The sequence below is a fragment of the Lysinibacillus sp. GJ-1 genome, from assembly GCF_021166035.1.
Taxonomy (GTDB): Bacteria; Bacillota; Bacilli; order Bacillales_A; family Planococcaceae; genus Lysinibacillus; species Lysinibacillus sphaericus.
This window is the reverse complement of record NZ_CP088912.1, coordinates 3,629,413-3,687,083: the sequence shown is the minus strand read 5'-3', so window position 1 is coordinate 3,687,083 and position 57,671 is coordinate 3,629,413. Positions and strand designations below refer to the sequence as shown.

The 57,671-nt window shown below is 40.1% G+C and carries 43 protein-coding genes, 36 tRNA genes, 4 rRNA genes, 1 pseudogene, 1 riboswitch and 1 other annotated feature (1 of these 86 running past the window's edge); of the genes and pseudogenes, 68 read left to right on the top strand and 16 right to left on the bottom strand.

The features are described from left to right. The 4 genes from LO754_RS18305 to LO754_RS18290 form a co-directional block, all read left to right on the top strand. Positions 1-344 carry the 3' end of an ornithine--oxo-acid transaminase gene (locus LO754_RS18305; RefSeq protein WP_024364886.1) on the top strand. Its footprint begins 850 nt before the window's first position, so the window shows 344 of its 1,194 coding nt (coding positions 851-1,194); its start codon lies beyond the left edge, outside the window; it ends in the stop codon at positions 342-344. Positions 345-426: 82 nt separating this feature from the next. Then, the gene (locus LO754_RS18300) at positions 427-1,671 is read left to right on the top strand and encodes a Glu/Leu/Phe/Val family dehydrogenase (RefSeq protein ID WP_024364887.1); all 1,245 of its coding nucleotides are present in this window, start codon (positions 427-429) and stop codon (positions 1,669-1,671) included. A 266-nt stretch (positions 1,672-1,937) separates the two neighbouring features. After that, positions 1,938-3,101 carry an iron-containing alcohol dehydrogenase gene (locus LO754_RS18295; protein ID WP_231784965.1) on the top strand — a complete coding sequence of 388 codons (1,164 nt, stop codon included), beginning with the start codon at positions 1,938-1,940 and terminating at the stop codon, positions 3,099-3,101. 202 nt (positions 3,102-3,303) lie between these two features. Continuing rightward, positions 3,304-3,969 (top strand): hypothetical protein, encoded by a 666-nt coding sequence (locus tag LO754_RS18290; protein ID WP_231784964.1) that lies wholly within the window; start codon positions 3,304-3,306, stop codon positions 3,967-3,969. Positions 3,970-4,058: 89 nt separating this feature from the next. Here the strand turns inward: LO754_RS18290 and LO754_RS18285 are convergent, their stop codons facing one another. Both LO754_RS18285 and LO754_RS18280 read right to left on the bottom strand, forming a co-directional pair. Beyond that, a complete protein-coding gene (locus LO754_RS18285; protein ID WP_231784963.1) occupies positions 4,059-5,042 on the bottom strand; it encodes a cation diffusion facilitator family transporter in 984 nt (327 codons plus the stop codon). Between the two features lie 12 nt (positions 5,043-5,054). Further along, positions 5,055-5,777: an MgtC/SapB family protein gene (locus LO754_RS18280; protein ID WP_024364890.1), complete on the bottom strand. Its 723-nt coding sequence runs from the start codon at positions 5,775-5,777 to the stop codon at positions 5,055-5,057. A gap of 131 nt (positions 5,778-5,908) precedes the next feature. Here LO754_RS18280 and LO754_RS18275 point away from each other — a divergent pair, with 131 nt between their 5' ends. From LO754_RS18275 to LO754_RS18170, 22 genes are all read left to right on the top strand, one after another. After that, complete coding sequence (locus tag LO754_RS18275) at positions 5,909-6,808, top strand: DMT family transporter (protein ID WP_231784962.1); 900 nt, start codon at positions 5,909-5,911, stop codon at positions 6,806-6,808. A gap of 269 nt (positions 6,809-7,077) precedes the next feature. After that, positions 7,078-8,617 (top strand): 16S ribosomal RNA (locus LO754_RS18270). A 365-nt stretch (positions 8,618-8,982) separates the two neighbouring features. Further along, positions 8,983-11,906, top strand: a 23S ribosomal RNA gene (locus tag LO754_RS18265). A gap of 301 nt (positions 11,907-12,207) precedes the next feature. Beyond that, positions 12,208-12,322: ribosomal RNA gene (rrf, locus tag LO754_RS18260) — 5S ribosomal RNA — on the top strand. Together the 16S, 23S and 5S rRNA genes with 18 tRNA genes alongside form the textbook arrangement of a ribosomal RNA operon. 10 nt (positions 12,323-12,332) lie before the next feature. Beyond that, positions 12,333-12,408 (top strand) — tRNA-Val (locus LO754_RS18255). Between the two features lie 3 nt (positions 12,409-12,411). Beyond that, positions 12,412-12,487 (top strand) — tRNA-Thr (locus LO754_RS18250). A gap of 6 nt (positions 12,488-12,493) precedes the next feature. Then, a tRNA-Lys gene (locus LO754_RS18245) sits at positions 12,494-12,569 on the top strand. Between the two features lie 23 nt (positions 12,570-12,592). Then, a tRNA-Leu gene (locus tag LO754_RS18240) sits at positions 12,593-12,677 on the top strand. Between the two features lie 48 nt (positions 12,678-12,725). Further along, positions 12,726-12,800 (top strand) — tRNA-Gly (locus LO754_RS18235). 102 nt (positions 12,801-12,902) lie between these two features. Beyond that, positions 12,903-12,979, top strand: a tRNA-Arg gene (locus LO754_RS18230). A gap of 9 nt (positions 12,980-12,988) precedes the next feature. Further along, positions 12,989-13,065 (top strand) — tRNA-Pro (locus LO754_RS18225). Between the two features lie 120 nt (positions 13,066-13,185). Beyond that, positions 13,186-13,258, top strand: a tRNA-Met gene (locus LO754_RS18220). A gap of 7 nt (positions 13,259-13,265) precedes the next feature. Next, positions 13,266-13,342: transfer RNA gene (locus LO754_RS18215), tRNA-Ile, on the top strand. A 15-nt stretch (positions 13,343-13,357) separates the two neighbouring features. Next, positions 13,358-13,450, top strand: a tRNA-Ser gene (locus LO754_RS18210). 54 nt (positions 13,451-13,504) lie between these two features. After that, positions 13,505-13,579: transfer RNA gene (locus LO754_RS18205), tRNA-Met, on the top strand. A gap of 3 nt (positions 13,580-13,582) precedes the next feature. Beyond that, a tRNA-Asp gene (locus tag LO754_RS18200) sits at positions 13,583-13,658 on the top strand. Positions 13,659-13,686: 28 nt separating this feature from the next. After that, positions 13,687-13,759 (top strand) — tRNA-Phe (locus LO754_RS18195). Positions 13,760-13,767: 8 nt separating this feature from the next. Further along, positions 13,768-13,841: transfer RNA gene (locus tag LO754_RS18190), tRNA-Gly, on the top strand. Between the two features lie 3 nt (positions 13,842-13,844). Further along, positions 13,845-13,917 (top strand) — tRNA-Ile (locus tag LO754_RS18185). A gap of 4 nt (positions 13,918-13,921) precedes the next feature. Then, positions 13,922-13,998 (top strand) — tRNA-Asn (locus tag LO754_RS18180). A gap of 13 nt (positions 13,999-14,011) precedes the next feature. Then, positions 14,012-14,102 (top strand) — tRNA-Ser (locus tag LO754_RS18175). A 2-nt stretch (positions 14,103-14,104) separates the two neighbouring features. Further along, positions 14,105-14,176 (top strand) — tRNA-Glu (locus tag LO754_RS18170). A gap of 99 nt (positions 14,177-14,275) precedes the next feature. Here the strand turns inward: LO754_RS18170 and nadA are convergent. The 3 genes from nadA to nadB are packed head-to-tail and all read right to left on the bottom strand — an operon-like array spanning position 14,276 to position 17,769. Beyond that, the gene (gene nadA / locus LO754_RS18165) at positions 14,276-15,379 is read right to left on the bottom strand and encodes a quinolinate synthase NadA (RefSeq protein WP_231784961.1); all 1,104 of its coding nucleotides are present in this window, start codon (positions 15,377-15,379) and stop codon (positions 14,276-14,278) included. Next, a complete protein-coding gene (gene nadC / locus LO754_RS18160; RefSeq protein WP_231784960.1) occupies positions 15,366-16,226 on the bottom strand; it encodes a carboxylating nicotinate-nucleotide diphosphorylase in 861 nt (286 codons plus the stop codon). Before nadC ends, nadA begins: the two co-directional genes overlap by 14 nt. Beyond that, positions 16,183-17,769 carry an L-aspartate oxidase gene (gene nadB / locus LO754_RS18155; protein WP_231784959.1) on the bottom strand — a complete coding sequence of 529 codons (1,587 nt, stop codon included), beginning with the start codon at positions 17,767-17,769 and terminating at the stop codon, positions 16,183-16,185. The genes nadC and nadB overlap by 44 nt, the downstream gene beginning before the upstream one ends. A gap of 99 nt (positions 17,770-17,868) precedes the next feature. On the opposite strand from nadB, the gene LO754_RS18150 reads away from it, so the two are divergent. From LO754_RS18150 to LO754_RS18030, 25 genes are all read left to right on the top strand, one after another. Next, positions 17,869-18,954 (top strand): cysteine desulfurase family protein, encoded by a 1,086-nt coding sequence (locus tag LO754_RS18150; RefSeq protein ID WP_231786354.1) that lies wholly within the window; start codon positions 17,869-17,871, stop codon positions 18,952-18,954. A 590-nt stretch (positions 18,955-19,544) separates the two neighbouring features. Next, positions 19,545-19,658 (top strand): 5S ribosomal RNA (rrf, locus tag LO754_RS18145). Between the two features lie 10 nt (positions 19,659-19,668). Further along, positions 19,669-19,744: transfer RNA gene (locus tag LO754_RS18140), tRNA-Val, on the top strand. A gap of 3 nt (positions 19,745-19,747) precedes the next feature. Then, positions 19,748-19,823: transfer RNA gene (locus tag LO754_RS18135), tRNA-Thr, on the top strand. A 6-nt stretch (positions 19,824-19,829) separates the two neighbouring features. Continuing rightward, positions 19,830-19,905 (top strand) — tRNA-Lys (locus LO754_RS18130). Positions 19,906-19,928: 23 nt separating this feature from the next. Continuing rightward, a tRNA-Leu gene (locus tag LO754_RS18125) sits at positions 19,929-20,013 on the top strand. Between the two features lie 48 nt (positions 20,014-20,061). Continuing rightward, positions 20,062-20,136, top strand: a tRNA-Gly gene (locus LO754_RS18120). A 102-nt stretch (positions 20,137-20,238) separates the two neighbouring features. Continuing rightward, positions 20,239-20,315, top strand: a tRNA-Arg gene (locus LO754_RS18115). Positions 20,316-20,324: 9 nt separating this feature from the next. Beyond that, positions 20,325-20,401, top strand: a tRNA-Pro gene (locus tag LO754_RS18110). 119 nt (positions 20,402-20,520) lie between these two features. Beyond that, a tRNA-Met gene (locus tag LO754_RS18105) sits at positions 20,521-20,594 on the top strand. Between the two features lie 7 nt (positions 20,595-20,601). Then, positions 20,602-20,678 (top strand) — tRNA-Ile (locus tag LO754_RS18100). 15 nt (positions 20,679-20,693) lie between these two features. Continuing rightward, positions 20,694-20,786 (top strand) — tRNA-Ser (locus LO754_RS18095). Between the two features lie 54 nt (positions 20,787-20,840). Beyond that, a tRNA-Met gene (locus tag LO754_RS18090) sits at positions 20,841-20,915 on the top strand. Positions 20,916-20,918: 3 nt separating this feature from the next. Next, a tRNA-Asp gene (locus tag LO754_RS18085) sits at positions 20,919-20,994 on the top strand. Positions 20,995-21,022: 28 nt separating this feature from the next. Continuing rightward, positions 21,023-21,095: transfer RNA gene (locus LO754_RS18080), tRNA-Phe, on the top strand. A gap of 8 nt (positions 21,096-21,103) precedes the next feature. Continuing rightward, positions 21,104-21,177, top strand: a tRNA-Gly gene (locus LO754_RS18075). Between the two features lie 2 nt (positions 21,178-21,179). Continuing rightward, positions 21,180-21,253: transfer RNA gene (locus tag LO754_RS18070), tRNA-Ile, on the top strand. 4 nt (positions 21,254-21,257) lie between these two features. Continuing rightward, positions 21,258-21,334: transfer RNA gene (locus tag LO754_RS18065), tRNA-Asn, on the top strand. Between the two features lie 13 nt (positions 21,335-21,347). Then, positions 21,348-21,438, top strand: a tRNA-Ser gene (locus tag LO754_RS18060). 2 nt (positions 21,439-21,440) lie between these two features. Further along, positions 21,441-21,512 (top strand) — tRNA-Glu (locus tag LO754_RS18055). A 169-nt stretch (positions 21,513-21,681) separates the two neighbouring features. Continuing rightward, positions 21,682-22,893, top strand: a complete 1,212-nt coding sequence (gene dpaL / locus LO754_RS18050) for a diaminopropionate ammonia-lyase (protein ID WP_231784958.1) — start codon at positions 21,682-21,684, stop codon at positions 22,891-22,893. Positions 22,894-23,260: 367 nt separating this feature from the next. Further along, on the top strand, positions 23,261-24,031 hold the full coding sequence (locus LO754_RS18045; RefSeq protein ID WP_231784957.1) for a DUF7683 domain-containing protein: 771 nt from the start codon (positions 23,261-23,263) through the stop codon (positions 24,029-24,031). A 180-nt stretch (positions 24,032-24,211) separates the two neighbouring features. Further along, positions 24,212-24,973, top strand: coding sequence for a MerR family transcriptional regulator (locus LO754_RS18040; protein ID WP_024363685.1), 762 nt, complete (start codon positions 24,212-24,214; stop codon positions 24,971-24,973). 85 nt (positions 24,974-25,058) lie between these two features. Further along, positions 25,059-25,496 carry a TraR/DksA C4-type zinc finger protein gene (locus LO754_RS18035; RefSeq protein ID WP_435892075.1) on the top strand — a complete coding sequence of 146 codons (438 nt, stop codon included), beginning with the start codon at positions 25,059-25,061 and terminating at the stop codon, positions 25,494-25,496. 55 nt (positions 25,497-25,551) lie between these two features. After that, positions 25,552-26,478, top strand: a complete 927-nt coding sequence (locus tag LO754_RS18030) for a dipeptidase (RefSeq protein WP_231784955.1) — start codon at positions 25,552-25,554, stop codon at positions 26,476-26,478. Positions 26,479-26,648: 170 nt separating this feature from the next. Here LO754_RS18030 and LO754_RS18025 read toward each other — a convergent pair whose 3' ends face one another. After that, positions 26,649-27,569 carry a 1,4-dihydroxy-2-naphthoate polyprenyltransferase gene (locus LO754_RS18025; protein ID WP_231784954.1) on the bottom strand — a complete coding sequence of 307 codons (921 nt, stop codon included), beginning with the start codon at positions 27,567-27,569 and terminating at the stop codon, positions 26,649-26,651. Between the two features lie 353 nt (positions 27,570-27,922). Between LO754_RS18025 and LO754_RS18020 the strand changes: the two genes are divergently transcribed. The 6 genes and pseudogenes from LO754_RS18020 (at position 27,923) to LO754_RS17995 (ending at position 35,852) form a co-directional block, all read left to right on the top strand. Then, entirely contained in the window at positions 27,923-29,308 is a 1,386-nt protein-coding gene (locus LO754_RS18020) for an isochorismate synthase (protein ID WP_024363689.1), read from the top strand. After that, a complete protein-coding gene (gene menD / locus LO754_RS18015) occupies positions 29,301-31,025 on the top strand; it encodes a 2-succinyl-5-enolpyruvyl-6-hydroxy-3-cyclohexene-1-carboxylic-acid synthase (RefSeq protein WP_231784953.1) in 1,725 nt (574 codons plus the stop codon). Before LO754_RS18020 ends, menD begins: the two co-directional genes overlap by 8 nt. Beyond that, positions 31,013-31,822, top strand: a pseudogene (gene menH / locus LO754_RS18010) (2-succinyl-6-hydroxy-2,4-cyclohexadiene-1-carboxylate synthase). The gene menD and the pseudogene menH overlap by 13 nt, the downstream one beginning before the upstream one ends. A gap of 63 nt (positions 31,823-31,885) precedes the next feature. Continuing rightward, on the top strand, positions 31,886-32,704 hold the full coding sequence (gene menB / locus LO754_RS18005) for a 1,4-dihydroxy-2-naphthoyl-CoA synthase (protein ID WP_024363692.1): 819 nt from the start codon (positions 31,886-31,888) through the stop codon (positions 32,702-32,704). A 330-nt stretch (positions 32,705-33,034) separates the two neighbouring features. Then, positions 33,035-34,474, top strand: a complete 1,440-nt coding sequence (locus LO754_RS18000; RefSeq protein ID WP_231784952.1) for an o-succinylbenzoate--CoA ligase — start codon at positions 33,035-33,037, stop codon at positions 34,472-34,474. Between the two features lie 202 nt (positions 34,475-34,676). Then, positions 34,677-35,852, top strand: a complete 1,176-nt coding sequence (locus LO754_RS17995) for a transglutaminase domain-containing protein (RefSeq protein WP_231784951.1) — start codon at positions 34,677-34,679, stop codon at positions 35,850-35,852. Positions 35,853-35,874: 22 nt separating this feature from the next. On the opposite strand, the gene LO754_RS17990 is transcribed toward LO754_RS17995, so the two are convergent. The 4 genes from LO754_RS17990 to ytzI all read right to left on the bottom strand — a co-directional run bounded on the left by LO754_RS17990 (position 35,875) and on the right by ytzI (position 37,659). Beyond that, on the bottom strand, positions 35,875-36,945 hold the full coding sequence (locus tag LO754_RS17990; protein ID WP_024363695.1) for a metal ABC transporter solute-binding protein, Zn/Mn family: 1,071 nt from the start codon (positions 36,943-36,945) through the stop codon (positions 35,875-35,877). A gap of 105 nt (positions 36,946-37,050) precedes the next feature. Beyond that, the gene (gene yidD / locus LO754_RS17985) at positions 37,051-37,284 is read right to left on the bottom strand and encodes a membrane protein insertion efficiency factor YidD (RefSeq protein ID WP_231784950.1); all 234 of its coding nucleotides are present in this window, start codon (positions 37,282-37,284) and stop codon (positions 37,051-37,053) included. Continuing rightward, positions 37,281-37,442: a hypothetical protein gene (locus LO754_RS17980; RefSeq protein ID WP_162832724.1), complete on the bottom strand. Its 162-nt coding sequence runs from the start codon at positions 37,440-37,442 to the stop codon at positions 37,281-37,283. The genes yidD and LO754_RS17980 overlap by 4 nt, the downstream gene beginning before the upstream one ends. A gap of 70 nt (positions 37,443-37,512) precedes the next feature. Continuing rightward, on the bottom strand, positions 37,513-37,659 hold the full coding sequence (gene ytzI, locus LO754_RS17975; protein WP_231784949.1) for a YtzI protein: 147 nt from the start codon (positions 37,657-37,659) through the stop codon (positions 37,513-37,515). A 133-nt stretch (positions 37,660-37,792) separates the two neighbouring features. Between ytzI and LO754_RS17970 the strand changes: the two genes are divergently transcribed. Continuing rightward, on the top strand, positions 37,793-38,110 hold the full coding sequence (locus LO754_RS17970; RefSeq protein ID WP_024363697.1) for a hypothetical protein: 318 nt from the start codon (positions 37,793-37,795) through the stop codon (positions 38,108-38,110). 48 nt (positions 38,111-38,158) lie between these two features. Here LO754_RS17970 and LO754_RS17965 read toward each other — a convergent pair whose 3' ends face one another. Continuing rightward, entirely contained in the window at positions 38,159-39,625 is a 1,467-nt protein-coding gene (locus LO754_RS17965; RefSeq protein WP_229387440.1) for an L-lactate permease, read from the bottom strand. Between the two features lie 206 nt (positions 39,626-39,831). On the opposite strand from LO754_RS17965, the gene LO754_RS17960 reads away from it, so the two are divergent. The 3 genes from LO754_RS17960 to LO754_RS17950 are packed head-to-tail and all read left to right on the top strand — an operon-like array spanning position 39,832 to position 41,678. Further along, the gene (locus LO754_RS17960) at positions 39,832-40,392 is read left to right on the top strand and encodes a helix-turn-helix domain-containing protein (RefSeq protein ID WP_024363699.1); all 561 of its coding nucleotides are present in this window, start codon (positions 39,832-39,834) and stop codon (positions 40,390-40,392) included. Positions 40,393-40,450: 58 nt separating this feature from the next. Then, positions 40,451-40,927, top strand: a complete 477-nt coding sequence (locus tag LO754_RS17955; protein ID WP_108029996.1) for an NUDIX domain-containing protein — start codon at positions 40,451-40,453, stop codon at positions 40,925-40,927. After that, positions 40,902-41,678, top strand: coding sequence for a prolyl oligopeptidase family serine peptidase (locus LO754_RS17950; RefSeq protein ID WP_231784948.1), 777 nt, complete (start codon positions 40,902-40,904; stop codon positions 41,676-41,678). The genes LO754_RS17955 and LO754_RS17950 overlap by 26 nt, the downstream gene beginning before the upstream one ends. 63 nt (positions 41,679-41,741) lie before the next feature. Here the strand turns inward: LO754_RS17950 and pckA are convergent, their stop codons facing one another. Next, on the bottom strand, positions 41,742-43,328 hold the full coding sequence (gene pckA / locus LO754_RS17945) for a phosphoenolpyruvate carboxykinase (ATP) (RefSeq protein WP_024363702.1): 1,587 nt from the start codon (positions 43,326-43,328) through the stop codon (positions 41,742-41,744). A 202-nt stretch (positions 43,329-43,530) separates the two neighbouring features. Continuing rightward, a riboswitch (SAM riboswitch) is annotated at positions 43,531-43,649 on the top strand. A 257-nt stretch (positions 43,650-43,906) separates the two neighbouring features. Here pckA and metK point away from each other — a divergent pair. Next, a complete protein-coding gene (metK, locus tag LO754_RS17940) occupies positions 43,907-45,103 on the top strand; it encodes a methionine adenosyltransferase (protein ID WP_025220354.1) in 1,197 nt (398 codons plus the stop codon). A gap of 362 nt (positions 45,104-45,465) precedes the next feature. On the opposite strand, the gene LO754_RS17935 is transcribed toward metK, so the two are convergent. Continuing rightward, positions 45,466-45,978, bottom strand: coding sequence for a gamma carbonic anhydrase (locus LO754_RS17935; RefSeq protein ID WP_024363704.1), 513 nt, complete (start codon positions 45,976-45,978; stop codon positions 45,466-45,468). 135 nt (positions 45,979-46,113) lie between these two features. Between LO754_RS17935 and LO754_RS17930 the strand changes: the two genes are divergently transcribed. Beyond that, positions 46,114-46,920 (top strand): alpha/beta hydrolase, encoded by an 807-nt coding sequence (locus LO754_RS17930; RefSeq protein ID WP_024363705.1) that lies wholly within the window; start codon positions 46,114-46,116, stop codon positions 46,918-46,920. 129 nt (positions 46,921-47,049) lie between these two features. Further along, positions 47,050-48,558, top strand: a complete 1,509-nt coding sequence (locus LO754_RS17925; protein ID WP_231784947.1) for an alanine/glycine:cation symporter family protein — start codon at positions 47,050-47,052, stop codon at positions 48,556-48,558. 42 nt (positions 48,559-48,600) lie between these two features. On the opposite strand, the gene mnmM is transcribed toward LO754_RS17925, so the two are convergent. Further along, positions 48,601-49,227 carry a tRNA 5-(aminomethyl)-2-thiouridylate-methyltransferase MnmM gene (mnmM, locus tag LO754_RS17920; RefSeq protein ID WP_231784946.1) on the bottom strand — a complete coding sequence of 209 codons (627 nt, stop codon included), beginning with the start codon at positions 49,225-49,227 and terminating at the stop codon, positions 48,601-48,603. Further along, positions 49,224-50,180: a tRNA modification radical SAM protein MnmL/YtqA gene (mnmL, locus tag LO754_RS17915; RefSeq protein WP_024363708.1), complete on the bottom strand. Its 957-nt coding sequence runs from the start codon at positions 50,178-50,180 to the stop codon at positions 49,224-49,226. The genes mnmM and mnmL overlap by 4 nt, the downstream gene beginning before the upstream one ends. Before the next feature lie 380 nt (positions 50,181-50,560). On the opposite strand from mnmL, the gene LO754_RS17910 reads away from it, so the two are divergent. The 3 genes from LO754_RS17910 to LO754_RS17900 all read left to right on the top strand — a co-directional run bounded on the left by LO754_RS17910 (position 50,561) and on the right by LO754_RS17900 (position 53,960). Continuing rightward, positions 50,561-51,661, top strand: coding sequence for an MDR family MFS transporter (locus LO754_RS17910; protein ID WP_231784945.1), 1,101 nt, complete (start codon positions 50,561-50,563; stop codon positions 51,659-51,661). A gap of 136 nt (positions 51,662-51,797) precedes the next feature. Continuing rightward, positions 51,798-52,145 carry an ArsR/SmtB family transcription factor gene (locus LO754_RS17905; protein WP_024363710.1) on the top strand — a complete coding sequence of 116 codons (348 nt, stop codon included), beginning with the start codon at positions 51,798-51,800 and terminating at the stop codon, positions 52,143-52,145. A gap of 75 nt (positions 52,146-52,220) precedes the next feature. Beyond that, positions 52,221-53,960, top strand: a complete 1,740-nt coding sequence (locus tag LO754_RS17900) for a sulfate permease (protein ID WP_231784944.1) — start codon at positions 52,221-52,223, stop codon at positions 53,958-53,960. 51 nt (positions 53,961-54,011) lie between these two features. On the opposite strand, the gene LO754_RS17895 is transcribed toward LO754_RS17900, so the two are convergent. Continuing rightward, positions 54,012-54,596: a transposase gene (locus tag LO754_RS17895; protein WP_231784943.1), complete on the bottom strand. Its 585-nt coding sequence runs from the start codon at positions 54,594-54,596 to the stop codon at positions 54,012-54,014. 251 nt (positions 54,597-54,847) lie between these two features. Continuing rightward, positions 54,848-55,066: a binding site (T-box leader), on the top strand. A 92-nt stretch (positions 55,067-55,158) separates the two neighbouring features. Here LO754_RS17895 and leuS point away from each other — a divergent pair. Beyond that, positions 55,159-57,573 carry a leucine--tRNA ligase gene (gene leuS, locus LO754_RS17890; RefSeq protein WP_231784942.1) on the top strand — a complete coding sequence of 805 codons (2,415 nt, stop codon included), beginning with the start codon at positions 55,159-55,161 and terminating at the stop codon, positions 57,571-57,573. Positions 57,574-57,671 lie beyond the last annotated feature (98 nt).

Here is a 57,671-nt window from a genome sequence, read left to right as displayed (position 1 = left end):
CAACTTTCGGAGGTAACCCTTTAGCTTGTGCTGTTTCTATCGCATCTATTAAAGTTTTATTAGATGAAAAATTAGCAGAGCGTTCACAAGAACTAGGTGAATATTTCAAAGGGAAATTACGTGAAATTAACAACCCAATCATTAAGGAAGTTCGTGGTCGTGGTTTATTTATCGGTATGGAATTAACAGAGGCAGCGCGTCCATATTGTGAAAAGTTAAAAGAATTAGGCTTATTATGTAAAGAAACACATGATACAGTTATTCGTTTTGCACCACCATTAGTTATTTCTCAAGAAGATTTAGATTGGTCAATTGCTCAAATTGAAAAAGTATTTAAACTTTAACAAAATGTTCACATTTTATTTCGGAAGTGTGTTACAATGATGCCGATATACTATCATTATAAAAACAAAGAGGCGATTTAATATGTCTGAAAACTTAAATCTGTTCACATCAACTCAAGATGTTATTCAAGATGCTCTTAATAAACTAGGCTATGACGAAGCAATGTATGAATTACTGAAAGAACCGCTTCGTATGCTACAAGTACGCATTCCAGTTAAAATGGATGATGGTACGACAAAAGTATTTACTGGTTACCGTGCTCAGCACAATGATGCAGTAGGACCAACAAAAGGTGGCGTGCGTTTCCACCCAGCTGTTTCAGAAGAGGAAGTTAAAGCGCTTTCAATGTGGATGACATTGAAATGTGGAATCGTTGATCTACCATATGGCGGAGGTAAAGGCGGTGTCATCTGTGACCCACGTCAAATGTCAATGGGTGAGATTGAACGTCTAAGCCGTGGTTATGTACGTGCGGTAAGTCAAATCGTGGGACCAACAAAAGATATTCCTGCGCCAGACGTATTTACAAATGCACAAATTATGGCATGGATGATGGATGAATATAGCCGTATGGACGAATTCAACTCTCCAGGGTTCATCACAGGTAAGCCACTTGTACTTGGTGGTTCTCAAGGTCGTGATCGTGCAACTGCTCAAGGTGTAACAATCGTTATTGAAGAAGCTGCGAAAAAACGTGGTATTGATATTAAAGGTGCTCGCGTTGTTATTCAAGGATTTGGTAACGCAGGTAGCTTCTTAGCTAAATTCATGAATGATTTAGGTGCCAAAGTAATTGGTATTTCAGATGCATATGGTGCTCTTCATGATCCTGAAGGTTTAGATATCGACTACTTATTAGATCGTCGTGATAGCTTCGGAACTGTAACAACATTATTCGAAAACACAATTTCAAATAAAGATCTTTTAGAGCTTGATTGTGATATTTTAGTTCCTGCCGCAATTGAAAACCAAATTACTGCTGACAATGCGCATAATATTAAAGCAAACATTGTCGTAGAAGCAGCAAATGGTCCAACGACAGCAGAAGCGACAAAAATTTTAACAGAGCGTGGCATTTTACTTGTACCTGATGTATTAGCATCTGCAGGTGGTGTTACAGTATCTTACTTCGAGTGGGTACAAAATAACCAAGGTTATTACTGGACAGAAGAAGAAGTAGAAGAACGCCTATACAAAAAAATGGTTGAAGCATTTGAAAATGTTTATACAACAGCCACTACACGTAACATCAATATGCGCTTAGCTGCATATATGGTTGGTGTGCGTCGTACTGCAGAAGCATCACGCTTCCGCGGTTGGGTTTAATCTATCGAAAAGGGTCGTCTCCAATTTGGAGCGACCCTTTTTTGTATAGAATGAAGCTGTGTGCCATTACGAAAGTTAAACTTAACAAAACTTGTTACGACGATTTTTTTGGTTTGTCAGTAGATTACAAGATGAATGAGTTGTGCCTGTGCCTGAAAAAATACATAGGGCATATGTGGATTATTGCGCGCGCGTATAATGGTGCTTAAATCTTTGCTTTCTACTCTAGAAATATGAGAAAATCCAACTAGAAAGGGGCGATTTCCATGAATTCATTTACATTTTATAATCCAGTGAAGTTACATTTTGGTGAAGATGCGTTGGAAAAATTACCGAAAGAATTAGCGCAGTTCGGACAGAAGGTGCTAGTTGTTTATGGCGGAGGTAGCATTAAAAAGAATGGTGTATATAATGCTGTCATTGAGAAATTACAAGAAGCGGGTAAGTCCATTTTTGAATTGAGCGGTGTTGAGCCAAATCCGCGTGTAGAGACAGCTCGTCTAGGCATAGAGATTTGTAAAAAAGAAGGGATTGACCTTGTGCTCGCTGTTGGTGGTGGTTCTGTTATTGACTGCTCCAAATTAATAGTAGCCGGGGCAAAATATGACGGGGACGCATGGGATATTGTTAAAAGAAAATTTATTGTGAAAGATGCACTACCGTTAGGAACAGTGTTAACCTTAGCTGCAACAGGCTCTGAAATGAATTCCGGTTCGGTTATTACGAACGCTTCAACGGAAGAAAAATTCAGTTGGGGTAGCCCAGCTGTCTTCCCTAAGTTTTCTATTTTAAATCCAGCATACACAGTGACTGTGCCGAAAAATCATACAGTTTACGGTATAGTGGATATGATGTCCCATGTCTTTGAACAATACTTCCATAATGCGACCAATACACCCATTACTGATGAAATGTGTGAAGGTGTATTACGAACAGTAATTAGCACGGCCTCTAAACTTATCGAAGATTTAGAGAATGTGACATTACGTGAAACGATTTTACTAGCAGGAACAATTGGTTTAAATGGCTTTTTATCAATTGGTTCCCAAGGGGATTGGGCTTCGCACAATATTGAACATGCCGTATCTGCCATTTATGATATCCCGCATGCGGGTGGTTTAGCAATTTTGCAACCACATTGGATGCGTCTAAACGTATCGGTTAATCCTGAGCGCTTTGCGGGTATTGCGACACGTGTCTTTGGTGTTGATGCAACTGGAAAGACAACCGAGGAAGTTGCCCATGAGGGGATTGATCGTCTATCGGCATTTTGGACATCTTTAGGTGCACCTAATCGTTTAGCCGATTATGATATTGACGATGCTAAATTCGATCAAATTGTTGAACATGCCATGGAAAACGGACCTTTTGGCAACTTCAATAAGTTGCAGGAAAAAGATGTACGTACAATTTTACAAAATGCACGTTAGGTTATAGTGTGACAGTAAAAGATGTATCGAAAAGTGAGGTTATCACTTTTGATACATCTTTTTTATTTTACTCATTACATAAAATCAATTACAAACGCCTGTCTATTATTTGGGTTAATTGTCAAAATTGTTCAGAATTTGTTTAGGTAATTTTTTTAAAATGAATGTAATCATTTTTGAATTGACAGGGGATGTAGAGAGAATGTTAAAACAATTGATTGAAAATCATATTACGATGCACTGTGAGAGTCATTTTTTTCAGCCGAATATTTACGAACTGAAAAATTGTATCGAAGTATTAGGAATTGAAGCGACTGCGTTACGAATGGACAATGATCAAATTGCCGCAGGATATGTAGTCGACAATCGTATATTTTTTAAAAGCATGCGATATGGACAAACGACGATCACATTAACTGATGGTCAAAGGGAAGCGATTGTGCAACTTTACGTTCGTCCTTCTGGAGAAATAATGCTAGAGGTAATGCCGAATTTAGAAGATGCTGAAATCGTGCTAGTATATTATCGAACGATTTTAGCTGAAACGGCGATTGCAATTGATTTAATAGGGGCTTTGAAGCACTATCTAGTAGCGCATAATCTTATGAATGATGAAGATGCCATTACCGAAGTGCATTATAAATCGATGCATCCGAATGTACTAAAAGATTCCTATGCGGGTAATTTTGTTTTAGGTTGTCGTCCGGACGGAGAGCCGTTAACAAATGCTGAAGAATTTGATTTAGCCAATCGTCTGGCTACATTAGAATTCTCAAAAATTATAATTCAACAGGATGGCATACAAAAAATGATCTGTTTAAGAATGCTATTAACTTTTATGATTACGGATTATGTAATTGTCTCATAGAAGGTTAAATGCTTTTGTCAATGATAGAACTTTGTACGTATTCTTATACTAAATAGCCAACTGCCTAACGTTGGCAATTGGCTATTTGTTTATTGTTCTTTTGTAGGTCGTTCTCCAACATGTTGCCAATTTAATCTACCATCATCCTCATCAAATAAAATGGCTACTTTTGATACGCCTTTTTGACTTAGAAGTACTTCTGTTAAATGGTCACGTACATCATCTAAATAAGCAAGGGATAAATTTGGGTCTGCTTCTGCCACAAGCTCTACATGTAGAAATTCTCCTTCTTTAACCACTTCTAAACGAACGATATCTTTAATATTTGGGTTATCCATTACAAGGTGAGCAATATGATTCAGCATTTCCTCATCCGTTTCACCGATAACACCACGTGCGTTATCTAGGAATACCTTGCCAACTACATAAAACATCATACAGCCAATAATAATTGACACAAGTCCTTCAATTCTCGCCCAACCAGTAAAATGTGCAATTAAGATGGCGGCAAAGGCTAAAACGTTACCACCAGTAGCTACTAAATCTTCCATAAAAACTAATTTAGTGGCAGGTTTTGCACGTTTTAAATACGTAAATGCTTTTGCAATAGAAGCTAGACCAGCCTTTTCTTGTCCAGCCTCATGTAGCACCTCGACTGCTGCTTTTGCAAGAACCGTACCTTCTAATACAATCCCAATAAACAACACACCAAGTGCAATAAACATTCCTTTCGATTCACCTGAAGGATGCATAAAATGATGCCAGCCTTCCTTAATCGTCTCATAAGATAGGATGGCTACAATAATTACGGCGAATAAGCATACAAGATTAACAATTCGACCAAAGCCTCCTGGGAATTGCTTTGTAGGTGCTTTTTTCGAAAGGGCGGAGCCGATATAGACGAAAAATTGGTTTGCAGCATCACCAAGGGAATGCATCATTTCGGCAAACATAGCCACATTGCCTGTGAAGAAAAAAGCAATCCCTTTAATGATTCCTAAAAAGGTGTTTACAAATGCAGCCATAAGGGAGGGTTTATTACCGTCTTTTAATAGTTTTAATATTTCTGTCATAGAGTCCTCCAACTAGTTTAAAATTTCCATTTCTATTTTTTCAATATAAGGTAAGGTACGTAATGAACGATAAAACGACAGTAAGTTATCTGAGACAATTAACGATAAACGGAAATCTAATTCGTGTAATACTTGATTATTCGCCATTGGTATATCTTTAATACGAATATTTTCAATTACAATGTTGTTTTCCTTTAAAAAAAGAAGAAATGATTCTGTATGGTCATCATTATCAATCTGAACCTTTAATGATACTTCTCGCATCCGAATTCGTTTTGGTCCAATTTTCATAAGAAAAGGAGATAACACTTCGATGCCAAAAACAATGATAATAACAGCTAGTGTTGCATCCATATAAAAGCCTGCGCCAACAGCAATCCCAATGCCAGCAGCTCCCCAGATCATAGCTGCAGTCGTTAAACCAGAAATGCTATCATTACCGCGTCTTAAAATGACACCTGCCCCAAGAAATCCGATGCCACTAACTACTTGTGCTGCTAAACGAAGGGGATCCATTGTAATGTTTATATCTCCCCTTGGAGGTGTTGAGTATGCAGTCTCGATAGAAATAATAGTTAGTAAGCAACTAAATGTAGCAATCACTAAACTTGTTTTTAATCCAACAGGTTTCTTTTTTAATTCCCTTTCAATACCGATTACTAAACTTAATGTGGCTGCAATCACTAATTTTATTCCAACTTCATATGTAATCATATTCTCCAATAATGTTTCCAAACGCAACCCTCCATTGTTATTTCGTATTGCTAAGAGATATGCAAGCTGTCATTATTATATGTACATTACTTTTTTGTATTGTACATCACGCAAGTAATGAAGTATAAGTTTTTTTTATGGAGGCGGATTCAATGAGTGAACCGAAGATTCATCCATATATTCCAATTTTCATAGGTGTTATATCAGTATCTTTATCTGCTATTTTTGTGAAATTAGCAACTGCGGATGCTGGTGTTATTGCTTTTTATCGTATGTTGTTTTCTGTCATAATTATGGCACCACTATTTTTTTGGAAATATACCAATGAATTAAAACAGCTATCTATTCGTGATTGGTGTTTTTCTTCTATAGCGGGTGTTTTTTTAGCTTTTCACTTTATTTTGTGGTTTGAGTCACTAAATTACACATCTGTTGCAAGCTCAACTGTGCTTGTGACACTTCAACCACTTTTTGCGTTTGTAGGTACATACTTTTTCTTTAAAGAGGCAATTACTGTGAAAACTATTTTCGCGGGGGCTATTGCCATTGTTGGCAGTGTGTTAATAAGCTGGGGTGATTTTAAACTAAGTGGATCTGCTTTCTATGGGGATATGCTTGCATTAATTGCTTGTGCACTTATTACAATATACTTACTATTTGGGCAAGATGTACGAAAGCGATTATCACTTGTGACTTATACAATGATTGTTTACGCAGTAAGTACGATTACATTGTTTTTCTATGTTTTATTAAAGGGGGAATCATTCGGTCCGTATTCGTCTATGGATTGGATGTGGTTTATTTTATTGGCAATTGTCCCTAATTTATTAGGTCATACTTTATTTAATTGGTCTATTAAATATGTTAGTACGAATGTTGTATCAATTGCTATATTATTTGAACCAATTGGAGCGGCCTTATTAGCTTTTATTATTTTTAAAGAGTATTTAATCGCTACACAAATCATTGGTGGATGCATTGTAATAGCAGGGATTCTACTGTTTGTAGTGGATGATAAAAAGATTTTAAAGTTTTTTAAGAAAAAAGCTTGATTTTTATATTGCTATATTATATATTATTACTTGTCCTTAACAAGAAGGACGACATGAAAAAAGAAATTAAAAAATTGTTGACTTCTTGTTGAATACAAGTTATGATAATAAAGTCGCTGAAAACAAGCGAAAATAAATGAACCTTGAAAACTGAACAAGCAAAACGTAATCAATATAGTTTTTACTAGCTAACTTCGTTAGTGAACGAAACAAAAAATTTGGACATCAAAATTGATGCCAGCAAAACAATTTGAGCTAATCAAATTTCTTTTATGGAGAGTTTGATCCTGGCTCAGGACGAACGCTGGCGGCGTGCCTAATACATGCAAGTCGAGCGAACAGAGAAGGAGCTTGCTCCTTTGACGTTAGCGGCGGACGGGTGAGTAACACGTGGGCAACCTACCCTATAGTTTGGGATAACTCCGGGAAACCGGGGCTAATACCGAATAATCTATTGTCCCTCATGGGACAATACTGAAAGACGGCATCTCGCTGTCGCTATAGGATGCCGCGGCGCATTAGCTAGTTGGTGAGGTAACGGCTCACCAAGGCAACGATGCGTAGCCGACCTGAGAGGGTGATCACACTGGGACTGAGACACTACCAGACTCCTACGGGAGGCAGCAGTAGGGAATCTTCCACAATGGGCGAAAGCCTGATGGAGCAACGCCGCGTGAGTGAAGAAGGATTTCGGTTCGTAAAACTCTGTTGTAAGGGAAGAACAAGTACAGTAGTAACTGGCTGTACCTTGACGGTACCTTATTAGAAAGCCACGGCTAACTACGTGCCAGCAGCCGCGGTAATACGTAGGTGGCAAGCGTTGTCCGGAATTATTGGGCGTAAAGCGCGCGCAGGTGGTTTCTTAAGTCTGATGTGAAAGCCCACGGCTCAACCGTGGAGGGTCATTGGAAACTGGGAGACTTGAGTGCAGAAGAGGATAGTGGAATTCCAAGTGTAGCGGTGAAATGCGTAGAGATTTGGAGGAACACCAGTGGCGAAGGCGACTATCTGGTCTGTAACTGACACTGAGGCGCGAAAGCGTGGGGAGCAAACAGGATTAGATACCCTGGTAGTCCACGCCGTAAACGATGAGTGCTAAGTGTTAGGGGGTTTCCGCCCCTTAGTGCTGCAGCTAACGCATTAAGCACTCCGCCTGGGGAGTACGGTCGCAAGACTGAAACTCAAAGGAATTGACGGCCGCACAAGCGGTGGAGCATGTGGTTTAATTCGAAGCAACGCGAAGAACCTTACCAGGTCTTGACATCCCGTTGACCACTGTAGAGATATGGTTTTCCCTTCGGGGACAACGGTGACAGGTGGTGCATGGTTGTCGTCAGCTCGTGTCGTGAGATGTTGGGTTAAGTCCCGCAACGAGCGCAACCCTTGATCTTAGTTGCCATCATTTAGTTGGGCACTCTAAGGTGACTGCCGGTGACAAACCGGAGGAAGGTGGGGATGACGTCAAATCATCATGCCCCTTATGACCTGGGCTACACACGTGCTACAATGGACGATACAAACGGTTGCCAACTCGCGAGAGGGAGCTAATCCGATAAAGTCGTTCTCAGTTCGGATTGTAGGCTGCAACTCGCCTACATGAAGCCGGAATCGCTAGTAATCGCGGATCAGCATGCCGCGGTGAATACGTTCCCGGCCTTGTACACACCGCCCGTCACACCACGAGAGTTTGTAACACCCGAAGTCGGTGAGGTAACCTTTTGGAGCCAGCCGCCGAAGGTGGGATAGATGATTGGGGTGAAGTCGTAACAAGGTAGCCGTATCGGAAGGTGCGGCTGGATCACCTCCTTTCTAAGGATATTTTCGGAATACAAACCTTGGGTTTGTAAGATTACGTTTTGCGTTCAGTTTTGAAGGTTCATCATTACGATGAAACACTTCAAAACTGTGCTCCTGTCGCTACGCTTTCGTCGCAAATTTGCGAAGAAGTAGAAGCAGGTAGTGAATTTGTTCTTTGAAAACTGGATAAAACGACATTGAAATTGTAACAAACACATTTATTTTTTAAGTTTTTTATAGGCTTAATAACTAAATAGGGTTTCAAGACACAAGCAGTTCTAGGAAGCGAACGAGTGAATAAAGGAGCGTACTTACGTACGTGACTGATTGAACGAGAGAAGCTGACAACGAAATGCGCAGTGGATTGGAAGCCGATAGGTTAAGTTATTAAGGGCGCACGGCGAATGCCTTGGCACTAGGAGCCGAAGAAGGACGGCACTAACACCGATATGCTTCGGGGAGCTGTAAGTGAGCTTTGATCCGGAGATTTCCGAATGGGGGAACCCACTACGTTTAATCGCGTAGTATCTTGACGTGAATACATAGCGTCTTGAAGGCAGACCCAGGGAACTGAAACATCTAAGTACCTGGAGGAAGAGAAAGAAAAATCGATTCCCTGAGTAGCGGCGAGCGAAACGGGAAGAGCCCAAACCAAGAGGCTTGCCTCTTGGGGTTGTAGGACACTCTATACGGAGTTACAAAGGAATGAGTTAGATGAAGCGACTTGGAAAGGTCCGCCAGAGCAGGTAAAAGCCCTGTAGTCGAAAGTTCGTTCCCTCCAGAGTGGATCCTGAGTACGGCGGAACACGTGAAATTCCGTCGGAATCCGGGAGGACCATCTCCCAAGGCTAAATACTACCTAGTGACCGATAGTGAACCAGTACCGTGAGGGAAAGGTGAAAAGCACCCCGGAAGGGGAGTGAAAGAGATCCTGAAACCGTGTGCCTACAAGTAGTTAGAGCCCGTTAATGGGTGATAGCGTGCCTTTTGTAGAATGAACCGGCGAGTTACGATTACGTGCGAGGTTAAGCTTTAGAAGGCGGAGCCGCAGCGAAAGCGAGTCTGAATAGGGCGAATTAGTACGTGGTCGTAGACCCGAAACCAGGTGATCTACCCATGTCCAGGGTGAAGGTGAGGTAACACTTACTGGAGGCCCGAACCCACGCACGTTGAAAAGTGCGGGGATGAGGTGTGGGTAGCGGAGAAATTCCAATCGAACTTGGAGATAGCTGGTTCTCTCCGAAATAGCTTTAGGGCTAGCCTCGTGATGAGAATACTGGAGGTAGAGCACTGTTTGGACTAGGGGGCCATCCCGGTTTACCGAATTCAGACAAACTCCGAATGCCAGATATTTATACACGGGAGTCAGACTGCGAGTGATAAGATCCGTAGTCAAAAGGGAAACAGCCCAGACCACCAGCTAAGGTCCCAAAGTAATCGTTAAGTGGAAAAGGATGTGGCGTTGCACAGACAACCAGGATGTTGGCTTAGAAGCAGCCATCATTTAAAGAGTGCGTAATAGCTCACTGGTCGAGTGACGCTGCGCCGAAAATGTATCGGGGCTAAACGATTCACCGAAGCTGTGGATTGACATCTACGATGTCAGTGGTAGGAGAGCGTTCTAAGTGCGTTGAAGTCAGACCGGAAGGACTGGTGGAGCGCTTAGAAGTGAGAATGCCGGTATGAGTAGCGAAAGACGGGTGAGAATCCCGTCCACCGTATGACTAAGGTTTCCTGAGGAAGGCTCGTCCGCTCAGGGTTAGTCGGGACCTAAGCCGACCGATAGGCGTAGGCGATGGACAACAGGTTGATATTCCTGTACCACCTCCTCACCGTTTGAGAAATGGGGGACGCAGTAGGATAGGGTAAGCGCGCCGTTGGTTGTGCGCGTCCAAGCAGTAAGGCGTGTGTGTAGGCAAATCCGCACACTGTAACGTTGAGCTGTGATGGCGAGTCCGTATGGACGAAGTTCCTGATTTCACACTGCCAAGAAAAGCCTCTATCGAGGTGAGAGGTGCCCGTACCGCAAACCGACACAGGTAGTCGAGGAGAGAATCCTAAGGTGTGCGAGAGAACTCTCGTTAAGGAACTCGGCAAAATGACCCCGTAACTTCGGGAGAAGGGGTGCTCTTGAGCGTGCAAGCGCATGAGAGCCGCAGTGAATAGGCCCAGGCGACTGTTTAGCAAAAACACAGGTCTCTGCAAAACCGTAAGGTGACGTATAGGGGCTGACGCCTGCCCGGTGCTGGAAGGTTAAGAGGAGTGGTTAGCGCAAGCGAAGCTGCGAATTGAAGCCCCAGTAAACGGCGGCCGTAACTATAACGGTCCTAAGGTAGCGAAATTCCTTGTCGGGTAAGTTCCGACCCGCACGAAAGGCGTAACGATCTGGGCACTGTCTCAACGAGAGACTCGGTGAAATTATAGTACCTGTGAAGATGCAGGTTACCCGCGACAGGACGGAAAGACCCCGTGGAGCTTTACTGTAGCCTGATATTGAATTTTGGTACAACTTGTACAGGATAGGTAGGAGCCAGAGATCTCGGAGCGCCAGCTTCGAAGGAGGCGTCGGTGGGATACTACCCTGGTTGTATTGAAATTCTAACCCATGCCCCTTAGCGGGGCAGGAGACAGTGTCAGGCGGACAGTTTGACTGGGGCGGTCGCCTCCTAAAAGGTAACGGAGGCGCCCAAAGGTTCCCTCAGAATGGTTGGAAATCATTCGTAGAGTGTAAAGGCACAAGGGAGCTTGACTGCGAGACCTACAAGTCGAGCAGGGTCGAAAGACGGGCTTAGTGATCCGGTGGTTCCGCATGGAAGGGCCATCGCTCAACGGATAAAAGCTACCCCGGGGATAACAGGCTTATCTCCCCCAAGAGTCCACATCGACGGGGAGGTTTGGCACCTCGATGTCGGCTCATCGCATCCTGGGGCTGTAGTCGGTCCCAAGGGTTGGGCTGTTCGCCCATTAAAGCGGTACGCGAGCTGGGTTCAGAACGTCGTGAGACAGTTCGGTCCCTATCCGTCGTGGGCGTAGGAAATTTGAGAGGAGCTGTCCTTAGTACGAGAGGACCGGGATGGACACACCGCTGGTGTACCAGTTGTCTTGCCAAAGGCATCGCTGGGTAGCTATGTGTGGACGGGATAAGTGCTGAAAGCATCTAAGCATGAAGCCCCCTCAAGATGAGATTTCCCATTACGCAAGTAAGTAAGATTCCTCAAAGACGATGAGGTAGATAGGTTCGAGGTGGAAGTGTGGTGACACATGGAGCTGACGAATACTAATCGATCGAGGACTTAACCAAAAGTTTGAAACATTCAATGCACCGTTTATCCAGTTTTGAAAGAACAATCTTTCATAAAAGGGTTTCAAGATACGAGTAGTTCGCGGAAGCGATTGAGAGAAGGAAGGAGCGTACGTCTGTACGTGACTGAACGAATGAAGCTGACAAAGAAATACGATGTATATTGAAAGCCGTGAGAGCTTCAAGACACAAGTAGAACAAGGAAGCAAACGAGTGATTGAAGGAGCGTACCTTTGTACGTGACTGATTGAACGAGAGAAGCTGACGCAGTAATACGCCGTGTAATGGAGGTCGAATATAGTCTAGTGATGATGGCAAAGAGGTCACACCCGTTCCCATACCGAACACGGAAGTTAAGCTCTTTAGCGCCGATGGTAGTTGGGGGCTTCCCCTGTGAGAGTAGGACGTCGCTAGGCATAATACCCAGGAGGATTAGCTCAGCTGGGAGAGCATCTGCCTTACAAGCAGAGGGTCGGCGGTTCGAGCCCGTCATCCTCCACCATATGCCGGTTTAGCTCAGCAGGTAGAGCAACTGACTTGTAATCAGTAGGTCGTGGGTTCGATTCCTATAGCCGGCACCATTTTTTGAGCCATTAGCTCAGTTGGTAGAGCATCTGACTTTTAATCAGAGGGTCGAAGGTTCGAGTCCTTCATGGCTCACCATTTTTAATTGCCAACAATAAAATGCGGGTGTGGCGGAATTGGCAGACGCACTAGACTTAGGATCTAGCGCCGCGAGGCGTGGGGGTTCGACTCCCTTCACCCGCACCATTTTATTTGAATTTATATAATTGCCAGGATAAATAATCTTATGCACATGCGGAAGTAGTTCAGTGGTAGAACACCACCTTGCCAAGGTGGGGGTCGCGAGTTCGAACCTCGTCTTCCGCTCCAAATGTGCCGGGGTGGCGGAACTGGCAGACGCACAGGACTTAAAATCCTGCGGTAGGTGACTACCGTGCCGGTTCGATTCCCCTCGGCACCATTTTTTATCAAGCGCCCGTAGCTCAATTGGATAGAGCGTCTGACTACGGATCAGAAGGTTGTGGGTTCGACTCCTGCCGGGCGCGCCAATAAATGAACGGGAAGTAGCTCAGCTTGGTAGAGCACTTGGTTTGGGACCAAGGGGTCGCAGGTTCGAATCCTGTCTTCCCGACCATTTCCAAAAATCTGTAATTTATGGTTAGCTCAGCTGGGAGAGCGCCTGCCTTGCACGCAGGAGGTCAGCGGTTCGATCCCGCTAGGCTCCACCATAATTTATAACCAGTATAAAGATCCTGGCGGCGTAGCTCAGCTGGCTAGAGCGTACGGTTCATACCCGTAAGGTCGGGGGTTCGATCCCTCTGCCGCCATCTTAAAGGACCTTTAGCTCAGTTGGTTAGAGCAGACGGCTCATAACCGTCCGGTCGCAGGTTCGAGTCCTGCAAGGTCCACCATTTATATAATAGTACGGAGGTATACCCAAGTCTGGCTGAAGGGATCGGTCTTGAAAACCGACAGGCGGGTAACACCGCGCGGGGGTTCGAATCCCTCTACCTCCTCCAGTTTTAATTTTAGTAAATGGTGTACAAAAAACTCGAAGTGAATAAACATATTATCGCGGGGTGGAGCAGTGGTAGCTCGTCGGGCTCATAACCCGAAGGTCGTTGGTTCAAATCCAGCCCCCGCAACCAAGTGGTCCCGTGGTGTAGCGGTTAACATGCCTGCCTGTCACGCAGGAGATCGCCGGTTCGATCCCGGTCGGGACCGCCATTTTAAAATAGGTTCAGTAAAAGTATATGGGTCAGTAGCTCAGTTGGTAGAGCATTAGATTGAAGCTCTAAGTGTCGGCGGTTCGATTCCGTCCTGACCCATCATATACGCGGGTGTAGTTTAATGGTAAAACCTCAGCCTTCCAAGCTGATGTCGTGAGTTCGATTCTCATCACCCGCTCCAATGGGTATAGCTCAGCTGGTTAGAGCGCACGCCTGATAAGCGTGAGGTCGATGGTTCGAGTCCATTTAGGCCACCATTATTCCGAAGTAGCTCAGTTGGTAGTAGCACCTGACTGTTAATCAGGTTGTCGCAGGTTCGAGTCCTGCCTTCGGAGCCATTTTTTTATTTATGGGGAAGTACTCAAGAGGCTGAAGAGGCGCCCCTGCTAAGGGTGTAGGTCGGGTAACCGGCGCGAGGGTTCAAATCCCTCCTTCTCCGCCATTGGCCTCTTGGTCAAGCGGTTAAGACACCGCCCTTTCACGGCGGTAACACGGGTTCGAATCCCGTAGGGGTCATACTAAAACACAGTCGATATGAGCAATCATATCGACTGTGTTTTTTTGTCTAGATCATTTTAAAAATCGTCTACCGATTTAACGGTAGACGATTTTTTGTTAACTACGTGATAGCATTCTTTCAAGAGAGCTACGAGCTTCTTCAGCCGTTGACGCATCCACTTGAATGCGATTATGTGGCTTACCTTGGTCAATACTTTCAAGTGACCAAAGTAGATGTGGAAGGTCGATTCGATTCATTGTAAGACAAGGGCAAAAGTTTTCGTTTAAAGAGATTATATGTTTATCAGGATGTTGTTGAATAATGCGATTTACTAGATTCATTTCTGTTCCGATTGCCCACGCCGAGCCGCTTGGGGCGTTATTAATCGTATCGAGAATATATTTTGTAGAGCCTGCATCATCTGCAGCAGCAACTACTTCGCGGCTACATTCAGGATGAACAATAATGCGCATATTTGGATATGTTTGACGAACCTTAGCAGTATGTTGTACTGTAAAACCTTCATGCACCGAACAGTGTCCTTTCCACAATATGACTTTGATATTTTCTGGAGATTGGTCTGTTTCAAGTGTATTTGTATGAGGGTTCCAAACCGCCATACTTTCTAGTGAAACACCTAAGTCAAAAGCAGTGTTTCTGCCCAAATGCTGATCTGGTAAAAATAAAATACGCTGCTTTTGTGAAAAAGCCCATGTTACCATTTCTTTAGCATTAGAGGAGGTTACGCAAGCTCCACCGTGACGTCCAGTAAATGCTTTAATGGCTGCAGTCGAATTTACATATGTTAACGGCAATATTGTATTACCAAAAAGTTGTTGTAAAATAGGCCAAGCCTGCTCTGTTTGATAAATATCAGCCATATCTGCCATGGAACAACCTGCACGCATATCAGGTAAGTAAACATGTTGTTTTTCAGTCGTGAGCATATCAGCTGTCTCTGCCATAAAATGTACTCCACAAAAAACGATATGTTCTGCTTCTGTATTAGCAGCAGAAATTTGAGCAAGCTGTAAGGAATCTCCTGTGGCATCAGCAAATTGAATCACTTCATCTTTTTGATAATGATGTCCAGGAATAAAAAGCTTCTTACCTAGTTTCTTTTTAATAGCTAAAATTCGAGACTCCATTTCGGTCGTTGATAATGTGCGGTAATGCTCAGGAAGTAATGAAGTTTGTTGTAGTAGACTAGTGATGGACAAGTGTATGCTCTCCTTTCATTTGTACAAGTGCACTTATATCAAAGGCTTTTACTGAATGCGTTAGTGCACCCAGTGAAATCCACTGAATACCTGACTTTGCATAAGCATGTAAATTTTCTAATGTAATGCCACCAGAAGCTTCAGTGGCAATATGTGTTGGAACGTATTGAATCCAAGCTGCTATTTCTTCAGGCGTACAATTATCGAACATAATAATGTCTGCACCTGCGGCAATGGCTTCATCTAACTGGGCTTTTGTTTCAATCTCTACTTCGATTTTTACTGTATGCCCAATTTTTTTACGAGCGGTTTGTACGGCTTCTGTAATACTACCAGCAAAAGCAATATGATTATCCTTAAGCATAATCGCATCGTATAAGCCACTTCGATGATTATAGGCACCACCTATACGTACAGCATATTTATCAAGCATCCTTAAGCCAGGAATCGTTTTGCGTGTATCGCAAATTTTCGCAGAAGTTCCTGCTGTTTCCTGAACAGCTCTATTGGCTGCTGTGGCGATGGCGGACATGCGCTGAATAAGATTTAAAATCACTCGTTCTCCTATCAATAATTTCTGTAGAGGTCCTTTAATAACTGCAAGAATATCACCATATTTCACGGCATCACCGTCATTTTTATGCATTGTGATTTGCATGGAAGAATCGAGTAACCGAAAACCATGTTCGATAATAGGTGTTCCGCAAAAAATACCACTATCTTTTGCATAAAAGGAAAAGGAACCGGTTTGCTCGATTGAAAAGATAAGTTCGCTTGATAAATCCCCATCTCCTATATCTTCATTAAAAAATTGCTTGAGCATTTCCTCGAGTTTGATGATATTCATACATTGAATTCCTCACTTTCATTTGTCCTTGTTGAAAAATAATCCAGCGCTTTGCCCAGTCTGTTTCACTGTTAGGCGTATCGTTGCGAATATGAGCGCCACGAGTTTCTGTTCGTGTAAGAGCTGCATGCCCCATCAGCGAAGCAACAATATGCATCATGTAGAGTTCAAGGTGCTGTGCATTGAAATTCATCACATTCACTTGAAGTAAATCTTGTAATGAAGGCAATTGCTCTACAAAAAGTTGCATATCGATAGGGTTTCGCACGATGCCTAATGTATGCATCATTGTTTGTTGTAATTGTTCTTTCGGTAATAATGGGGGCATCGACTGTTGATAGTTTGCAGCAGCAAGCGTGAAATTCGTTTGGTTGCAACCAGTTTGTATGATATATTGAGCCATCTTTTGGCCGAATGTGATGCCTTCCAGTAATGAATTGCTTGCTAAACGATTTGCACCATGAACGCCCGTACAAGCAACTTCGCCGACAGCATATAGGTTTCCAATCGTAGTTCTTCCCATGTCATCAGCTATAACGCCGCCCATTAAGAAATGACTTCCTGGTGCTACAGGGATTTGGCCATTTTGTAAATCAATACCGTTGTCAATGCAAAGTTTTGTAATCGTAGGGAATTTCTCTTCAAAGTGCTGAATGTTTGTAATATCAATAAATGTTTCTTGCCCAGATGCGCGCTTTGTATATAATGTGTGGGCAGTAACATGACGTGGTGCTAAATCTAGCAGTGGATGTACACCTGTCATAATAGGTTCACGCTGTGCATTAACAAAAATACCTCCAGCGCCTCGAACAGCTTCAGAGACCAATCCTTTAGCCTCGCCATCACACCATAATAAACTTGGATGAAATTGCATAAATTCCATATCACTGATGGCAGCGCCTGCGCGATATGCTAATGCAATACCATCTCCCGTATTCGTTGCATAGTTAGAAGTGCTTGGATAAAGAGCACCTGCACCACCTGTAGCAAGAATGACATGATGGGCAAAGTAACGTTTTAATCCTTCTTCACCCTTTGTCATGACGCCAATACACTCGCCATTGCTGTTTAACATCAATTCAAAAGCCAATTCATTGCAATGAATAGAAATATTTGACGGTAGGTGTTTAAGTAAGTAATCAATCAATATTTGACCAGTCCTATCGCCCCCAGCATGTAAAATACGATGATGACTATGGGCTCCTTCTAAGCCAAGTGCCGGTTCACCGGTTTCTTGCCGATCGATGGGCAATCCCTCTAAGAGAAATTTCCTCATAATGGTAGAACCATCTTTTATAAGTGTTTCAACAAATTTTTTCTCGTGATGGTATTCACCGGCAGCTAATGTATCAGCAATATGCAAATTTGTATGATCTTCAGGACTAGTAACGGCAGCTATGCCTCCTTGTGCACGATAAGAGCTACTCATTTTAACAGAGGATTTCGTAACAATCTGTACTTGAAAATACTGTCCAAGTAGTCGTGCTGCTTGAAGTGATGCAATGCCACTACCAATAATGAGTATGTCTGTCTTTACATCCATAGGTCTACCTTCTTTACAGTTGTCTTGACACATATCTTTACATAAAATAAAAAGGAAAACAAGACTTGATGACTAGAAAGGGAGAATTAGATGATTTACATGGATTATGCAGCAACATCTCCAATGTCGAATAAAGCACTTGAAGCTTATTGTGAAGTGGCAAAACGTTATTATGGAAATAGTGCAAGTTTGCATGATTTAGGAGGACAAGCAAATTACTTTGTAGAACAGGCGAGAGCTATCGTAGCAAGAAAACTCGGCGTTAAAAGTGATGGGATTATTTTTACTGGAAGCGGAACAGAAGGGAATTTACTATCGATTTTATCACTGGCTTTAGCTTCAAAAAAAGGCAAGCATATAATTTCATCGCAAGCTGAGCATACGTCTGTCCATGCAGCATTGAATACACTTGAGAAAATGGGTTATTCCGTTACAAAATTACCTTTACAACTGGATGGGTGTATTCAAGTCAATCAGGTACGAGAGGCTATAAAAGAGGATACAGCATTAATAACAATTCAACATGTAAATTCTGAAATAGGCTCTATCCAACCAGTGGAAGAAATTGCTTTAATAGCAAACAGTCAAAATATATTTTTTCATGTAGATTGTGTACAGTCCTTTTGTAAGCTACCAACTACTTCTTTTTGTGCAAATGTAGATGCAATTACCATTTCTGCCCATAAAATAGGAGGACCAAAAGGATGTGGGGCAATATTTGTAAATCCTCAAATTCGAGTGCCGTCTTTAACACCCGGCGTAACACATGAACGTGGTTTACGTGGTGGAACATTAGATACACCTGCCATTGTGGCTTTTGCGTCAGCCATTGAAAACTATCATTTTGAGCGTCAACATTATGAATTGTTGCGTCAATATCTACAAAGCCATTTACCACCAACTTGTCGATTAATTAAGTGTGTGAGGCAACTACCTAATATATGTGGTTTGATGATGGACAAAGTGGAAGGGCAATACGTGTTACTCAAATTAAACGAAGCCGGTATTTGTATTTCAACTGGTAGTGCTTGTGATATACACAGTGAATCTGGCACAAAAGCAATTATATCAATGGGTTATACAATGGAGGAAGCACGACAGTTTTTTAGAATATCATTTGGACCAACAACAACATTTGAAGAAATTGATCAATTAACCTTTGCATTGTCTAACATTCTAAAATAAATTAGGTATTGAAAAAAGCCTTTAATTTTTCTGATAAATCACTTCCTGTAAAAATTAAAGGCTTCTTTGTTCTAATAAATTGCTTCTTGACGTAAGCATGGGCTTTAAGTGATAACTGCAAAAGCCATCTATAATTTTATTGTTGCAAAGGCGTAAAAGCTACCTCTTCCATAGCGATGCAAACGAGCACACCATTAAAGAAACAGTAGTAGCGTTCGTTAAAAATATACATCTCTTTGTCGACAATTTAACTATTTTATTGATTTGTGTAAATAAAATGTTTTCTTTTGGAAAAACAATTGCTATAATGGTTAGCAGAGCGATAAATTCTCTCACATAACAAAAATATCTTTAAAAAGTAATAATTTCTTTTTTTTATAAAAAAGTGTTGCATTCTCTAGATAAACGTTATACAATAATTCTTGTCTTGAAGGACAGGTAAACAACTTCAAAACGAAATACATAAGAGTTTCGAGATAAAAGCTATTCGCAAAAGCGGTTGAGAGAAGGAAGAAGCTTACTCTAGTACGCAACTGACCGAACGCATAAAGCTAATGCAGTAATACTTTGTATTGAAAGTCGAAATATAGTCTAGTGATGATGGCAAAGAGGTCACACCCGTTCCCATACCGAACACGGAAGTTAAGCTCTTTAGCGCCGATGGTAGTTGGGGCTTCCCCTGTGAGAGTAGGACGTCGCTAGGCATAATACCCAGGAGGATTAGCTCAGCTGGGAGAGCATCTGCCTTACAAGCAGAGGGTCGGCGGTTCGAGCCCGTCATCCTCCACCATATGCCGGTTTAGCTCAGCAGGTAGAGCAACTGACTTGTAATCAGTAGGTCGTGGGTTCGATTCCTATAGCCGGCACCATTTTTTGAGCCATTAGCTCAGTTGGTAGAGCATCTGACTTTTAATCAGAGGGTCGAAGGTTCGAGTCCTTCATGGCTCACCATTTTTAATTGCCAACAATAAAATGCGGGTGTGGCGGAATTGGCAGACGCACTAGACTTAGGATCTAGCGCCGCGAGGCGTGGGGGTTCGACTCCCTTCACCCGCACCATTTTATTTGAATTTATATAATTGCCAGGATAAATAATCTTATGCACATGCGGAAGTAGTTCAGTGGTAGAACACCACCTTGCCAAGGTGGGGGTCGCGAGTTCGAACCTCGTCTTCCGCTCCAAATGTGCCGGGGTGGCGGAACTGGCAGACGCACAGGACTTAAAATCCTGCGGTAGGTGACTACCGTGCCGGTTCGATTCCCCTCGGCACCATTTTTTATCAAGCGCCCGTAGCTCAATTGGATAGAGCGTCTGACTACGGATCAGAAGGTTGTGGGTTCGACTCCTGCCGGGCGCGCCAATAAATGAACGGGAAGTAGCTCAGCTTGGTAGAGCACTTGGTTTGGGACCAAGGGGTCGCAGGTTCGAATCCTGTCTTCCCGACCATTTCCAAAAATCTGTAATTTATGGTAGCTCAGCTGGGAGAGCGCCTGCCTTGCACGCAGGAGGTCAGCGGTTCGATCCCGCTAGGCTCCACCATAATTTATAACCAGTATAAAGATCCTGGCGGCGTAGCTCAGCTGGCTAGAGCGTACGGTTCATACCCGTAAGGTCGGGGGTTCGATCCCCTCTGCCGCCATCTTAAAGGACCTTTAGCTCAGTTGGTTAGAGCAGACGGCTCATAACCGTCCGGTCGCAGGTTCGAGTCCTGCAAGGTCCACCATTTATATAATAGTACGGAGGTATACCCAAGTCTGGCTGAAGGGATCGGTCTTGAAAACCGACAGGCGGGTAACACCGCGCGGGGGTTCGAATCCCTCTACCTCCTCCAGTTTTAATTTTAGTAAATGGTGTACAAAAAACTCGAAGTGAATAAACATATTATCGCGGGGTGGAGCAGTGGTAGCTCGTCGGGCTCATAACCCGAAGGTCGTTGGTTCAAATCCAGCCCCCGCAACCAAGTGGTCCCGTGGTGTAGCGGTTAACATGCCTGCCTGTCACGCAGGAGATCGCCGGTTCGATCCCGGTCGGGACCGCCATTTTAAAATAGGTTCAGTAAAAGTATATGGGTCAGTAGCTCAGTTGGTAGAGCATTAGATTGAAGCTCTAAGTGTCGGCGGTTCGATTCCGTCCTGACCCATCATATACGCGGGTGTAGTTTAATGGTAAAACCTCAGCCTTCCAAGCTGATGTCGTGGGTTCGATTCCCATCACCCGCTCCAATGGGCCTATAGCTCAGCTGGTTAGAGCGCACGCCTGATAAGCGTGAGGTCGATGGTTCGAGTCCATTTACCACCATTATTCCGAAGTAGCTCAGTTGGTAGTAGCACCTGACTGTTAATCAGGTTGTCGCAGGTTCGAGTCCTGCCTTCGGAGCCATTTTTTTATTTATGGGGAAGTACTCAAGAGGCTGAAGAGGCGCCCCTGCTAAGGGTGTAGGTCGGGTAACCGGCGCGAGGGTTCAAATCCCTCCTTCTCCGCCATTGGCCCTTTGGTCAAGTGGTTAAGACACCGCCCTTTCACGGCGGTAACACGGGTTCGAATCCCGTAGGGGTCATACTAAAACGCAGTAAATGTGATTACACATTTACTGCGTTTTTTTTGCTAGATTGAAAAATTGAGAGTGCATCGTTTCCCATTGTCTATTTATGAATACAATGATGATTCTCTTTAATAGCAATATTAGGTAATATAGGTATAAGCAATTATAAAGGGGGATCATACGAATGAGCGAAAATTTAAGATGGGTGTATAATCGGCAATATCTTTTGCAAGAGAACTTACAACAATGTAAAGATTTACTGCAAAATTTTACAGTAGAACAGGTTAATTGTGTGGAAAGATTCCATCATACATATGAAAATTTTGAAAAAACACCTATACATGATTTAGATGCTTTAGCAATGCATCTCGGGGTCAGTAAGATTTTTGTTAAAGATGAATCCTATCGCTTTGGTTTAAATGCGTTTAAGGTGTTAGGTGGTATTTATGCGATTGGCAAATATGTTGCGAAATTGCTAGATCAAAATATTGATGAATTGTCTTTTGAACAATTAAAACTACCTGAAGTGAAAGAAAAATTAGGCGACTGTACCTTTATTTCAACGACAGATGGCAATCATGGGCGCGGGGTTGCTTGGGCAGCAAGGGAACTTGGCTGTAAGGCGCGAATTTATATGCCTGCTGGTAGTGCGGAAGAGCGCTTGCAAAATATTAAAAATGAGGGCGCATATGCAGAAATCACTTCAATGAATTATGATGAAACGGTAAGGTATACCTCACAGCTTGCAGAGGATAATGGCTGGATAGTGATACAGGATACAATGTGGGAAGGGTACGAAGAGATTCCATTATGGATTATGCAAGGCTATACAACATTGGCAAAAGAGATTGTTGACCATCTGCAAGAAGCACCGACCCATGTATTTTTACAGGCAGGTGTAGGTTCATTTGCAGGAGCTATTGTCGCTTTTTTACAACAATATTATGGACAACAACTAACATTTGTTTTAATTGAACCTGATGCAGCTAATTGCTTCTATGAGAGTTTTAACCGAGGTACTGGACAGTTTGTTACTGTCGGTGGAGAAATGCAAACCATTATGGCTGGCTTAGCATGTGGGGAGCCTAATCCTATCGCTTGGGATATTTTAAAAACATATACAAAGGTAAGTATTAGTTGTAGTGAGAGAGTAGCTGCAACGGGTATGCGTGTCTTGGGAAATCCACTTGGAGCGGATAATCGTATTGTTGCAGGAGAATCAGGAGCAGCGCCATTTGGATGTTTTTATGAATTAATGACAAATAAGGATTACTATGATTTAAAGGTCGCTTTACAGCTCAATCCAAAGTCAAAGATATTGTTTGTTAGTACAGAGGGAGACACAGACGTAGAAAACTACAGAAATATAGTGTGGCATGGGAAGTATGCTAAATAGGAAAGGTGAGCATCTTGGATACTGAGATGCTTTTTTATATTAATTCTTGCAAATTATTTATCCATTTTATAAAATATTTTTACTTATATACGGAATATCTCAATATTTAGCTTTTAGTAGGAATTAAAATATATGTGTTTACAAGATGTAGGCTTAACTTTTAAATTAACGGAATTTTCATACATTTAATTAGTTAGGAGGTTTAATAGAAATTAGATACTTTTATCCTATCTTCTTGTTATTATCAATATTTCTCATAGGATGCGTTCTAAAGAAGCTAGCTTAGATTCTATAGCATTTTCTTCTAAAGAATGTGAACAAAACTGGGGTATTTGTACAGTTTATGATAAAGGAAGAGGTGATAAAAGTGAATAATCACATAAAATATCAATGGAGGATAACGAAATATAATCCTGACTTCAGAAATAATGAAGGGCATTACACGAAATTGGAATGGACAAGCCCAGCTCACATTGGGAAGACAATTAATGGTGAAACTTTTACATTAGAAAAATATTTAAAGGTCGAAACAGCCTATATTAATACAATCATGAAGTTTTTAGAGGTCAATCATATAAAATCATTAACAATGATTAACATGACTTATATTGATGTAGATAGTAATTGTGCTCTGTATAATCAATTGTATGATGAAAAATTAGACAATTTTCAATTAAAAGATGATCAAGAAGTATCGATTGATCAAATCCCTCTTATTTCTAAAATGGTATTAAGAGGTTTCATATATTGTCATTTCATAACTATAGATTTTTTTGTGCATTTTGGAGATGACTATTATATGTTTATTGGAACAAATAATTATCAAGAGGAACCATTACAATTTGCTCGGGAAAACAATTTATTTGTAGAAGAAATGGTTTCTCCATTTTATATCAATGAAGAGAACATCGAAAGAATGATAATGTGGACGCCAATTAATGAAGACACCGTAGTAGGTGAGGAAATACTAACTGACATTTCAATAGAGGAATATAGAGAAATATTGCATCTTTCAAATATTCATCCGGTTATCGGGTTATTTCCAATTACAGCGAGTAACCAACAATTTTTTCAAAAAAAATTAAGACATAAAATAGATACGAATAAGTATCAATATTATCTAAGTGCGGGGGATTAACCTAACTGTACTGAGCTACTCTAAAAAGTTAACCAAATATTATAAGCAACTTCTAAGATCTGTTCCTGGGTGAAGTGGACACAGATCTTTTTATTTTTCCCTTACGGCAGACTTATATAAATATCCCCTTGACCTTAACGCTGCGGAAAGGTTTACAGTATAAATATGGAGGTGAAAGCAATGGAGTATACCATTTTACAGCTTGCTAAATTGTCAGGAGTAAGTACGAGAACGTTGCGGTATTATGATGAAATTGATTTACTAAAGCCGGCAAGAACAAATGAAGCAGGGTATCGCTTTTATGGGCAACAAGAAGTCGATATTCTTCAGCAAATTTTGTTTTATAAAGCGTTAGATATGAAGCTTGAAACCATTCACAACATTATTCATGCACCTGATTTTCAACATAAAGCGGCATTAAAAACACATCGTGATGCTTTATTACAACGAAAAAAACAGCTAGATCAATTATTAAAAACAGTGGAACAAACCATTCAATCGATTGAGGAGGAACAACCAATGACAAACGAAGAGAAATTTGAAGGCTTTAAAGAATTGCTGATTGAAGAAAATGAAAAACAATACGGTAAAGAAATTCGTGCAAACTACGGCCATGAAAAGGTCGATGCATCGAATGCGAAGTTTAAGAATTTATCAGAGGAACAATATAAGGCAATGCAGCAACTCGAACAGCAACTATTTGAACGATTAAAAGAGGCAATGGCTATAGGCGACGTGAAACATGATGTCGCCATGGAAGTGGCAGAACTGCATAAGCGTTGGCTGAGCTTTTCGTGGCCGCAATATACAAAGGAAGCACATGCTGGTTTAGCACAAATGTATATAGCAGATGAACGTTTTACGGCTTATTACGATCAACATGTGTCAGAAGGTGCTACTCAATTTCTCCATGATGTAATTAGAGAATACACACAAAACTAATGGAATCCTTCTCATACAGATGTTTTAGAAATAGATATTTAGGAAAAAATGAAAGTATGAGGAGGAGATTTTTTTGAAACAACAAATGATCGAAAAGTTTAAAAACCAATTACAGCAGGAATTACAAGAACTAGAGAAGCAGCTAGAAGAATCAGAGCGACCGCAGGCAACAGAGCTCTCAAATTATGATAACCATCCAGCCGATAATGCGAGTGATTTAACAGACCAACTTACGGAGATGGCCATTGATGAACATCGCAGTGACCATGCTGAAGAAATCGAGCATGCGCTGCAAGCAATAGAAGATGGCACATATGGTAAGTGCGCTATATGTGGCGAAGAAATTCCGTTAGGCCTTTTAGAGGCTATGCCACATGCATTGACATGTGTAGAGCATGCTGAGCAAAGAGACGAATTACTGCGACCAGTAGAAGAAGATGTATTATCCTCTTTACCAAAATCTGATGATTTCGAAGAGCTTGAGGAATTTGGTTCGTCTGATACACCATCAGATAAAATGTAAAAAATAAGAGCATTTCTTCCCTTAAACAGTATAATAACTGTATGAGGTGATTGACATGGAAATAATTGATTTACATTGTGATGTTTTATTAAAGTTAACGACATTGGAAGAACCAAAATTTAGTAATGATAGCCGATTACATGCTAATAAAGAAAGACTGCAACTAGGGCAAGTCAAAGCACAAGTATTTGCCATTTTTATTGACCCTGAAATACCTCAAAGTATGCAATTTTTAGAGGTTATGCGCCAAATTGAAGCCTTTCATACACAAGTATTACAAACAGAGGGCATGGTGCATATTACGGAATGGTCACAACTCGATACGTTAGCACCTCATGAAATTGGTGCTATTTTAAGTTTAGAGGGCTGTAGTGCAATTGGCGAGGATTTGACAAAGCTTTCCGCAATTTTGGATGCAGGTGTTATGTTAGTAGGTCTTACATGGAATGAAGAGAATGCTGTAGCCTATGGTGCTGAGCAAGATGCTAGCCTCGGTTTAAAGCCATTTGGTAAGGAAGTTGTTAATCTGCTAAATGAGCGGGATATTATCATTGATGTTGCCCATTTAAATGAGCAAGGATTTTGGGATGTACTGCCGCTAGCAAAGCATATTATTGCTAGCCATAGCAATGCACGTGCAATTTGTGACCATCCGCGTAATTTAACAGATCAACAGGCTAAGGCGCTTGTTGAGCATGGGGGGCATATTCATCTAGTTTACTACCCACATTTTATTGGCGACAATGCAACAATGGATGATTTAATTGAGCATATAAAGCATCTGGCAAGTGTCGTTGGCATGGAGCATCTTGGGGTAGGTTCTGATTTTGACGGAATAGATATGACAATCAAAGGTCTTGCACATGCAGGTGAGGCGCAAAATTTATTAGAGATGTTACGTGAGCATTTTTCAGATGAAGAAGTTCGTGGAATTGCGCATAATAATTTCAAACAATATTTAAAAAAAGCAGCAACTAAATAAAGTTGCTGCTTTAGCGTGTCAACAGAGTAAAAATCGCTACGAAGTTATTTCTGCTATTGGCAAACGCACACCGTTGGTTGCAATTTTCTACTTGCATGTGAGGCGCCACGTTTAACGTTTTATGTTGTTCTCGTTGAAGTCGCTGCCTCCGTTGCAATTAACTAACCCTATTAATAAAAGAAATGATTTACTAATAAACCAATTGCTAATAGGAAACCGAAGAATGTATTTGTTTGCGCTGTAAATTTCATCGCGGGCATTACTTCTTTGGCTTCTTTTTTATCGCGGAAAATTTGGACTGCTCGGAGTGGCTTCGGTACACTTAGGAAAATGATAAGCGCCCAAAAAGTAATCCCATCAATGGCTACTAATGCGATAACCCAAAGGTACGAAACGATGAAAAAGCCAGATAATACAGAAATAGCACGGTCGCGTCCTACTAAAATGGCCAGTGTTTTACGTCCACCTTCTGTATCGCCAACGATGTCACGAATATTATTAGAAAGCATAATGGCGCCAACTAAAATCATACTCGGAACAGAAAGTAATACCGCATCTAATGTAACTGTAAGTGTTTGAATGTAAAAGGCAATTAAGACAATACCCATCCCCATGACTGCGCCTGAAACAAGCTCTCCAAAAGGTGAATATGCGATAGGGTACGGCTCTCCTGTATATAGAAAACCTATAAGCATACATACTAGTCCAACTACAGCAAGCCACCAAGAAGTGGAGGCACAAATATAAATGCCAAGTAGCATGGCTAGTGCATAAAAGCTTAGGGCAATGAGCATAATCGTTTTCGGTTGAACACCGTGGCGCACAATCGTGCCACCAATGCCGACAGAATGTTCATTATCTAATCCTAACTTGTAATCATAATATTCGTTGAACATATTTGTTGCTGCTTGAATCAGCATACTTGCAATTAACATTGCAAAAAATAGTCCAAAATGAATGGTTTCTTTTTCAATTGCTAGCGCAATCGCTGTTCCTAAAAATACTGGAACAAATGAAGCGGTTAAAGTATGTGGACGTGTTAAATGCCACCAAACTTTAAAACCCCTATCAGCTTCAATGACTTTGGTCATAAGGTCTTTCTCTCCTTCAACTATTGTAGACTCTTCTTATTTTATACGAAGAAAGAGAAATTGGATAGGTTCACAGCTTATTACATACTGTTATGTTTAAAAAAATGATACAATAGTACATGCATTTGAGAGATGGGAATATAAATTAAGCAGTAGAAAGAACAGAGCCGTCAAACGTATAGGACGGCTATTTTAGCGGAACAAGTAATGCTAAAGACGGATGTCACAGAGGGATTTGTGTGTGACATCAAAGCGACAGACGTAGGAAGTTATGTATGTGCAGGACAACGCAACACGTACCATAACGCGAAAACATCATTGATATGTACATTGCAATAACGGAGGTAATTTTCATGCAACAGAAGTGGTACCAAGCCACAGAACTAGAAGTGGACTCTTTGGGCCAAAACCTTCATTTTTATATGGAAACAATCGAAGTAAGTCGCTTATCGGCTCTTGCATTTTTTGCAGCGGGCGAGGAGCGTTATAAAGGTGAACGATTTTATTGGCAAAATAGAGAAAAAACAATGACATTGGTTGGGCTAGGACACGCTCACACAATTCAAAATAACGAAAAAAATAACCGCTTTGATGCTGTAGAAGCAGAGTGGAAGCGCTTAACGAAAAATTGCGTAAAAGGTCAGGCTGAACTACAACCAATTTTGTTTGGTGGTTTTACATTCGATCCGCAAAATAATGTAGATGGGGAGTGGACTGACTTTCCAGAGGCTTATTTTGCCTTAGCAACGTATCAGCTTGTTTTACGTGATGATAAAGCCTATGTAAGCATTCACCTTATCGCAAGTGCTGCTGAGGCAGATGGACAATTAGAGGCGTTGCGTAAAGAACGAAATCATTTAATCCATGCTGCTCAAGTAAAAGAAGTGAAAATGTATGCGAAGCCTGAAATCACAAATTATTTCGAGCCTTATAAGGATCCTTATTTAGCATCAATTGATCAGGTCACAGCATTAATTAAAGCAAAAAAAGCGGATAAGGTTGTCATTGCACGTTCCCTTGCGCTGCAATTTAAGGAGCAAGTAACTTCACCTCAAGTATTAGCTCAAATTATTCACGAACAGCCTGAAAGTTATTTGTTTGGGTTGGAGTGGCAAGATTTATTATTTTTCGGCGCATCTCCTGAGCGTCTTGTAAAGGTTGAAAATGGTCGTGCCTACTCATCATGTGTTGCAGGATCTATTCAACGAGGTAAAACGGCGGAGGAAGATGAAGCTTTTGGACAAAGCTTATTAAATGATCCGAAAAATGGTGGTGAACATCAATATGTAGTCGATATGATTGCGGAAACGTTCCGAAAAAATTGTGTTGAAATGAAAATACCTGATGGACCACGCTTACTAAAAATTAGAGACATCCAACATTTATTTACACCTGTTGAAGGTCAGCTAAATAACGAAGCAACCATTTTGCAATTGACGAAGCATTTGCATCCAACACCCGCTTTGGGCGGTGTGCCAAGAAAAGAGGCAATGATTGCTATACGTAAATACGAGCCAATGAACCGTGGTCTTTATGCTGCACCTATTGGCTGGTTAGATGCGGAGGGTAACGGAGAATTCGCAGTTGCGATTCGTTCAGCAGCTCTACTAAAAGATAAAGCTTATTTATATGCAGGTGGCGGTATTGTAGCTGATTCAGAGCCACAATCTGAATATGAGGAAACATTAGTGAAATTCCGTCCAATGCTTCGAGCGTTAGGAGGACAAGTACATGAGTGAACGGAAAATATTGACTGATTATGTTTATAAAATGGTTGCATCATTAGTACAAGCAGGTGTCCAACATGTTGTTGTAAGCCCAGGGTCACGGTCGACGCCACTAGCTTATGCTTTTGCCTCAACAAAGCAATTGACGATGTACCGTCAAGTAGATGAGCGAGCTGCTGCATTTTTTGCGCTAGGCATTGCTAAGGCGACTACTAAGCCTGTCGTTTTGTTATGTACATCTGGTACTGCGGCGGCAAACTATTATCCTGCGATTGTGGAGGCAAGTTATGCAAGAGTACCACTAATTGTTATAACAGCCGATCGTCCACATGAATTACGTGAAGTAGGTGCACCACAAGCAATTAATCAGACGAATTTATACGGAGCACATGTAAAGTGGAGTGTAGATTTTCCGCTAGCGGATGGTGCTGCACCGACATTGCCATTTATTGAACGTCATATTGCACGTGCAGTAGCTATTGCAACAAGTGCACCATTTGGACCAGTACATCTTAACGTACCGTTCCGTGAACCGTTGCTCATTGATTTTCGAGAGGAGCTTCCAACTGTTACGTTTAAGCAAAGCCATATTGGACAGTTAACGCCACCGAAAGCTGCACAAGTAGAACTGGCTTCTATTTTACGAAACACTAAAAAAGGATTTGTTGTTGTTGGGGAGCTTCCGCTCGGGACAGATTTAACCATTATGTGGGAGTTTGTGCGCCAATTAAAATGGCCTATCATTGTGGAGAGTCTATCGAATATGCGAACTTCCGTGCCAAATGATTGTTTGCCATATGTTATGACAACCTATGATGCCATTATGAAAAACGATGATTTCAAAGCGCTGGTAGAACCTGAAACAGTTCTGCGCTTAGGAGCACAGCCTGTATCGAAATTTATGATGCAATTTATTACAAAGTCGCAGCCCAAAGCTTATATTGTTGTCGATGAAGATCCGATGTTCCGTGATTCAACAGGGGTGTCCACTCATTTTCTGCATGCAAGCATTGGCGAATGGCTCGTACAATTAGACCTTGCTGAAACTGCGCTAGAGGCGGCATATTTAGCGGAATGGCAAGATGCGAATGATATTGCACTTGAGTATATTGAGCATTATACAGAAGGCGCAATTGACGAAGGTGCTATGGTAAGTCGTTTACTTGAAATCATTCCAAATGGCAGTGATATTTTTGTTAGCAGTAGCATGCCCATTCGTGATATCGATACGTTTTTAATGGCAACATCAAAAGATATTCGAATTTTTGCGAATCGTGGCGCTAATGGCATTGATGGGGTCGTATCAACGGCAATGGGCTTAAGCCAAGGAAATAACCGTGAAACCTATTTGCTTATCGGAGACCTAGCTTTTTTACATGATGTCAATGGCCTAATTGCGTCACGCTATCAAGCATGTAATATGACCATTATTGTCATGAATAACGATGGTGGTGGTATTTTCTCATATTTACCGCAATCTACGGTAGAGGCTCATTATGAAGATTTATTTGGTACACCAACTGCACTTGAATTCCAAGACATTGCTCATATGTACAATATGGACTACATTTGTGTTGAGGATATTGCACAGTTAGTGCCGAAATTTAACACGTTGAGAAAAAATCCGTTACGATTAATTGAGATTTTTACAAACCGTGAAGAAAATGTCTATGCACACCGCGCGCTTTGGAATCGTATTAATGCAGGGTTAAAAGCATGGCAAAGCTAATGATTCGTGGGCTTGAGACACATGTGGATATATGGAATGAAGAAGCGGGGCAAACACTAGTTGCCCTGCATGGCTTTACAGGTAGTACTGCTACATGGCGAAATTTAGCAAAGGATCTTCCACATGTGCGAGTTGTGGCGATTGATTTAATTGGCCATGGTCAAACAGCCGTACCGGAGCAAGTAAGTCGCTTCACGATGGCTGAACAATTGCGTGATTTAGAGGAAATATTTTGTCAGTTACAATTAGAAACTTTTGCATTGCTCGGTTATTCAATGGGTGGACGTGTTGCACTATCTTATACGATTGCTTACCCTCAACGTGTCAGCAAGTTGCTGTTAGAAAGTGCTTCTCCTGGTTTGCGAACTGCAAAAGAGCGTATGGAGCGATGCGAGCGTGATAATGCGTTAGCGGAGAAAATAACAACGAATGGTTTACAGTCCTTTGTTAATTCGTGGGAAAATATTGTGCTATTTGAATCGCAGAAGCGTTTAGCTAAAAATGTAAAACAAGCAGTTCGAGCAGAACGATTTACCTAAAGTGAAAAGGGCTTGGCAGGCAGTTTACGAGGAATTGGAACAGGCATGCAACTATCAAACTGGGATAATTTAACTCAATTAGAATTGCCTGTACTATTAATAACGGGTTCATTAGATGTTAAATTTTGTAATATCGCATTGGAAATGAAAGCGTTATTAAAAAATGGAAAGCATATGTCAGTAAATGACGCTGGACATGCAATTCATGTGGAAAATCCAGCTGAATTTGCTACAATAGTAAAGGAGTATTTAACGTAATGTTTTTTACGTTAGCACCTCTTAGCAGTAATGAGGCGAATTTTATAATTAGGAGGTATTTCAATGTCACGTCAATGGACTACATTACATACTTACGAAGATATTAAGTATGAGTTTTATAACGGTATCGCTAAAGTGACGATTAACCGTCCAGAAGTGCGCAATGCATTTCGACCAAAAACAGTTATGGAAATGATTGATGCATTTTCTCGTGCTCGCGATGACAAAAATGTCGGTGTTATTATTTTAACAGGTGAAGGCGAAAAAGCCTTTTGCTCAGGTGGAGACCAAAAGGTACGCGGCCATGGTGGCTATGTAGGGGAAGATGAAATCCCACGTTTAAACGTTCTTGATTTACAACGTTTAATCCGTGTTATTCCAAAACCAGTTGTAGCGATGGTTGCTGGTTATGCTATCGGTGGAGGACACGTATTACATGTTGTATGTGACCTTACAATTGCAGCAGACAATGCTCGTTTCGGACAAACTGGTCCTAAAGTTGGTTCATTTGATGCTGGTTATGGTTCAGGCTATCTTGCACGTATTATCGGTCATAAAAAGGCGCGTGAAATTTGGTATCTTTGCCGTCAATACGATGCTCAGCAAGCGCTTGATATGGGCTTAGTCAATACAGTTGTTCCTTATGAACAATTAGAAGACGAAACAGTGCAATGGTGTGAAGAAATGCTACAAATGTCTCCAACAGCTCTACGCTTCTTAAAAGCAGCTATGAATGCTGATACAGACGGCTTAGCTGGTCTTCAACAAATGGCAGGCGATGCTACACTTCTTTACTACACTACTGATGAAGCAAAAGAAGGTCGTGACGCATTTAAAGAAAAACGTCAACCAGACTTTGGTCAATTCCCAAGATTCCCTTGATTCGGAATATTAGAAAAAGCTGGGATAAAAGAGAAAAGGTGTTAGATTGATGGTAGTCAATCTAACACTTTTTTACTGCGCCGTTGTTGTCCGCTTCAGCGGTGCTTTCCGCTTAGCACCGTAAGCCCAACCTTCGCTACCACGCAGAATGCCCGCGTCTTACGGTGTACGTTCTGAGCAGGAGCCATAGCGAAGTTCGCCATATAGCAAAAATTGATGAACACCTTTCCTCTGTTCCTTAAATTTTTTTAGTTATGTAACAGCCTCTTTTTCTGTCTATATCAGGCTGAAGCAGTACCATATCAGTGTAATGATTGGAGGAAGCAAACAATGTATCCAAACTGGATTTTACAGCGTGCGTCTATCACACCATTACGTAGCGCTCTCACATATGAAGGACAAACTTGGACCTTTCAACAAGTAAATGAGCTATCCTTAAAACGAGCTCGACAATTAACAGCACTTGGGGTGCAGCAAGGGCATCGTATCGCTATTATGGGTCCGAGTACGCCTGCACTGGTCGTTATGATGTATGCTTGTATGCATTTGCAATGTGAAATGGTGATGCTTAATCGCAGGCTGTCTCAAGCAGAAATCGCATATCAATTAGAAGATTCACAAGCAACGATTGTGCTAGTTGCAGATGAGGATGTAGAAAAATTACCGTCATCCGTACACTATCATGAATTTACGACAATAGAAAATGGTAAAGAGCAATATGTTGATATTGCAAAAGAATGGTCACTCAATCAAACAACATCCATTATGTATACGTCTGGTACGACAGGCTTCCCAAAGGGGGTTCGTCAAACAGTTGGCAATCATCAGGCAAGTGCTACAGCCTCTGTTCTAAACATAGGTTTACAAGCCGATGATGTTTGGTTGTGTGCAGTGCCATTATTCCATATAAGTGGTTTTTCCATTTTAGTTCGTTCATTGTTATACGGCAATAAAGTACAACTATATGAGCATTTTAACGTAGAGGCGATCACGCAAAATATTATGGATGGTGATGTCACCCATATGTCAGTGGTCGCTGTAACATTAGAACGCATTTTAAATACCCTTGAGTTAAATAAGGCGCAGGCGTCACCGCGTTTTAAATTGATGCTAGCCGGTGGTGGTCCTGTACCAGTGGATTATCTAGAGCGAGCAAGTGCATTGCATTTAGCAGTAGCTCAAACATATGGTATGACAGAAACCTCGTCACAAACGGCTACATTGGCAAGTGAAGATGCTATGACAAAGATTGGCTCAGCAGGTAAGCCAATGTTTTTTAACCAAATAAAAATTTCAGCACCCAATGCACAAGGTGAAGGGGAAATATGTATTCGAGGTCCCCACGTAACGCCTGGTTACATAGGTCGTTTTGCCGAGAAAAGCGCAACTGAGGAGGGCTGGCTTCACACGGGAGACATTGGCTATATGGATGAGGAAGGTTACTTGTTTGTAGTGGATCGTCGGGCAGATTTAATTATTTCTGGTGGTGAAAATATTTATCCAGCAGAGATTGAAAATGTGCTATTGGCACATCCAGCTATTCAGGAAGCGGGTGTATGTGGCATTGAAGATGAAACATGGGGACAAGTTCCTATAGCATTTGTTGTTTTAAAGGAAGCGGTCACGATGGAAAACTTAAAGCAATACTGTGAAAAGAAACTGGCTAAATATAAAGTTCCCAAACAAATTAAAATAATCGATACACTGCCACGTAATGGAGCAAATAAGCTACTAAGAAGAAAATTAGCAGCTTTACTTGCCAGTGAATAACTTTCAATAATGGATTTAGCCTTTACAAATAGCATGCTAGAAGTCATTTCTAGCATGCTATTTTTTTGACTTCACGTGCCAGTCACTCAAACAATTTTTAGGCTTCTGTTATTGAAATTATATTTTTTTGATTAAATTAATTATTCTTTAACATAATAAATAATGGGGGGCATAAACTATTTAGTAAAGGAGAATGACTCATATGAGAAAAACTATATATAATGTTGTCATTATATTATTTGTTTTACAAATGAGTCATGTGCAAGTATTCGCAAATTACGAATCACAGAATATAGCAACAGCTAATTCAATCGAAACATTACAACAGCAAATTCAGAAAGAAGTGATGCAATTGTCTACTGAATTTGAAATTCGTTACACTGGTAAAACTTCTGAATTACAAAACGAACTAACAGAGCTTATCAAACATGCCATATTAGATCCATATATTTTCGCCAATATTTCCAGCTTTCAATGGAAGTATGATGGCTATGCCAATAATATTGTCATTCAATTTCAATTTACTTATCATATTTCTCAGGAAGAGGAGGCATTTACAGAGCAAACATTGACAACTATTGTTGCGTCTATGCATGGATTAAGCGAATTAGAAAAAATACAGGCTGCACATGATTATATCGTCTTAACAACAGAGTATTCAAAAGATAGTGTAGGAAGCCAATATTCGCCATACACATTGCTTAGCGAAGGCAAAGGTGTCTGTCAGGCCTATACTTTAGTGCTTTATCGAATGTTAGATATGCTAGGTTTTGAGGTGCAATATGTGCCAGGGAAAGTAGGCGAACAATTGCATGCATGGGTGTTAGTGAAGTTAGATAATGAATGGTACCATATTGATGTGACATGGGATGACCCATTGCCAGATCGGAAGGGCGAGGTACGTTATAACTATTTTCTCGTATCCGATAAGCAATTAGCGCAAGATCATACATGGGATTTTGCAAGTTTTCCTTCAGCAACAAGTGAAAAATACGCAGATTGGCAAGGGAAAAGTAGGATTGAAGTTCTTACGAAACCATTAGCTAATCTTTTTACCCCTAATAGTGGGCTAGCGATTATAGAAAATAATGCGCTGCAAATGAAGCAATTAATAGAACACTCTGCTCAATTACTAAATGACTTTCAACTTAGCCACAAACTTAATCAAATCGTTTTATATGAACAACAGGATAAAGTTGTCTTACAGAGCACTCTTGCAGTTCGTCCGGTTATTGTCAAGACAAAGATAAACGGGGATGCCAGGATAAAGAGGCTTTCTCGCTTTGACAAAAATGAAAAGCGTATGCCGCAAGAAAAGTACGTCATAATAAAGGAGGTGTCCCTTATGCATTACGGGGCACCTCCTTCTTCATCTTAAACAGGTAATTCGTATCGTTGTTTTACTTGTGTTCATTTAGAGCTGTTTCTAAAGTTTGCATATTTTTTTTCATGAGAGTAAAATACGTTTCATTATTTTTCACATCATCACTTGTTAACACGCTTAAATTATGTAGGACAAGTGATTGAGCGCCAACTTCTTTTTGAATGACTTCGGCTAATTTAGATGAAACATTTTGCTCGAATAAAATATAATGAATATTTAAGTCTTTTGCTTTATCTACAATCGCTGTTAATTCCTTTTGAGACGGTTCATTTTGCGAGTTTAACCCTGCAATTGGAACTTGTGTTAAGCCATATTGACCCGCGATGTAGCCAAATGCAGCATGCGATACAAAGAATGTTTTGTTTTGCGTTGTGTCAGCCATCGCTTTATATGCAGTGTCTAAATCTTGTAGCTCTTTTACGAGCGCTTCATAATTTGCTGTAAATGTCGCTTCTTGAGCTGGCATTTTTTCAACTAATGCATTTTTAATGGATAATGCTAAATCTTGACTAATAACAGGCGACAGCCATACATGGGGATCGACACTACCGTGAGCATGATCTCCATGATCAGCCTCCTCGTCATGCGCGTGATTATCTTCCGTAGTCGCATCTTCGTGCTCGTCATGTGCGTGGTCATCTTCTGTAGCGGCAGCTTCATGCGCATGATCAGCTTCATCTTCTTCGTCATGCGAATGACCAGTACTAACGGCTAATTTTTCATCAGGTATTTGAGATGCCATAGCAACCATAGTGACATCTTCGTTGGCTAATGTCTTTTTCGTATTTTCTACAAAACCTTCAAGTCCTAAGCCAATATAGAAAAATAGATGCGCGTCAGCTAATTTCATCATATCCTTTTGCGTTGGCTCAAAGGTATGCTCGTTAGCACCAGGAGGATATATAGAAGATACTTCTACATAATCGCCACCAATCCGCTCCGTAAAGTAGCTTAAAGGATAGACGGTTGTGTACACAGTTAATTTATCTGTTTTCTCCGTCTGTTTCGACGATGATGATTGATCACCACAGGCAGCTGTAAATACGGCTAGTACAGCAACTAAGAAAAATAGAAATATTTTTTTCATATAATGGATACCTCTTTCAAATAGTAATGATTACGATTTGTTTTTTAACAGTATCTATAATAACGCACATCGAATAAAAGTACAAGAAAAAATGACCTTCGAAAATTATTTCTTTTTCGAAGGACATTTTTCAGGCACAGGATCAAAGCCACCAGGATGAAGTGGTTGGCATTTTAAAATACGTGTGACGGTCAAAATTAGACCTTTAATAGCGCCATGCTTTTGAAAAGCTTCTAGACCGTAAGAAGAGCATGTTGGATAGAAGCGACACGATGGTGGCGTCATTGGTGAGATAAATTTTCTGTATAACTGAATGAGCCATATAAAGGGATATTTCATGCTTGTCCATCCTTGTGATGTGAATTATTTTGTTTTGGTTTTGCATCGATTGTTTGTGTAAAAAAATCGCCTTTTTTCTTGAGAATAACGATTACGGAAACACCAAACATTAGCATCATCATTGCAATCATAATGATGATTGGTAATGGAACACCCATTGTTTTCACTCCAAATTCTATTTGATATTGTTATTATAAGTGATATTGCTATAAAAGGGTTAAATTTGAACTACTCGTCATGCTGCTGAAAATTTTGCTTTGGTTTTTCATCGACCGTATGTTTAAAAGCATAGGCACGATTTACACTTAGAATGGTTGCGACTGTTACTAATATCACGATAATGATTGCAATCGTGATTAGCGAGGTTAAACTCATTGTATTCACTCCGTTCTTGTTCGTTATATCTATTATAAATTAGAAGCTCTAACTTAGTTGTGAAGGAAGTTTGACATTCCAGCGAATAAAATAACCACTTAACCACCATACTATGGAAAAAGGAGTGTTATCTATGGATCGTCAACGTGTTTATTTTTCACTTGCCCATAAAACGTATTATACAAATCCTTACGAAGGGCAATGGAATTTCGAACTTAATGTAGACCGGCAAGCATTAGATGTTTTTGAAAAAATATTTCAGCAAATGCAACTATTAGAAATTGCGAACGGTTGGCGCGCACAATTGCCTTATTTGCAATATCATTTGGATCGAGAAAATGACGAGTTAGATTTACGTTTGAAGAAAATTTATGCACTTATACATGAGTATGGGGATGATGATACAAAGCAATTTGTAGAACAACTTCCCTATTTCAATAAACGTGTCTAGCTATTGGCTAGACATTTTTTATATTTGCATAACCTGTATAACATTATGCTAGTGGAAGCGTGATAGAAAAATAATTTCTAGAAAAATAATAGCAAGTGTACTAAGTCCAACTAGCGCCATTTTTCTTTGAATAATATTTTCAAATGAATGTATTTTACATACTGAACAACTTAATGCCACTCTAGATGGGTTGACCATTGTCATGAACGAAGAACTAACATTTTGAATGCAAGCAAGTATAGTAGGTGACAGACCTATGTGCGTAGCAGTTTCTGTTTGTAGTCGAATAAACATAGTATTGGACGCAGTATTACTGCCAGTTAAAAAACCACCTGTTGCGCCAATTAAAGGTGTTATGAATACAAAGTATGAACCAAATGTGTTGGCAGCAGTTACGGATAGTAGCTGAATCATCTCGGCCTCTGCCATCATTTCGGAAACCACAATATATAAAAAAGTCGTTAGCAATACAGGATAACATTTATTGATTGTTAATTTGATACTATCGAAAATGGATGCCTTATTTAAACGGAAGAGCGTACAAGTAAAGAGACAAACAATAAAGAGAAAAAATCCAGGCGAATAAAGAAACGATAATTGGAATTGATAAGACGCAATCGTTACGGTAAGCAGGCTCGTTAAAAAATCTTTAATCGGATTAATAGTTCTTGATGCGATTAATAGAGCGATTAACAACAAATAAGGAGAAATATTTTTTAAAAAGATATTAGAATAATATTGTTTGTTTCTATTTTGCAAAGAAATCATAATAAAAATAGCCGCCATCACCGTTAAAGAGCCCACTACTCCGGCAAGTTCTACACTGATGAAACGATTACAAACCCACACGCTTAAACCTAAAACTAATCCCATTGATAGTATCCGCCATTTTTTCTTTTGCATTGCTTCTTTTCCGACGCCTATGTATGTAACTAAGAAGGCAAAGTAGATATAAATAGGAATGCACATCAGAGCGCTTCCAATACCTAAATCCTCTAAAGGAATGTTTCCTAATGATGCACCAATAATTGTCCCCATTGCTAACGTGCCCCAAGGTATGATACATAAACTAATTAATGCAATGAAGGAAGATTGTAAGGAATTGAAACCTAGAGCCATTAAAATAGGTGCAATAACAATGACCGCTAGACCAAAGCCGCTAACGGATTCAATTAAAGGAGAGAGCCCCAAGGCCAATAATAATACTTGGTCAATCCGATTATCAGTAGAGGTGGCAATAGAAGAAGCTATTTTTTGGATGGACCCTGATTTTTCCATTAGATGATATAATAATATTCCAAAAAATAAAACATAGGTAACTGGCAATGTTATAAGAAAACTGTTGATAAAAGGTTTAGGCAGTAATGCGATGTTTAGGTGAAAAACAGGAGAAGTAGCAATCACTGTTGTAAGTAGGCAAGCAAAAATGCCAGTGAAAATAGAAGATTTCTTTAAAATAAAAATCATAAATAAAATACTAACAAGAGGGAATAGCGCTAATACGACTTTTAACATAAAACAACACTCCTATACTTGTTTATTCACTATAGTATATTTTATTTTCTTATCTTGCATGAAATGATTCAAACATCTTCTAGGTTGATTGTGATTGATAATGTACAATATCATAGTAGAAGGGCTAACGAAGATAAGTTTTTAATTACATTTCACTATAGTAAAAATAATAGTAGGCGAACAAAGTAGTGAAAGGAGCTTTATTCATGGGATTTGGAAAGCAAGTAAATGTAATGAGGAAGAAAAACAAAATGACATTACAGGAGCTTTCAGCCGCAAGTAATGTGAGTGCCTCGATGCTATCTCAAATTGAAAGAGAGGAAAAAAATCCAACGATACAAGTAGCTTGTCAAATTGCAGAAGCTTTAAATACAACACTTTCAGCTTTATTAGATCAGCAGGAAAAAAGGGAGGTTGTCGTCATAAGAAAAGATGAACGACCCATTTATGTTGATGAAAAATCGGGTTTTCAACGACATTTATTATCACCTTCCGTTCCATCACGAGGTATTGAGTTTGTGTTAAATATTATTCCACCAAACAAAGAATCAGGCATATTTCCCGCGCATAAAGCAGGTGTAAAAGAGTATATTTTTGTTAAAAGCGGAAAGTTACGAGTTGAATTGGGGCATGGTGCTTTTTCTGAAGAATTAGAAGCAGGTGATTCTCTTTTTTTTGAAGCAGATACAGCGCATAGATTTATCAATATGACGAATGACGAATGCCACTATTTTCTTGTGATTGATTCCTCACAGTACATGAAATAATAAGACGAATAACATAATGAATACATTCGTGACAATATAATACGAGGAGTTGAATGGAATGTTTTCATTTCAAGATTTGAATGGATTTCAAGTGGATTTAAGCTTTACAAGAGGGGAGTTTCAAGTTGAACCAAAGCATGTCCTTGTCTTTTTAAAACATGAACAGAAATGGCTATGTACGATTCATAAGCGTCGTGGTGTGGAAGTGCCAGGAGGGAAGGTAGAATCAGGCGAAACATTAGAGCAAGCTGCTGTTCGGGAAGTATTTGAAGAGACGGGTGTGCATGTGAAAAATCTTCAATGGTTTGCAGAATATGCTGTCCACGGTGAACTATTGTTTTGTAAAACAGTCTTCACTGCGGAATTTGTCAGTCAGGAGAAGATAGATTTTGATTTGGAAACTTCGGGTATGGTCTGGTTAACCGATGAAGAGTTTGCAAGCCATCCAAATTTAAGCTTCCATATGAAAGATGAAGGCATGCAAAAAATGCTAGAGGAGCTGAAGCGCTTTGACAATCAATGGAGAAATAGTTGAAAAACGTCCATATCCTTCACCAAATCCAGCTATTCGATTATCAGAAATTACGTATCTATCCCTTGGATTACGTGTCAAAGGCTTACTAGCAGAGCCTAAAGCAGAAGGTACATATGACGGTTTTTTATATTTGCGTGGGGGTATGCAAAGTATCGGCATGGTAAGACCAGCACGTGTTGCACAATTTGCAGCCCAAGGTTTTATCGTGTTTGCCCCTTATTATCGGGGGAATAGAGGTGGAGAAGGCCGTGATGAGTTTGCAGGTCAAGATCGTTTTGATGCAGTGTATGGAGTAGATGTGCTAAAACAATTTTGCAACGATCATATCCATGTGTTTGGTTTTTCACGTGGAGGTATTATGGCGCTCTGGACAGCCATTTTACGGAAGGATATTACATCCGTTGTGACGTGGGCAGGCGTTTCGGATGCCACAGCTACATACTGGGAGCGAACCGATATGCGTCGAATGATGAAACGGGTTATTGGCGGGACACCTAATCGTGTTCCAGAAGCCTATGATGCACGCACACCTTTATTTCAAGTCGATCAGATTACAGCCCCAGTGCTAATTATCCACGGCTATCGGGATGAAAATGTAGATATTGAGCATGCAAGGCAGTTAGCATTTTACTTAGAAGATGCCAATAAAGTGTATGAAACTTGGTATGATCAACGTTTTGCCCACCAATATCCACCTGCCCAAAATCGTGAAACGGTTCGTGCATTATGCGAATGGATGAAGAAGCAGTGAAAATTGTTTGAGTGCCTGACACTAAAAAAAGGGAACGAATACATCGTTCCCTTTTTGTATGCATTATTTTAATGGCCCACCAAGATTAGTGATTGCTTCAGAAACATTTGAGAATTTCTTGAAGTTGTCGTTGAATAGACCAGCAAGTTCAGCAGCTTTCACATCGTAAGCAGCTTTGTCTGACCAAGCATCACGTGGGTTTAGCACTTCTGTTGGTACACCTTCAACTGCTGTAGGGATGTGTAAACCGAATACAGCATCTTGAATTGTTTCAACATTGTTTAGTTTTCCGTCGATTGCTGCACGTACCATTGAACGAGTATAAGAAAGCTTCATACGGCTACCTGTACCGTATTCGCCACCAGTCCAACCAGTGTTTACAAGGAATACTTGTGCGCCATGCTCATCGATTTTTTGACCTAACATTTCTGCATAAACAGTTGCTGGAAGTGGAAGGAATGGAGAACCGAAACATGTAGAGAATACTGGTTCTGGCTCTGTTACACCACGTTCAGTACCTGCAAGTTTAGATGTGAAACCACTTAGGAAGTGATACATTGCTTGCTCTTTTGTTAATTTACTGATTGGAGGTAAAACACCAAATGCATCAGCAGTTAAGAAGATGATTGTTTTTGGGTGACCTGCAACAGATGGATCAACGATATTTTCGATATATTGGATTGGATAAGCAACACGTGTATTTTCTGTTAATGAACCATCATCGTAGTCGCAAACACGAGTTTCAGGGTCTACAGCTACGTTCTCTAGTACAGAACCGAAGCGGATTGCGTTGTAGATTTCAGGTTCTTTTTCAGCAGAAAGGTTAATTGTTTTTGCGTAGCAACCACCTTCAATGTTAAATACGCCGTTGTCAGACCAACCATGCTCATCGTCACCGATTAATTTGCGGTCAGGATCAGCAGATAAAGTCGTTTTACCAGTACCAGATAAACCGAAGAATAATGCTACGTCACCAGCTTCCCCAACGTTTGCTGAACAGTGCATTGATAAGATGCCTTGTTGTGGTAATAGGTAGTTCATAATACCGAAAATCGATTTTTTAATTTCACCAGCATATTCAGTACCACCGATTAGGATGATTTTCTTTTCAAGTGATACAATGATGAATGTTTCAGAAGCTGTACCATCAACAGCTGGATCTGCTTTAAAGTTAGGAGCTGAAATAATTGTGAAATCAGCAACGTGAGAAGCTAATTCTTCTTCAGTTGGACGGATAAATAATTGATGGGCGAAAAGATTGTGCCAAGCATATTCATTGATTACTTGAATACTTAATTGTGAATCTTTGTCAGCACCAGCAAAACCTTTAAATACAAATAATTCGTCACGTTCTTTTAAGTATTTAACTACTTTTACATATAAGTTATCGAACACTTCAGAAGAAATTGGTTGGTTTACTTTACCCCAGTCAATTTTATCTTTTGTGCTTTCTTCTTCTACCGTATATTTATCTTTAGGTGAACGACCAGTGTATTTGCCAGTTTCTGCACGAACTGCGCCATCTACTGTTAACATTGCCTCACCACGAGATGTAGCTTTTTCAGCTAATTGTGGTACTGAAAGTTGAACGTTAATGTTCCCGCCGTTTAATAATTCCTTCAGTTCGTTTGCAATTTCTACTGAATTCATCGATTAAATACCATCCTTTTTTATAGTATTCCCTTGAGTTTGAGGGAGTTTTTCTTAATTTCAAAAATAGTATAACACAATTGCTTTAATAATCTATACTAATTCAAAAATTATTTTCGAGTTTTAAATACTTTTCAACAAAACGACATAAAATAATTGACATTGTTCTACCTTTTACGTAAGATGAGGAATTGAACGGATACTCTTATCCCGAGCTGGTGGAGGGTCAGGCCCTGTGAAACCCGGCAACCTGCATGAACTATTTCACGACATGCGTTGGTGCCAACCTGATGCAAGGGGATACCCCTTGAACGATAAGAGTGAAAGGTTACGAAGTCATTATTCCTTTCCTCATGTTAAGTACACGTGAGAAAAGGATTTTTTTTATTTTTAAAATGAATGTAAAGGTAAGTATGTGCAATTCTTTCCTTATTATAATGACGGATCTTTCGAAATCCTCATGTTAAAAGCAACAACGGCTTGAGAGTTCAATCCTTTAGGAGCGGACTTGACATGGGTAATGAGTACCGTATTAATTTCGCAAATACTATTTGTAAGAGTAATAGGAGGAAAACCAAATGACAAACCGTCGATTGTTTACATCAGAGAGTGTAACAGAAGGACATCCCGATAAAATTTGTGATCAAATCTCGGATGCTATTTTAGATGCTATTTTAACAGAAGATCCTAATGCCCGTGTAGCGTGTGAAACAACGGTCACAACAGGCTTAGTATTAGTAGCAGGAGAAATTACTACTTCTACTTATGTAGATATTAAAGGCATTGTGCGTGATACAGTAGCAGAAATCGGCTATACACGAGGCAAGTATGGCTTTGATGCTGAAAACTTAGCTGTACTAGTCGCAATCGGAGAGCAATCACCTGATATTGCCCAAGGTGTAGACCAAGCATTAGAAGCGCGTGAAGGTTCAATGACAGATGCGGATATTGAAGCAATTGGTGCAGGTGACCAAGGATTAATGTTCGGTTATGCATGTAATGAAACACCTGAATTAATGCCTCTACCAATTAGTTTAGCGCATAAATTGGCTCGTCGTTTAACAGAAGTACGTAAATCAGGTGAATTAGCATATTTACGTCCAGATGGTAAAACGCAAGTAACAATTGAGTATGATGAAAACAATGTCCCTGTTCGTGTTGATACGATTGTTATTTCAACTCAGCATGATGAAGAAGCAACACTTGAACAAATTCAAGCAGATTTAAAAGCATTAGTAATTGCTCCAGTAGTTCCTAGTGAGTTATTAGATGCACAGACGAAATACTTCATCAACCCAACTGGTCGTTTTGTTATCGGTGGTCCAAAAGGAGATGCTGGACTTACTGGTCGTAAAATCATCGTTGATACATACGGTGGTTATGCACGTCATGGTGGTGGTGCATTCTCTGGTAAGGATGCTACGAAAGTGGACCGTTCAGCAGCCTATGCAGCACGTTATGTAGCGAAAAATATTGTTGCAGCTGGTTTAGCAGAACGTGCAGAAGTACAGCTTGCTTATGCTATCGGTGTAGCACAGCCAGTATCGATTGCCGTTGATACGTTTGGTACAGGACGAGTAAGTGAAAGTGAAATCGTAAAATGGGTTCGCGAACTTTTCGATCTACGTCCAGCAGGCATCATTAAAATGCTTGATTTACGTCGTCCAATTTATAAACAAACGGCTGCATACGGTCACTTTGGCCGTACAGATTTAAATGTACCTTGGGAAAATACGGACAAGGCAGATGCACTAAGAGAAAAAGCTAGTTTATAATCTGTTTTGTCAAGAACATTCGATTTGGTAATGAACAAACGTAAATGTTTTTTTGAAAGGGGCTAGCTAGTGGCCCCTTTTTATCTTGCCTTTCGCATTTCTTCTTACTTGCTGCTAAGTCGGGGAGTAATGCACCTTCTATTTAAATGGTGAAGGCAACTAGTGCTCTTTAATCGAGTGAAAGATTTAAGCGGACTTTACGTAAGTAATTGAAAAAATTCGCTTTCTTCCCGTACGTCTACATACAAGATGTACTGTAGGCGGTTAGTGGAAGGAAATTGCGAATTTTTTTTATAAAGAGTTGTTACGTATGCAAACATCTACAACTTATAGGGGCAATTCGCCCGTTTTGTAAGCATCCATTATTTTTGAAGAGATTTGTAATATTGTCCTTTTTCCGCGTATTCTCTAACGATACGTTCCATATCTTCCTTATCTTCAGCATTTAATTCACGTACAACTTTCGCTGGACGTCCTAATGCTAAACAATTGGGAGGTATGACTTTACCTGGAGGGACAAGACTACCCGCACCGATAAATGCACCTTCTCCTATCTCTGCCCCATCTAACACAATTGATCCCATACCAATTAAGGCATTTTTTCGAATTGTACAGCTATGTAAGGTTACTTGGTGTCCAACTGTTACTTCATCTTCGATTATTAATGGATATTTTGGACTTTGATGTAGACAACAAAGATCTTGGATGCTTACTCGTTTACCAATAATTGTAGGAGATACATCGCCTCGAATCACTGTATTAAACCATATTGTTGTCTCTGCTCCAATCGTTACGTCTCCCGTAACGGTTGCATAGTCAGCAATAAAAACCGATGGATCGATTGTAGGTGTTTTGTCTTTAAAAGGATAAATCATGCTAATCGCCTCTTTTCTTTCTTTGATGTAGTATTATCGTATCAAATACGCAATTTTATGCAAATATAATTTTATAATGGTACGAATATTTCGTTATAATTATTGTGTAACTAATTATTTAGGAGGACTATGTGAATGTGGAAATGGGAAGCTGATGGACAAGCGAAGGCTGTGATTGCTATTGTTCACGGTGCATATGAAAACCACCGTTGGTACGCATGGCTGATTGAAAAACTTAGAATGGAAGGCTTCCACGTAGTCATGGGCGATTTACCGAATCATGGGGCAAATGCGAAACTATCACGTGTCCATGATGAGGACTTTAAAGAATACAACAAGTATACTAGGCATTTAATTGAAAATGCCTTTTCATATAATTTGCCAGTATTTTTAATAGGGCATGGACTAGGAGCAACGTTAATACTGCATACCATGCATAAGAGAAAATATGAATGTGCAGGAATTGTCTTGACCTCACCTTGGTTGCAATTGAACTTACAGCCTGGGAAATTATCGAATGCATTAACGAGCTTAAGTGCTTTGACGGCAAGTGTGAAGATGACACATGATATTACTTTCGACAAGTTATCACGTAGTGTCGAAGGTCGCGATGAAATGAAAGACGAGTTTCCTTTTATGTCTGTCATTTCAGTAAAATGGTATCGTGAGTTACAACAGATGATGCGCAATTTAGTGATTATGCCGAAAGCAGAGTTTCCAAATACCCCTATGCTTATTATGACTGGAGAAAGAGATAGCATTACAGAAACTAGACAAACACGTAATTGGTTGCATCAGCAGGAGTTTGCTGAATTCCAATTTAAAGAATGGGCAAAATGCTACCATAATCTGTACCATGAAATAGAGAGAGATGAAATTTTTTTCTATATCCGTGATTTTATTAATAATGCTTTGCGTAGAATTGGCTATATAATTCGATAGAATGTTTCCCCTCCGAAAAATATTGTTGAATAAGATGTATAGTAACTTAAAAATAATGTTGTAATTTTCAGAAAAATGTAATACTATAATGTCTTAAAGAACGAATATTCATATTTTGGGAGGGGTAAGATGGAAAGTATTGTTAGTTTTATGAACAGTATTTTATGGGGACCGTGGTTTATTTATGGTATTTTATTGATCGGTTTATTCTTTTCAATTATTACAAGGTTCCTACAAATAAGACATATTAAGGACATGTTTGTCTTAATGTTTAAAGGGGAAAAATCAGAAAAAGGAATTTCTTCTTTCCAAGCAATGTCGATTGCATTATCTGGGCGCGTTGGTACAGGGAACATTGCTGGTACAGCAACTGCCATTGCAATGGGGGGACCTGGTGCGATTTTTTGGATGTGGGCAATTGCCTTCATCGGTGCAGCGACAGCTTATGTGGAGTCAACATTAGCGCAAATATATAAAGAAGAGAAAGAAACAGAATATCGTGGTGGTCCAGCCTTTTATATTGAAAAAGGGATGGGGCAGAAGTGGTTTGCAATCATTTTTGCAATTGCAGCGTTAATAGCCATGTTAATACTAATGCCTGGTGTTCAATCAAATGCAATAGCAGGTGCCGTTGAAAACGCTTTTGGAATGGAATCTTGGATTACAGGAATTATTATTGTTGTATTATTAGGTGCTATTATTATCGGTGGGGTTAAATCCATTGCAAATGTTGCACAAGTAGTTGTCCCATTCATGGCTTTAGCTTATATTCTAATGGCAATCGTCATTATTTTTATGAATATTTCAGAAGTACCTGCTGTATTTTCGCTAATTTTCTCTAGTGCTTTTGGTGCACAAGAAGTATTTGGGGGAATTATTGGTTCAGCAATCGCTTGGGGGGTTAAGCGTGGTATTTATTCCAACGAAGCGGGTCAAGGAACTGGACCGCATCCAGCGGCAGCAGCTGAAGTTTCACACCCTGCTAAACAAGGTATTGTGCAGGCGGCATCTGTGTACATTGATACATTATTAGTTTGTTCAGCTACAGCATTTATGATCTTATTTACAGGTATGTATAATGTTCAGAATGAGAAAGCTGCGGAAGGTACAGATCCGTTTATTTACGTAGGTGAATTCAATGAAAATGGTCTTACTGGTGAGGAGCAAATTACCTTTGCGAAAAGTATTAAAGAAGGTGCTGCATATACACAATGGGCAGTGGAATCTTCATTGCCAGGCATTGGTTCAAGCTTCGTAGCAATCGCTTTATTCTTCTTCGCATTTACGACAATTATGGCGTACTACTATATAGCAGAGACGAATGTGGCCTATTTATTCTCAGGGAAAACCGAAAAGATTTTCATTTGGATAGCTAAAATCGCCTTTTTAATTGCAACATTTTATGGAACGATTCGTACATCTGACCTTGCATGGGCAATGGGTGACGTTGGCTTAGGATTAATGGTATGGATTAACGTTATTGCCATTTTAATTATTATGAAGCCTGCGATTCTCGCATTAAAAGATTACGAGAAACAGAAAAAAGAAGGCAAAGACCCTGTGTTTGATCCTCGTAAACTAGGAATTAAAGGTGCGGATTTCTGGGTTGATTACAATGATAAACGCAAAAATAAATAATGTATAAAAAAGTCCTCTCAATATTGAGAGGACTTTTTTATTTTAATTACTGTCGCAAGCGGCTGCTTGTGCGTTCAGAATTGTTTGCGTGACTGGCACCGAGAAGTCTTTCATTTTTTCTAATGCAATAACAAATGGTGGGTCGTTTTGTTGGTTTAGAAATTCGTATTTTAACACATGGACATATTTTTGTGGTAACTGACTAACAAAGTCGATAACAGCGTCACGTTCTTCTTTACCGCCTGGATGGCCATGGTAAATAACAAGGACAATTAATCCGCCGATTTTTAGCAGTTGCAATAAATCTTGAATTGCAAGAATCGTTGTATTAGGTTTTGTTACGATATCATGGTCACTGCCAGGCAAATAGCCAAGATTGAATATAGCAGCCGCAACTGGTTTTTGAACATGCTTGGCTATATTTTCGTGCCCCGTATGTAACACAAGGGCACGGTGTTCTAATGCATTATCTAGCAGACGGTGCAAAGTAGCATCGACTGCTTTTTTTTGCACGTCAAAGGCATAAACTTGTCCGTTATCACCAACAAGTTGAGCTAAAAATAATGTATCATGGCCGTTTCCAGCCGTAGCATCGACAACAGTATCGCCTTCTTGTATCGAGTCTATTAATAATTGCTGTGCATATTGTAAGACGCGTTGAAGCTTCATTTTGTGACCTCGGCATTATAAAATTTACCTTGCCAACTGCCCCGACGTTCTAACTCTGCATCAATACCGTTCAATACTTCCCACTTATTAACACTCCACATTGGTCCAATCATTAAATCAATTGGTCCATCACCTGTTATACGATGAATAACCATTTGCGGTGGTAAAATTTCTAACTGATCTGCAACTAGTTTTGTATAAACGTCTTGATCTAAAAATTCTAGCATGCCTTTTTCATATTGCTTAACCATTGGCGTCCCTTTTAATAAATGCAGTAAATGGATTTTAATGCCTTGGACATCCAGTTTAGCTACTGCACGTGCCGTTTCCATCATCATGTCATAATCTTCAAGTGGAAGGCCATTGATAATATGTGAGCATACACGAATCCCATGCTTACGCAGCTTTTCAACACCTTCTACATAGGTTGCATAATCATGTGCACGATTAATCAGGTTTGCCGTTTTTTCATGGACGGTTTGTAGTCCTAGTTCAATCCATAAATAGGTGCGTTTATTTAGTTCTGCTAAATATTCTACAACATCATCTGGTAAGCAATCTGGGCGTGTTGCAATGGACAGACCGACTACACCTTCTTGTGCTAACGCAGCCTCAAATTTTTCCTTTAAAACTGGCAGTGGCGCATGGGTATTTGTATAAGCTTGGAAGTAAGCCATATACTTGCCATCTTTCCATTTTTGATGCATTTTGTCTCGAATTTCCGCAAATTGCACATCAATAGGATCGACTTTATTTCCGGCAAAGTCACCTGACCCTGCAGCACTACAAAATGTACAACCTCCGAATGCGACTGTACCATCTCGGTTCGGGCAATCAAAACCTGCATCGAGCGCTACTTTAAATACTTTATGACCGAAGTGATCACGTAAATAGCGATTCCATGTATAGTATCTTTTCCCCTCTGTGGGAAAAGGAAAGTTTGTTTCTGTCATGTATTTCACTCCTCTAACATTGTATTTTATCATGTGCGTAAGGTTCCGTCATGGAGTAAGAATATAAATAGACAGAGACAAATATTAGGCGGCTTTGTTTACTTAAATAAATAATTTATTTTTGTAGTAAAGGAACAGAACTGTTGGCTACTATAACGCATGCATAAAGCACGAAAAAACGGCTTATTTAAGAAGTTTTTTATGAAGAAAGGGTAAATTTATTTTCCTTGTACTTTTTTATTTTTCATCATAAACTAGCTATTTAGAGAAACGAAATAATGGGGGTCAAGGATATGCCAAAAAGTGTTTGGTTTTTAATTATCGGTATGCTTGTGAACACGACGGGCAACTCTTTTTAATGGCCTTTAAATGCCATTTATATGCACGATTATTTAGGGAAATCACTTGCAATGGCTGGCTTTGTTTTAATGTTGAATTCGGCTGCGGGTGTATTAGGCAATCTATTAGGTGGTTTTTTATTTGATAGAATTGGCGGCTATAAATCTATTATGCTGGGCATTTTATTGACCGTTGCTTCGTTAATAGGATTAACAATCTGGCATGGCTGGCCACATTATGTTTGGTTTTTAACCATTCTTGGATTTAGTGGAGGAATTGTATTTCCAGGGATGTTTGCGTTAGCAGGAGCGGCTTGGCTTGAAGGTGGTCGTAAGGCATTTAATGCGATTTATTTAGCGCAAAATTTAGGTGTTGCCGTAGGGCCGGCATTAGCTGGGATTGTGGCGGATTATCAATTTGATTATGTGTTTATTGTTAATTTAGCGATGTATATTTTATTTTTCTTTATCGCATTGATTACATTTAGAGGAATAGATGCGGAAAGTATAGCATTGAAAAATGTAGTTAGTGAAAGTAAACGTATTACAAATAAGGCACCATTTTATGCCTTGTTAATTTTAAGTTCATCCTCCGTGTTATGCTGGCTTGCCTATTCGCAATGGAGTGCAACTATTTCATCCTATACGCAAGATTTGGGCTTAGGGTTAAAACAATATAGTTTACTTTGGACGATTAATGGGCTTCTTATTGTTGTTGGGCAACCATTAATCGCACCGCTTGTGCGCCGTTGGGAACATCAACTAAAACGTCAACTAGTATTTGGCATTACGCTTATTGCAGCGTCGTTTGGCATTGTAGCATTTGCTGGAGATTTTAAAATGTTTGCTGCTGCAATGGTTGTATTAACTTTTGGCGAAATGTTTTATACACCAGCTTTACCGACCATTGCAAATCAGCTTGCACCAAAGGGACGCGAAGGTTTTTACCAAGGTATTATTAATAGTGCGGCTACAGCAGGTCGGATGATCGGTCCATTGTTTGGCGGCATTATGGTGGATCAATTTGGTATGATTGCCCTTGTTTCAATTTTAGTAGTTATTGTATTAATAGGCATTTTCCCATGTCTGATCTATGACCGCCCATTATTGGGTGGCAGGCACGCAAACAATTCTGAAAATTAAAGGCGATTTACTTAAAGCGAATGCTATAGCATTCGCTTTTTTATTTTTTTGGATTGAAATAGTTGACGCAAAAGGATACAATCATACATATTCAAATATTTGAATATGTGAAAATGAATGATATGGGGGGATTAACGTGGAAGAAGGCTTACAACAGTTTAAAGCCGATTTTTTTAAAGCCTTAGCACACCCGTTACGGATAAGAATTCTTGAGTTATTAGTCGATGGCAAGAAAAGTGTGAATGAGATTCAAAGTTGCCTAGAAAAAGAAGGCTCGGCAGTTTCCCAGCAGTTAAGTGTTTTACGGGCAAAAAATATTGTTTATGGTACAAAAGAAGGTAAAAAAGTTTACTATTCTTTAAGTGATCCAATGATTGTTGAATTGTTGCGTGTTGCAAAAGATATCTTTGACAACCATTTAATTCATACAATTTCAAGATTAGAAGAAATGACCGTCAGTGAAAATGACGAAGAGTGCATGTAGGGGATGTAATACATTTACCACCCCTTACTGAACTGGATTCGAAAAACTTAATTATTTCGAAGGGAAGATTATTGTATGAAATCACTGTTTACAGGTCGGTATGAAGGGTATTCAGTTGATCATTTTAAAAAGGACTTATTATCTGGCATAATTGTTGGGATTGTTGCAATTCCACTAGCGATGTCTTTTGCCATTGCTTCCGGTGTAAAACCAGAATATGGGATCTATACAGCGTGTATTGCGGGCATACTTATTTCACTATTTGGAGGTTCAAAATTCCAAATCGGTGGACCAACAGGTGCTTTTGTGCCAATTCTTTTAGGCATTGTCTTATCATATGGCTATGAAAATTTATTAATTGCGGGGTTAATGGCGGGAGTGCTGCTATGTTTAATGGGCCTTTTCAAGCTAGGTACTCTTATAAAATTTATACCACGTCCTGTAACGATAGGCTTTACTGCGGGTATTGCGGTTATCATTTTTACTGGGCAAATAGCTAATTTTTTAGGTTTAACAAATATTACACGTCATGAATATTTTATCGCAAATATGAAAGAGTTGTTCGTGCATATAGGAACAATTAATTATTATAGTATTTTCATAGCGGTTATTTGTCTTGTAATTATCCTTTTAACACCTAAATTTTTTCCAAAAGTACCTGGAGCATTAGTAGGCATTGTTGTTTCTACACTTGTTGCTACCTTCTTTTTTTCAGGACAGGTTGCAACAATTGCTACGGCTTACGGTCAAATTCCTAATACGTTACCGAAGTTTTCAATACCAGAAATCACCTTGGAACGATTACAATTATTGATTGGGCCTACCTTTGTGATTGCCATTTTGGGCGGGATTGAGTCGCTCTTATCAGCAGTTGTTGCTGACGGTATGACCAATACGAAACATAATAGTAATCGTGAGCTTGTAGGACAGGGCATAGCGAATATTATTACACCATTATTTGGCGGGATTCCTGCTACAGGGGCGATTGCACGTACGGCAACCAATATTAAAACGGGTGCTGCATCACCAATGTCAGGTATTATTCATGGTGTGTTTGTATTAGTCACATTATTGTTATTAGCGCCCTTTGCTTCGCATATTCCGTTAGCAAGTATGGCACCAGTACTAATGGTCGTTGCGTGGAATATGAGTGAACAAAAACATTTTGCTCATATTGTAAAAGCGAAATCTGGAGATTCACTTGTATTAATTATTACTTTTTTGCTTACCGTTTTCGCTAGCCTAACGATTGCTGTTGAAGTAGGTCTTGGCTTAGCCGTTGTGTTGTTTGCTAAACGAATGAGTGAGAAGTTGGTTATAGATAAAGTATTACCTGACCATACAAAAAAGAATGGAAAGGTACAACCTTATGTTGTCAATCAAAAGCATGATTGTCCACAAATTAGTATTTATACGATTGAGGGTCCACTGTTTTTTGGTGCAGCGCAAACGTTTGAAGAGACATTACTGCATTCTATGCAAGAACAACCAAGCGTCCTGATTTTACGTATGGGAAAAGTGCCATTTATGGACTCCACAGGTGAGTCTTATTTTAGCAATATCGTGGAGAACTTTACAAAGCGTGGTGGCAAGGTCTTCGTCACGGGCATACAAGAGGACTTAAAACTAGCGCTTATGCGTAATGGATTATATGCTCAAATTGGACAAGATCATTTTTTTGAACATACAGGAGAAGCTATAAATAGAGCATTGACACATTTAGATATGAATAAATGCCTTGGTTGTAAACATTTCGCTTTCCATGAATGTGCTGACTTTTCGAGTGACAGGCACGGAAAAGATTCTGACAATTGATGACGATTGAACAGGAAAGCTCCACACGATGGATTGTCGTGTGGAGCTTTCCTATTGGGGTGCTACATTACATGATTTGCTTTCATGTTCCTCGCAATATTGGCAGTAAGATAGTGAGTGGCATTGCGATGTTTGAAGAAAAAAGCTATTGAGAATACTTGTATCAAAGAAGGGGAAGCTTGAAGATATAGGATGCTTGTAGAGATAATACGAGCTATAAGGATAGTCCTCCATTTTGTCAACCATAGGGGGAGACGTTGAGATAGGATTGCGGTGAATATAGCGACTAACACTAAGCATGTCGAGTTGTGAGGGAACAAGGTCTGCAAAATATCGACTCTCATATAGATGACCGCAATAGTTGTACTTCTTTTTAAAGTAATTGCTGTAACGCCAATTAACATTGGCCATCACTTTGCCTAGTGGCACTTTGGGTGAACGAATCAGCAGGTGATAGTGGTTAGTCATAACGCAATAGGCAACAATCGTAAACGAATATTTGTGATAAGCATATTGTAATACACGAAAGAAAGCTTCGTAATCTGCTACATTGTGAAAAATAGTTTGACGATTGTTACCGCGTACTACTACATGATGATAATGATCTGGGGACCAAAGCCGTTTTTTTCTTGGCACACGCTATTGCCTCCTTTGCTTTTTTCTTTAGCATAAAAAAGCATGTAAAGAACGTCAATTAGACGGGAGTTACGAAAGTAATGACTATTTTTATTTTTCATGTGCATAGAAGGTTGAAATGAAAAATTGTTGGTGAAAATAAGCATAGAAAAAATTTTTTTGATAATTGTGTGGAAATTGTGTGCGTGTCAGGCACCATAAAAAGATGCTTGTGCTTTTCAGAACTTTCCATTAGAATAAATGCAATACATGTAAAGACATTGATGAGGAATAGTAAATTTGTGGTTCTTTTTAGAGAGCTAGCGGTTGGTGGAAGCTAGTAAGGATGCAAATTGAACTCGCCTGCTGAGTCTGCATACGTAATATGAAATTTTACGTTTGCCGTTATTTCCGCGTTAAGGAAGCTTGAGCCGAGTGTAATCACTAATTTGGGTGGTACCGCGGGAGTTAAGAATACTCTCGTCCCTTTCTAACAAAGAAAGGGGCGAGTTTTTTTATTTTTTAAATATTTTGTCAATTCTTACGATAAGTGGTACTGCACATACTATAAGGAGGAAAAATAATGAGCTTTAATCATCAACAAATTGAAAAAAAGTGGCAACAGTATTGGGATGTCAACAAAACATTCAAAACAGAAAATGAAATGGATAAACCGAAATTTTATGCGCTTGATATGTTCCCTTACCCATCAGGTTCGGGACTTCACGTAGGACATCCAGAAGGTTATACAGCGACAGATATCCTTTCACGTTTCAAACGTATGCAAGGCTTTAATGTTCTACATCCGATGGGATGGGATGCATTTGGATTACCTGCCGAGCAATATGCACTTGATACTGGGAATGACCCAGCAGAATTTACAGCAAAAAATATTGCGACATTTAAACGTCAAATTCAAGAGTTAGGCTTTAGTTATGACTGGGATCGTGAAATTAACACTACAGATCCAGAATACTACAAATGGACACAATGGATTTTCATTCAATTATATAAAAAGGGCTTAGCTTATGTAGATGAAGTGGCGGTAAACTGGTGCCCAGCTCTAGGTACAGTGCTTGCGAATGAAGAAGTTATCGATGGGAAGTCTGAACGTGGCGGACATCCAGTAGAACGTCGTCCAATGAAACAATGGATACTTAAAATTACAGCTTATGCGGATCGTTTAATCGACGATTTAGAAGAAGTAGATTGGCCAGAATCCATTAAAGACATGCAACGTAACTGGATTGGTCGTTCGGAAGGTGCAGAAGTAACATTTAGCATCGAAGGGTCGGACAAAAACTTTACGGTATTTACAACACGCCCTGATACGCTATTCGGTGCAACATATACAGTGCTTGCACCAGAGCATAAACTAGTGGCTGAAATTACAACAGCTGAACAACAAGCTGCTGTCAATGCATATCTTGAAAAAGTAAAAATGAAATCAGACTTAGAGCGTACAGATTTAGCCAAAGAAAAAACAGGTGTATTTACAGGCGCTTATGCAGTAAATCCGATTAACGGCAAAAAAGTACCAATTTGGATTGCTGATTATGTGTTAGCGACGTACGGAACTGGTGCGATTATGGCTGTTCCTGCACATGACGAACGTGATTATGAATTTGCTAAAGAGTTTGGTTTAGACATCGTTGCTGTACTTGAAGGTGGAGATATCGACAAAGAAGCATTTACAGGTGACGGTCAGCACATTAACTCTGATTTCCTTGATGGTTTAAATAAAGCAGATGGTATTGCAAAGGCGATTGAATGGCTAGAGGAAAAAGGTGTAGGGGAGAAAAAGGTATCTTATCGTCTTCGTGACTGGCTATTCTCTCGTCAACGTTATTGGGGTGAGCCAATCCCAATGATCCATTGGGAAGATGGTACAACAACTCCAGTTCCAGAAGCGGAGTTACCATTAATGCTTCCAAAAACAGATAATATTCGTCCATCTGGAACAGGGGAATCACCATTAGCGAATATTACGGATTGGGTAAATGTTGTAGATCCTGAAACAGGCAAAAAAGGTCGTCGTGAAACCAATACAATGCCACAATGGGCAGGTTCTAGCTGGTACTTCCTACGATATATTGACCCTAACAACAAAGAAGCGATTGCTGATCCAGAGTTACTAAAACGTTGGTTACCGGTTGATATTTATATTGGTGGAGCAGAACATGCAGTATTGCATTTACTATACGCGCGCTTCTGGCATAAAGTACTATACGATTTAGGTGTAGTGCACACGAAAGAGCCATTCCAAAAATTATTTAACCAAGGTATGATTCTTGGTGAAGGTAATGAAAAAATGTCTAAATCAAAAGGCAATGTCGTGAACCCTGATGAAATCATAGAGTCACACGGTGCAGATACACTACGACTTTATGAAATGTTCATGGGTCCATTAGAGGCTTCAGTTGCATGGTCTACTAATGGTTTAGACGGTGCTCGTCGTTTCTTAGACCGCATCTGGCGTTTGTTTGTCAACGAAGAAGGTACGCTATCAGCGAAAGTGCAAACTTCAGACGATAAGTTTTTAGAAAAGTCATATCACCAAACAGTGAAAAAAGTGACAGAAGACTACGAAGGGATTCGCTTCAATACTGCTATTTCACAAATGATGGTCTTTATTAATGACTGCTACAAAGCAGAAGTACTTCCAACAGCCTATGCTGAAGGATTTGTGAAAATACTAGCACCAATCGCTCCGCATATTGCTGAAGAGCTATGGCAACTATTAGGTCATGAAAATACATTATCTTATGAAGAATGGCCAGCGTATGATGAGTCTAAGCTTGTGGACGATGAAGTGGAAGTTGCTGTTCAAGTGGCAGGTAAAGTACGTGCGAAAATTATCGTAGCAAAAGATGCTTCAAAAGAAGAAATTGAAAAAGTAGCATTAGCCGATGAAAAAGTACAAGAATATATGGCGGGCAAAAACTTGGTAAAAATTATTGTTATCCCAGGAAAGCTTGTTAATATTGTTGTTAAATAATTAAACAAGAAGCCGTGAAATACGTTGTAAGAAGCGTACTTCACGGCTTTTTTTTATAAATGTCGTTGGGAATAGGAACATTACATGCATTGCGATAA

What these genes read in the sequence shown, in the direction of transcription:
- LO754_RS18300 (WP_024364887.1), top strand. Translation starts at nt 427, where the DNA reads ATGTCTGAAAACTTAAATCTGTTCACATCAACTCAAGATGTTATTCAA.
- LO754_RS18295 (WP_231784965.1), top strand. Translation starts at nt 1,938, where the DNA reads ATGAATTCATTTACATTTTATAATCCAGTGAAGTTACATTTTGGTGAA.
- LO754_RS18290 (WP_231784964.1), top strand. Translation starts at nt 3,304, where the DNA reads ATGTTAAAACAATTGATTGAAAATCATATTACGATGCACTGTGAGAGT.
- LO754_RS18285 (WP_231784963.1), bottom strand. Translation starts at nt 5,042, where the DNA reads ATGACAGAAATATTAAAACTATTAAAAGACGGTAATAAACCCTCCCTT.
- LO754_RS18275 (WP_231784962.1), top strand. Translation starts at nt 5,909, where the DNA reads ATGAGTGAACCGAAGATTCATCCATATATTCCAATTTTCATAGGTGTT.
- nadC (WP_231784960.1), bottom strand. Translation starts at nt 16,226, where the DNA reads ATGAATATCATCAAACTCGAGGAAATGCTCAAGCAATTTTTTAATGAA.
- nadB (WP_231784959.1), bottom strand. Translation starts at nt 17,769, where the DNA reads ATGGATGTAAAGACAGACATACTCATTATTGGTAGTGGCATTGCATCA.
- LO754_RS18150 (WP_231786354.1), top strand. Translation starts at nt 17,869, where the DNA reads ATGGATTATGCAGCAACATCTCCAATGTCGAATAAAGCACTTGAAGCT.
- dpaL (WP_231784958.1), top strand. Translation starts at nt 21,682, where the DNA reads ATGAGCGAAAATTTAAGATGGGTGTATAATCGGCAATATCTTTTGCAA.
- LO754_RS18040 (WP_024363685.1), top strand. Translation starts at nt 24,212, where the DNA reads ATGGAGTATACCATTTTACAGCTTGCTAAATTGTCAGGAGTAAGTACG.
- LO754_RS18035 (WP_435892075.1), top strand. Translation starts at nt 25,059, where the DNA reads ATGATCGAAAAGTTTAAAAACCAATTACAGCAGGAATTACAAGAACTA.
- LO754_RS18030 (WP_231784955.1), top strand. Translation starts at nt 25,552, where the DNA reads ATGGAAATAATTGATTTACATTGTGATGTTTTATTAAAGTTAACGACA.
- LO754_RS18025 (WP_231784954.1), bottom strand. Translation starts at nt 27,569, where the DNA reads ATGACCAAAGTCATTGAAGCTGATAGGGGTTTTAAAGTTTGGTGGCAT.
- LO754_RS18020 (WP_024363689.1), top strand. Translation starts at nt 27,923, where the DNA reads ATGCAACAGAAGTGGTACCAAGCCACAGAACTAGAAGTGGACTCTTTG.
- menD (WP_231784953.1), top strand. Translation starts at nt 29,301, where the DNA reads ATGAGTGAACGGAAAATATTGACTGATTATGTTTATAAAATGGTTGCA.
- menB (WP_024363692.1), top strand. Translation starts at nt 31,886, where the DNA reads ATGTCACGTCAATGGACTACATTACATACTTACGAAGATATTAAGTAT.
- LO754_RS18000 (WP_231784952.1), top strand. Translation starts at nt 33,035, where the DNA reads ATGTATCCAAACTGGATTTTACAGCGTGCGTCTATCACACCATTACGT.
- LO754_RS17995 (WP_231784951.1), top strand. Translation starts at nt 34,677, where the DNA reads ATGAGAAAAACTATATATAATGTTGTCATTATATTATTTGTTTTACAA.
- LO754_RS17990 (WP_024363695.1), bottom strand. Translation starts at nt 36,945, where the DNA reads ATGAAAAAAATATTTCTATTTTTCTTAGTTGCTGTACTAGCCGTATTT.
- yidD (WP_231784950.1), bottom strand. Translation starts at nt 37,284, where the DNA reads ATGAAATATCCCTTTATATGGCTCATTCAGTTATACAGAAAATTTATC.
- LO754_RS17980 (WP_162832724.1), bottom strand. Translation starts at nt 37,442, where the DNA reads ATGGGTGTTCCATTACCAATCATCATTATGATTGCAATGATGATGCTA.
- ytzI (WP_231784949.1), bottom strand. Translation starts at nt 37,659, where the DNA reads ATGAGTTTAACCTCGCTAATCACGATTGCAATCATTATCGTGATATTA.
- LO754_RS17970 (WP_024363697.1), top strand. Translation starts at nt 37,793, where the DNA reads ATGGATCGTCAACGTGTTTATTTTTCACTTGCCCATAAAACGTATTAT.
- LO754_RS17965 (WP_229387440.1), bottom strand. Translation starts at nt 39,625, where the DNA reads ATGTTAAAAGTCGTATTAGCGCTATTCCCTCTTGTTAGTATTTTATTT.
- LO754_RS17960 (WP_024363699.1), top strand. Translation starts at nt 39,832, where the DNA reads ATGGGATTTGGAAAGCAAGTAAATGTAATGAGGAAGAAAAACAAAATG.
- LO754_RS17955 (WP_108029996.1), top strand. Translation starts at nt 40,451, where the DNA reads ATGTTTTCATTTCAAGATTTGAATGGATTTCAAGTGGATTTAAGCTTT.
- pckA (WP_024363702.1), bottom strand. Translation starts at nt 43,328, where the DNA reads ATGAATTCAGTAGAAATTGCAAACGAACTGAAGGAATTATTAAACGGC.
- metK (WP_025220354.1), top strand. Translation starts at nt 43,907, where the DNA reads ATGACAAACCGTCGATTGTTTACATCAGAGAGTGTAACAGAAGGACAT.
- LO754_RS17935 (WP_024363704.1), bottom strand. Translation starts at nt 45,978, where the DNA reads ATGATTTATCCTTTTAAAGACAAAACACCTACAATCGATCCATCGGTT.
- LO754_RS17930 (WP_024363705.1), top strand. Translation starts at nt 46,114, where the DNA reads ATGTGGAAATGGGAAGCTGATGGACAAGCGAAGGCTGTGATTGCTATT.
- LO754_RS17925 (WP_231784947.1), top strand. Translation starts at nt 47,050, where the DNA reads ATGGAAAGTATTGTTAGTTTTATGAACAGTATTTTATGGGGACCGTGG.
- mnmM (WP_231784946.1), bottom strand. Translation starts at nt 49,227, where the DNA reads ATGAAGCTTCAACGCGTCTTACAATATGCACAGCAATTATTAATAGAC.
- mnmL (WP_024363708.1), bottom strand. Translation starts at nt 50,180, where the DNA reads ATGACAGAAACAAACTTTCCTTTTCCCACAGAGGGGAAAAGATACTAT.
- LO754_RS17910 (WP_231784945.1), top strand. Translation starts at nt 50,561, where the DNA reads ATGCACGATTATTTAGGGAAATCACTTGCAATGGCTGGCTTTGTTTTA.
- LO754_RS17900 (WP_231784944.1), top strand. Translation starts at nt 52,221, where the DNA reads ATGAAATCACTGTTTACAGGTCGGTATGAAGGGTATTCAGTTGATCAT.
- leuS (WP_231784942.1), top strand. Translation starts at nt 55,159, where the DNA reads ATGAGCTTTAATCATCAACAAATTGAAAAAAAGTGGCAACAGTATTGG.